The 57,671-nt window shown below is 39.0% G+C and carries 45 protein-coding genes, 9 tRNA genes, 3 rRNA genes and 1 riboswitch (1 of these 58 only partly in view); of the genes, 42 read left to right on the top strand and 15 right to left on the bottom strand.

All coding sequences use genetic code 11. The features are described from left to right. Positions 1-13: 13 nt before the first annotated feature. Both yhaM and V2145_RS16125 read left to right on the top strand, forming a co-directional pair. Complete coding sequence (gene yhaM / locus V2145_RS16130; RefSeq protein ID WP_094912696.1) at positions 14-955, top strand: 3'-5' exoribonuclease YhaM; 942 nt, start codon at positions 14-16, stop codon at positions 953-955. Positions 956-1,025: 70 nt separating this feature from the next. Further along, the gene (locus tag V2145_RS16125; protein ID WP_094912697.1) at positions 1,026-1,208 is read left to right on the top strand and encodes a sporulation YhaL family protein; all 183 of its coding nucleotides are present in this window, start codon (positions 1,026-1,028) and stop codon (positions 1,206-1,208) included. Between the two features lie 57 nt (positions 1,209-1,265). On the opposite strand, the gene V2145_RS16120 is transcribed toward V2145_RS16125, so the two are convergent. Next, complete coding sequence (locus V2145_RS16120) at positions 1,266-2,159, bottom strand: peptidylprolyl isomerase (RefSeq protein ID WP_094912698.1); 894 nt, start codon at positions 2,157-2,159, stop codon at positions 1,266-1,268. Between the two features lie 266 nt (positions 2,160-2,425). On the opposite strand from V2145_RS16120, the gene V2145_RS16115 reads away from it, so the two are divergent. Continuing rightward, positions 2,426-2,518, top strand: coding sequence for a YjcZ family sporulation protein (locus V2145_RS16115; protein WP_094912699.1), 93 nt, complete (start codon positions 2,426-2,428; stop codon positions 2,516-2,518). Between the two features lie 40 nt (positions 2,519-2,558). Then, positions 2,559-2,648, top strand: coding sequence for a YjcZ family sporulation protein (locus V2145_RS16110; protein WP_094912700.1), 90 nt, complete (start codon positions 2,559-2,561; stop codon positions 2,646-2,648). 38 nt (positions 2,649-2,686) lie between these two features. Here the strand turns inward: V2145_RS16110 and V2145_RS16105 are convergent, their stop codons facing one another. Continuing rightward, positions 2,687-2,866: a hypothetical protein gene (locus V2145_RS16105; protein WP_094912701.1), complete on the bottom strand. Its 180-nt coding sequence runs from the start codon at positions 2,864-2,866 to the stop codon at positions 2,687-2,689. A gap of 311 nt (positions 2,867-3,177) precedes the next feature. On the opposite strand from V2145_RS16105, the gene V2145_RS16100 reads away from it, so the two are divergent. Beyond that, the gene (locus V2145_RS16100; RefSeq protein ID WP_094912702.1) at positions 3,178-3,522 is read left to right on the top strand and encodes a DUF1878 family protein; all 345 of its coding nucleotides are present in this window, start codon (positions 3,178-3,180) and stop codon (positions 3,520-3,522) included. 3 nt (positions 3,523-3,525) lie between these two features. Here the strand turns inward: V2145_RS16100 and V2145_RS16095 are convergent, their stop codons facing one another. From V2145_RS16095 to serC, 4 genes are all read right to left on the bottom strand, one after another. Further along, positions 3,526-4,125, bottom strand: coding sequence for an HTH-type transcriptional regulator Hpr (locus tag V2145_RS16095; RefSeq protein ID WP_131888520.1), 600 nt, complete (start codon positions 4,123-4,125; stop codon positions 3,526-3,528). A gap of 131 nt (positions 4,126-4,256) precedes the next feature. Next, the gene (locus tag V2145_RS16090; RefSeq protein ID WP_131888519.1) at positions 4,257-4,631 is read right to left on the bottom strand and encodes a YtxH domain-containing protein; all 375 of its coding nucleotides are present in this window, start codon (positions 4,629-4,631) and stop codon (positions 4,257-4,259) included. A 159-nt stretch (positions 4,632-4,790) separates the two neighbouring features. Next, the gene (locus V2145_RS16085) at positions 4,791-5,315 is read right to left on the bottom strand and encodes a tryptophan transporter (RefSeq protein WP_094912705.1); all 525 of its coding nucleotides are present in this window, start codon (positions 5,313-5,315) and stop codon (positions 4,791-4,793) included. 116 nt (positions 5,316-5,431) lie between these two features. Beyond that, positions 5,432-6,523, bottom strand: a complete 1,092-nt coding sequence (gene serC / locus V2145_RS16080; protein WP_179289282.1) for a 3-phosphoserine/phosphohydroxythreonine transaminase — start codon at positions 6,521-6,523, stop codon at positions 5,432-5,434. Between the two features lie 221 nt (positions 6,524-6,744). Here serC and V2145_RS16075 point away from each other — a divergent pair, with 221 nt between their 5' ends. Next, positions 6,745-7,197: a GNAT family N-acetyltransferase gene (locus tag V2145_RS16075; RefSeq protein ID WP_094912707.1), complete on the top strand. Its 453-nt coding sequence runs from the start codon at positions 6,745-6,747 to the stop codon at positions 7,195-7,197. 285 nt (positions 7,198-7,482) lie between these two features. Here the strand turns inward: V2145_RS16075 and V2145_RS16070 are convergent, their stop codons facing one another. Next, the gene (locus V2145_RS16070; RefSeq protein WP_094912708.1) at positions 7,483-7,914 is read right to left on the bottom strand and encodes an HIT family protein; all 432 of its coding nucleotides are present in this window, start codon (positions 7,912-7,914) and stop codon (positions 7,483-7,485) included. 748 nt (positions 7,915-8,662) lie between these two features. On the opposite strand from V2145_RS16070, the gene V2145_RS16065 reads away from it, so the two are divergent. Next, the gene (locus tag V2145_RS16065; RefSeq protein WP_094912709.1) at positions 8,663-9,403 is read left to right on the top strand and encodes an ABC transporter ATP-binding protein; all 741 of its coding nucleotides are present in this window, start codon (positions 8,663-8,665) and stop codon (positions 9,401-9,403) included. Beyond that, positions 9,396-10,604, top strand: a complete 1,209-nt coding sequence (locus V2145_RS16060; protein ID WP_311859423.1) for an ABC transporter permease — start codon at positions 9,396-9,398, stop codon at positions 10,602-10,604. The genes V2145_RS16065 and V2145_RS16060 overlap by 8 nt, the downstream gene beginning before the upstream one ends. Before the next feature lie 14 nt (positions 10,605-10,618). On the opposite strand, the gene V2145_RS16055 is transcribed toward V2145_RS16060, so the two are convergent. Both V2145_RS16055 and V2145_RS16050 read right to left on the bottom strand, forming a co-directional pair. Then, positions 10,619-11,341 (bottom strand): EcsC family protein, encoded by a 723-nt coding sequence (locus tag V2145_RS16055; RefSeq protein ID WP_330988005.1) that lies wholly within the window; start codon positions 11,339-11,341, stop codon positions 10,619-10,621. Between the two features lie 107 nt (positions 11,342-11,448). Then, positions 11,449-12,651 carry a M20 family metallopeptidase gene (locus V2145_RS16050; protein WP_311859421.1) on the bottom strand — a complete coding sequence of 401 codons (1,203 nt, stop codon included), beginning with the start codon at positions 12,649-12,651 and terminating at the stop codon, positions 11,449-11,451. 192 nt (positions 12,652-12,843) lie between these two features. Here V2145_RS16050 and V2145_RS16045 point away from each other — a divergent pair, with 192 nt between their 5' ends. Further along, positions 12,844-13,509 (top strand): phosphatase PAP2 family protein, encoded by a 666-nt coding sequence (locus V2145_RS16045; RefSeq protein ID WP_311859420.1) that lies wholly within the window; start codon positions 12,844-12,846, stop codon positions 13,507-13,509. 134 nt (positions 13,510-13,643) lie between these two features. Here the strand turns inward: V2145_RS16045 and V2145_RS16040 are convergent, their stop codons facing one another. Together V2145_RS16040 and V2145_RS16035 are read right to left on the bottom strand one after the other, a co-directional pair. Beyond that, positions 13,644-15,035: a hypothetical protein gene (locus V2145_RS16040; protein WP_330988004.1), complete on the bottom strand. Its 1,392-nt coding sequence runs from the start codon at positions 15,033-15,035 to the stop codon at positions 13,644-13,646. Positions 15,036-15,121: 86 nt separating this feature from the next. Continuing rightward, positions 15,122-15,628, bottom strand: coding sequence for an antibiotic biosynthesis monooxygenase family protein (locus tag V2145_RS16035; RefSeq protein WP_094912714.1), 507 nt, complete (start codon positions 15,626-15,628; stop codon positions 15,122-15,124). A 196-nt stretch (positions 15,629-15,824) separates the two neighbouring features. On the opposite strand from V2145_RS16035, the gene V2145_RS16030 reads away from it, so the two are divergent. The 5 genes from V2145_RS16030 (at position 15,825) to V2145_RS16010 (ending at position 22,443) form a co-directional block, all read left to right on the top strand. Further along, positions 15,825-17,960, top strand: a complete 2,136-nt coding sequence (locus V2145_RS16030) for a transglycosylase domain-containing protein (RefSeq protein WP_094912715.1) — start codon at positions 15,825-15,827, stop codon at positions 17,958-17,960. Positions 17,961-18,152: 192 nt separating this feature from the next. Continuing rightward, on the top strand, positions 18,153-19,196 hold the full coding sequence (hemE, locus tag V2145_RS16025; protein ID WP_094912716.1) for a uroporphyrinogen decarboxylase: 1,044 nt from the start codon (positions 18,153-18,155) through the stop codon (positions 19,194-19,196). A 95-nt stretch (positions 19,197-19,291) separates the two neighbouring features. Beyond that, complete coding sequence (gene hemH / locus V2145_RS16020) at positions 19,292-20,239, top strand: ferrochelatase (protein ID WP_094912717.1); 948 nt, start codon at positions 19,292-19,294, stop codon at positions 20,237-20,239. Positions 20,240-20,311: 72 nt separating this feature from the next. Continuing rightward, on the top strand, positions 20,312-21,748 hold the full coding sequence (gene hemY, locus V2145_RS16015; RefSeq protein ID WP_094912718.1) for a protoporphyrinogen oxidase: 1,437 nt from the start codon (positions 20,312-20,314) through the stop codon (positions 21,746-21,748). A 122-nt stretch (positions 21,749-21,870) separates the two neighbouring features. Next, complete coding sequence (locus V2145_RS16010) at positions 21,871-22,443, top strand: TetR/AcrR family transcriptional regulator (RefSeq protein WP_094912719.1); 573 nt, start codon at positions 21,871-21,873, stop codon at positions 22,441-22,443. 36 nt (positions 22,444-22,479) lie between these two features. On the opposite strand, the gene V2145_RS16005 is transcribed toward V2145_RS16010, so the two are convergent. Continuing rightward, on the bottom strand, positions 22,480-24,624 hold the full coding sequence (locus tag V2145_RS16005) for a peptidoglycan D,D-transpeptidase FtsI family protein (RefSeq protein WP_222582603.1): 2,145 nt from the start codon (positions 24,622-24,624) through the stop codon (positions 22,480-22,482). A 588-nt stretch (positions 24,625-25,212) separates the two neighbouring features. Between V2145_RS16005 and V2145_RS16000 the strand changes: the two genes are divergently transcribed. The 3 genes from V2145_RS16000 to V2145_RS15990 all read left to right on the top strand — a co-directional run bounded on the left by V2145_RS16000 (position 25,213) and on the right by V2145_RS15990 (position 30,047). Then, the gene (locus V2145_RS16000) at positions 25,213-26,502 is read left to right on the top strand and encodes an ABC transporter substrate-binding protein (protein WP_094912721.1); all 1,290 of its coding nucleotides are present in this window, start codon (positions 25,213-25,215) and stop codon (positions 26,500-26,502) included. 154 nt (positions 26,503-26,656) lie between these two features. Then, the gene (locus V2145_RS15995; RefSeq protein ID WP_094912722.1) at positions 26,657-28,480 is read left to right on the top strand and encodes a sensor histidine kinase; all 1,824 of its coding nucleotides are present in this window, start codon (positions 26,657-26,659) and stop codon (positions 28,478-28,480) included. Next, a complete protein-coding gene (locus V2145_RS15990) occupies positions 28,461-30,047 on the top strand; it encodes a response regulator (protein ID WP_330988003.1) in 1,587 nt (528 codons plus the stop codon). The genes V2145_RS15995 and V2145_RS15990 overlap by 20 nt, the downstream gene beginning before the upstream one ends. 62 nt (positions 30,048-30,109) lie before the next feature. Here V2145_RS15990 and V2145_RS15985 read toward each other — a convergent pair whose 3' ends face one another. Next, positions 30,110-31,300, bottom strand: a complete 1,191-nt coding sequence (locus tag V2145_RS15985; RefSeq protein ID WP_311859409.1) for a NupC/NupG family nucleoside CNT transporter — start codon at positions 31,298-31,300, stop codon at positions 30,110-30,112. Between the two features lie 69 nt (positions 31,301-31,369). Continuing rightward, positions 31,370-31,471, bottom strand: a riboswitch (purine riboswitch). Positions 31,472-31,715: 244 nt separating this feature from the next. Between V2145_RS15985 and V2145_RS15980 the strand changes: the two genes are divergently transcribed. Both V2145_RS15980 and V2145_RS15975 read left to right on the top strand, forming a co-directional pair. Continuing rightward, the gene (locus V2145_RS15980) at positions 31,716-32,897 is read left to right on the top strand and encodes a M14 family zinc carboxypeptidase (RefSeq protein WP_330988002.1); all 1,182 of its coding nucleotides are present in this window, start codon (positions 31,716-31,718) and stop codon (positions 32,895-32,897) included. 166 nt (positions 32,898-33,063) lie between these two features. Then, positions 33,064-33,228, top strand: a complete 165-nt coding sequence (locus V2145_RS15975) for a Spo0E family sporulation regulatory protein-aspartic acid phosphatase (protein ID WP_131888510.1) — start codon at positions 33,064-33,066, stop codon at positions 33,226-33,228. A 178-nt stretch (positions 33,229-33,406) separates the two neighbouring features. Here V2145_RS15975 and yhfH read toward each other — a convergent pair whose 3' ends face one another. Then, complete coding sequence (yhfH, locus tag V2145_RS15970; protein WP_064484053.1) at positions 33,407-33,538, bottom strand: protein YhfH; 132 nt, start codon at positions 33,536-33,538, stop codon at positions 33,407-33,409. Between the two features lie 222 nt (positions 33,539-33,760). Between yhfH and V2145_RS15965 the strand changes: the two genes are divergently transcribed. The 18 genes from V2145_RS15965 to V2145_RS15880 all read left to right on the top strand — a co-directional run bounded on the left by V2145_RS15965 (position 33,761) and on the right by V2145_RS15880 (position 47,433). Continuing rightward, entirely contained in the window at positions 33,761-34,495 is a 735-nt protein-coding gene (locus V2145_RS15965) for an MBL fold metallo-hydrolase (RefSeq protein ID WP_210611367.1), read from the top strand. Between the two features lie 15 nt (positions 34,496-34,510). Beyond that, on the top strand, positions 34,511-35,500 hold the full coding sequence (locus V2145_RS15960; protein ID WP_094912727.1) for a lipoate--protein ligase: 990 nt from the start codon (positions 34,511-34,513) through the stop codon (positions 35,498-35,500). Positions 35,501-35,847: 347 nt separating this feature from the next. Beyond that, positions 35,848-37,386, top strand: coding sequence for a fatty acid--CoA ligase family protein (locus V2145_RS15955; RefSeq protein ID WP_311859400.1), 1,539 nt, complete (start codon positions 35,848-35,850; stop codon positions 37,384-37,386). A gap of 39 nt (positions 37,387-37,425) precedes the next feature. Then, the gene (locus tag V2145_RS15950) at positions 37,426-38,202 is read left to right on the top strand and encodes an enoyl-CoA hydratase-related protein (protein ID WP_222582608.1); all 777 of its coding nucleotides are present in this window, start codon (positions 37,426-37,428) and stop codon (positions 38,200-38,202) included. Between the two features lie 183 nt (positions 38,203-38,385). Further along, entirely contained in the window at positions 38,386-39,645 is a 1,260-nt protein-coding gene (locus V2145_RS15945; protein ID WP_131888508.1) for a M48 family metallopeptidase, read from the top strand. A 399-nt stretch (positions 39,646-40,044) separates the two neighbouring features. After that, positions 40,045-41,325 (top strand): isocitrate lyase, encoded by a 1,281-nt coding sequence (gene aceA, locus V2145_RS15940; RefSeq protein ID WP_222582609.1) that lies wholly within the window; start codon positions 40,045-40,047, stop codon positions 41,323-41,325. A 324-nt stretch (positions 41,326-41,649) separates the two neighbouring features. Beyond that, positions 41,650-43,202 (top strand): 16S ribosomal RNA (locus tag V2145_RS15935). Positions 43,203-43,426: 224 nt separating this feature from the next. After that, positions 43,427-46,361, top strand: a 23S ribosomal RNA gene (locus V2145_RS15930). A gap of 180 nt (positions 46,362-46,541) precedes the next feature. After that, positions 46,542-46,657, top strand: a 5S ribosomal RNA gene (gene rrf / locus V2145_RS15925). The 16S, 23S and 5S rRNA genes sit together here with 9 tRNA genes alongside, the layout of an rRNA operon. Before the next feature lie 9 nt (positions 46,658-46,666). Continuing rightward, positions 46,667-46,741, top strand: a tRNA-Glu gene (locus V2145_RS15920). A gap of 22 nt (positions 46,742-46,763) precedes the next feature. Continuing rightward, positions 46,764-46,839: transfer RNA gene (locus V2145_RS15915), tRNA-Val, on the top strand. Positions 46,840-46,851: 12 nt separating this feature from the next. Next, positions 46,852-46,935 (top strand) — tRNA-Tyr (locus V2145_RS15910). A gap of 6 nt (positions 46,936-46,941) precedes the next feature. After that, positions 46,942-47,016, top strand: a tRNA-Gln gene (locus V2145_RS15905). A gap of 4 nt (positions 47,017-47,020) precedes the next feature. Continuing rightward, positions 47,021-47,093, top strand: a tRNA-Lys gene (locus tag V2145_RS15900). 6 nt (positions 47,094-47,099) lie between these two features. Next, positions 47,100-47,176, top strand: a tRNA-Arg gene (locus V2145_RS15895). Positions 47,177-47,181: 5 nt separating this feature from the next. Then, positions 47,182-47,258 (top strand) — tRNA-Pro (locus V2145_RS15890). Between the two features lie 23 nt (positions 47,259-47,281). Further along, positions 47,282-47,355, top strand: a tRNA-Gly gene (locus V2145_RS15885). A gap of 4 nt (positions 47,356-47,359) precedes the next feature. Then, positions 47,360-47,433 (top strand) — tRNA-Ile (locus V2145_RS15880). A 34-nt stretch (positions 47,434-47,467) separates the two neighbouring features. Here the strand turns inward: V2145_RS15880 and V2145_RS15875 are convergent. Continuing rightward, positions 47,468-47,704, bottom strand: a complete 237-nt coding sequence (locus tag V2145_RS15875) for an IDEAL domain-containing protein (protein WP_094912887.1) — start codon at positions 47,702-47,704, stop codon at positions 47,468-47,470. 193 nt (positions 47,705-47,897) lie between these two features. Here V2145_RS15875 and V2145_RS15870 point away from each other — a divergent pair, with 193 nt between their 5' ends. From V2145_RS15870 to V2145_RS15850, 5 genes are all read left to right on the top strand, one after another. Beyond that, a complete protein-coding gene (locus tag V2145_RS15870) occupies positions 47,898-48,500 on the top strand; it encodes a TVP38/TMEM64 family protein (protein ID WP_094912886.1) in 603 nt (200 codons plus the stop codon). Positions 48,501-48,832: 332 nt separating this feature from the next. Beyond that, positions 48,833-49,573, top strand: a complete 741-nt coding sequence (gene fabG, locus V2145_RS15865) for a 3-oxoacyl-ACP reductase FabG (protein WP_094912885.1) — start codon at positions 48,833-48,835, stop codon at positions 49,571-49,573. Positions 49,574-49,751: 178 nt separating this feature from the next. Beyond that, the gene (gene addB, locus V2145_RS15860; protein WP_311859390.1) at positions 49,752-53,258 is read left to right on the top strand and encodes a helicase-exonuclease AddAB subunit AddB; all 3,507 of its coding nucleotides are present in this window, start codon (positions 49,752-49,754) and stop codon (positions 53,256-53,258) included. Then, positions 53,236-56,955, top strand: a complete 3,720-nt coding sequence (gene addA, locus V2145_RS15855; RefSeq protein ID WP_311859387.1) for a helicase-exonuclease AddAB subunit AddA — start codon at positions 53,236-53,238, stop codon at positions 56,953-56,955. Before addB ends, addA begins: the two co-directional genes overlap by 23 nt. A gap of 51 nt (positions 56,956-57,006) precedes the next feature. Then, positions 57,007-57,671, top strand: the 5' portion of a protein-coding gene (locus V2145_RS15850) for an exonuclease SbcCD subunit D C-terminal domain-containing protein (RefSeq protein ID WP_330988001.1). 511 nt of this gene lie beyond the right edge of the window; only the first 665 of its 1,176 coding nucleotides appear in the window; its start codon is at positions 57,007-57,009; its stop codon lies off the right edge, out of view.

Below are 57,671 nucleotides of genomic sequence, written 5' to 3'. Positions count from 1 at the left end.
AGGAGGAACTGATATGGCAAAAGGAATCGGCCAGCATGAAGTAGGCGAACAAGTGGATTTATACTTTTTAATAAAATCGTCAACAAGAGGAATCGCAAGTAACGGAAAGCCGTTTTTGACAGTGATCTTACAAGATAAAACAGGCGATATTGAAGCGAAGTTATGGGATGTATCTCCTGAAGACGAAGAAACGTATGCTGCAGAAAAAATCGTAAAGGTTGCAGGGGAAGTAATGAACTATCGCGGTAGAAACCAGTTGAAGGTGCGTAATATTCGCCCCGCACAGCCGCAAGATGGAGTTCGAGTTTCTGACTTTCTAGAAGTAGCACCGTTATCTCGTGAAGAGATGGTTGAATATATTACGCAAAGCATCTTTGAAATGAAAAATTCTAATATTCAACGCATGACTCGTCATTTATTAAATAAGTATCAGTCGGAGTTCTTAGAATATCCAGCGGCAACGAAAAATCATCATGAGTTTGTTTCAGGTTTAGCTTATCACGTTGTCTCGATGCTTAAGCTTGCTAAAGCGTTTGCTGACTTATATCCATCGTTAAATCGAGATTTATTATACTCTGGGGTTATTTTACATGATCTAGGGAAAGTATTTGAGCTTTCTGGACCTGTTTCAACAACATATACAGTTCAAGGAAACTTATTGGGGCATATATCAATTATGGTGAATGAAATTGGGAAAACTGCTGAAGAATTAGGCATTGAGGGCGAAGAAGTTATGCTTCTTCAGCATATGGTTTTATCTCATCACGGGAAAGAAGAGTGGGGGAGCCCTAAAAAGCCCCTTATTAAAGAAGCAGAAATGTTACATTTAATTGATAACGTTGATGCTAAAATGAATATGTTAGATCGAGCTTTAGACAAAACAAAGCCAGGTGAGTATACAGAGCGTATCTTTGCATTAGATAATCGATCTTTTTATAAACCAACAGCCGAATAAATTTATCAGTCATATCCGAGACAACTTGTACATATAGTGGTTGTAAATAACGGATGTGGAGGATGAAGAGATGGTAACATTACCGATTTGGATTTATTTAGTTGTAGCAGGTATCTTTTTTAGTGGATTTATGGCCATTCGCTCTGCACAGCAAGAAAAGCAAATTGATGAGTCATTTATTGAAAAGGAAGGTCAGATTTTTATTGACCGGATGAATGTAGAAAAAGAGCGCCGTGAAGGAAATTCAATCTAAGCGCATAAATAAAAAAAGGGCCGTTCCTTCGAACGGTCCTTTTTTTGAATTAATTTATTAACCCTGAGAATTTGCGTTATCTGCTTTTTCAAACGCAGGCTCAACTTTTTTATCTTTTACATTCACATTTGCATCTTCAAGCTCTTTTAAAAGCTTTTCTTCAAGCTTAGCTTGGTCAACTTTTGAACGTTTGATTTCTTGTTCCAAGTCAGCTTTCATGTCCTCAAAAGAAGCCAATTTCTTTTTATCTTCCAATTTAATAATGTGGTAGCCGTAATCTGATTTAACTGGTTCACTAATTTCGCCTTTTTTAAGCTTATAAGCAGCAGTTTCAAACGCTTCTACCATTTCCCCAGCACCAAAATATCCAAGGTCTCCACCTTTTTCAGCAGAACCTGTATCAGTTGAATATTCCTTCGCTAATTTCGCAAAATCTTCGCCTTTATCAAGCTTGGCTTTTACTTCTTTTGCTGTTTTTTCATCTTCAACTAGAATGTGACTAGCTTTAATTTCAGGTTTTTTTGCTTCATATGCTTCCTTTAATTCCTTTTCTGATACTTTAATATCAGCTGTTGCTACTTTGTCACGTAAAAGATCAACTTTAAGCATGTCCTTTACGGAATCTTCACCGTTTTGCTCAATAGCTTGGTCAATTTGATCTCCGTATTGTTCACGAAGGTTGTCTAACTCTTGATCAAGTTCTTTATCAGTAATTTTATATTTTTCGCTAAGTACTTTTTCATCTACTACATTGCGCACTAAAGTATTGAATTGGTCTTGACCAATTAAATTCTTCATTTCCTCATATAGTTCACCTTGAGTAACGTTTCCTGCATCAGTTTCAACAATTACTTTTGCTGAGTCACCTTTTGATTCTGAAGCATCGCTACTACAAGCTGATAATGCCACGATGCTTGCAGCAGTTGATAGCGCAATTAAGCTTTTTTTCATATGTACACACTCCTACTCTTTGTTTTCACATAAAGTGTAATGATAGTTCACTCATACGTTTTACTATACCATATTTCTCAAATTTAACGAAACGAATATGGAAATAAAGTGAAAACAAGAATAAAAAGTAATTATTTCCCATCATAAAACTCGTTTTGCAAGTAACAAATACAGAAATAATTAACAAAATCGTGATAAACGCCTAGACGCTTTGGAGTGTTCATGCATAACATGCAGTATTAGTAAACGAAGGAGGTGCTCATATTATGAGTAATGGATATGGATATGGAAACGGTTTTGCGTTATTAGTTGTGTTATTTATTTTATTAGTAATTATCGGATGTGCTTGTTACTACTAATAACACCAGAGACTATAGGAGATGAAGGAGGAAGAAACAAATGGGTAAACATGGATATGGAAACGGCTTTGCTTTAATTGTAGTCCTGTTTATTTTACTAGTAATCATCGGCTATGGCTTAGCATACTAAAGAGTAAAGTAAAACGCGGTGACTGAGTTCACCGCGTTTTATGTGAATAATACCTCAACATAGGAGGAGATCAATAAAATTGTAATCAAAATATTAATTGTACGAAATACCTTCGGCTGTCTCTCTTCCGGAATTTCTTTTTGTAGACATAATGTATTTGTTAGTGTATTAATGTAAAATAAAATGAATAAAGCAAACGGTATAAAGAATATGTACATAAAGTAGAACCCCCCTAAAATCGACGTCAATTATTTGGACTATACGTAGTTTATCTAATGATAAAAATAATATCTAGCGAGTAATGTCAATATTAACATTACCAAAAAATAAGGAAAATAGATAGAGATTCGCTAAAACTTCCTTTAAATTGCAGAAGAACTGTCGAAAATAAGGGAGTATCGAAATGTCCTTGCGAAATAAAGAAAAGGGCGTTAAATGCGTTTTGACATAAAGAATTATTTGGAAGAAAGTGTACGAATCATGTACAATATGAAGTAGGGACATGAACGGTGAAGGAGTAGAGTAAAGGATGGAAACTTTAGAATCTAAAGTGTCACGTTTAGAATATTACATAAAACTGCTAGCTGGAACGCCTGAACAAGAAGCAAAGCCATTTATTGAGCTCGTTGTTAAAGAAGAGCTGACGAGAAGAGAAGTAGAAGATGTTTTACTTCTATGCGAAGAAATTAAAGAGGTGTACATTGAGCAAAAAGCGGAAGGCTTAACTGACTTCGTTCCGCTTCTTACACAATTTGTTGGAATGCTTAATTATAAGCTGGACCCGCAAGAAACAATCGAGTCTTTGGTGAATCAAAGCTCGTATCAAGACGTAATGACAGAGCTTTTTAATATCGTGCAATGGATTCGTGACTAGTTCTTAATTAGAAATGCTTTCTTTTTGATCAGTCACGATTTTTTCTTTTTTTTCTAATTTGCCATCGTTATCAACGAACTCTTCTTCAATGTGATGAAATGAGCGTTCGAAAATATCCATGAAGTCTTCTCCGTAAATTTTACGAATTACGGTCATTAGTTCCATAAACTCTGGAAATTTGCCATACAAGTTTCGAAGAGGAAGAGCACCATTAAATACAGAGTTTTCGGATGGCTTGTAGCTTTCCATTAAAGCTAGTAAAATATCTTCGCCTTTTTGCGTTAATTGAATGTAAGTGTTGCGTTTATCGGTTTCTTTTTTTGAAAATTCCAACAATCCTCTTTCTTCTAACTTTTTAGAAAAATTAAACGCTGTTGAAACATGCATTACGCCAAACTTTGCAATCTCTGAAATTGATGCCCCGTTTAAATGATACGAAATCCATAGAATATGATGCTCGTTAATATTTAAGTCATAGGGCTTAATCCACTGCTGCCAATCTTTTTCTACGGTCTTCCACAGTGCTTTGCTTAATTGGGCAATACGTTGGCTAAATAAGAGTGCTTCTTTTAAATCGTATACTTGATCACTTGTCTTTTTCATTTTCTCCCCACCTACTTTAGCGCAATTGCTTTTTTTTATTTATCTTCTATTATGCCAATAAAATAAAAAATTATAAAGATGTAAATTTACGAAATTTTAAAAAATTAAATAAAGGAGGTGAAAAACCTCCTTTATTTTGCTTCAGATTTAGCTGTTTGTATGTGCTTTTCTAGGTGTGAAAGTGAGTCTTCAATTTCGTTTAAGTGTGATTGGATGGACTGCTGGTGTGGACGAATGTCTTTTTGAAATTCGTTAAGCGTTTTTGAAAGGTCTTTTGCGATATTTTTCACTATAGTATTTCCATCTTGAGCAGTCGTTTGAATCTGCGCTTTAAGGTGCTTAATCTTTCCAGAGATGTCTTCTGTTGTTTCTTTTACTTGATGACTTTCTTCTGCAATACGTTGGCGTAATATTTTACCTGAGGTTGGGGCTAATAAAAGTGTTGCAGCGGCTGCGGCAATGCTCCCAGCCGCGATGCCTGTAACAAGTGAAGTAGTACGTTTCATAAAATCACTCCTATATATTATTTCTGTTAATAAACAAGGTGGTTCAATGGCATAGTCTTTGTATAAGTGAAAGAGTTTATATTGTATTATGTTTCCTAACCGTTAAGAAATAAACCTGCTAAATACAAAAAGGGCCTGCATGATACAGGCCCTTTCAAATCATGATACTTTTGCTGAAATACTTGTGCGCTTTAGTACAGAGTTTACGATTGGATACACCACAACCATAACAATGGTATTTACAACCGTTGCAGGTAACACAACGCCTGCAATCAGAGCCATTAAACCACCTGGTAAACCAACAATAAGTGCTGCTGATGTCAAGAAAATAATGCCTGATACAAGTGTGCCAACCGCTGTTAGAACGGCAGCTACAGGTGTCTTCACTGTTGTAATGTTACGAACAAGAAGTAATAAACCAAAAATGATAAAAGCAGTGATTGGTTTATCAATGATATTTGGCACTTGTCCACCAGGAAATCCTGTTGTTAAGGCAGAAATAGCACCCGTTGTTAATCCGAGTAGTAAAACGTTTTTGACCCCAGGAAATAGTAAAATACCTAAGAACATCATGGTTAACATCATGTCTGGTTTCATACCAAACAAGACAGGTGGCATAATCGCATGCAGTACGGCACCAATTCCAACTAATAAAGATAGTGATACTAATGTTTTTGTGTTCATTTCTCATCTCTCCTCTTCTAAGCTAAGCTCTAAATATACCAATAATGCGCTTGTGCCTATTGCATATATTTATAGACTAATTATAACATAAATCTGTGAAAATAGAATCAATCAGTTTACGCGTGAACGGATGCAAATTCATCCATAAATGCCGCTAATGCTTGACATGCTTCTAGTGGAACAGCGTTATAAATAGAAGCACGGCAGCCTCCTACAGAACGGTGTCCCGCTAAGCCAACAAAGCCTTTTTCCTTTGACTGTGCTAAGAAAGCAGCTGTTAATTCTTCATTTGGTAAAGTAAACGTCACGTTCATTAGGGAACGGCTATCATTTGTTGCATGCGGTGTGTAAAAGCCATTTGAGTTGTCGATGCTAGAGTAGATTAACTCTGCTTTTTTCTTATTGTTTTCTGCAACTGCTGTGACGCCACCTTGTTCTTTGATCCAGTCTAAAACAAGAGATAGCATGTAAATACCAAACGTCGGAGGCGTGTTATATAATGAGTTGCTTTTAATATGTGTATTATAATCGAGCATAGTTGGTAAGTTTGCTGGGATGCGCTTTAACAAGTCTTTTTTTATAATAACAACGGTTACGCCAGACGGACCTAGATTTTTTTGAGCACCAGCATAGATTAAGGAGAACTTTGATACATCAATTGGACGACATAAAATATCACTGGACATATCCGCAATTAAATCGACATTTTCAAACTCAGGATATTCAGTCCACTGTGTGCCAAAGATTGTATTATTAGATGTGATATGTAGATACGCCGTGTTTGAAGGCAATTCACTGCGATCTAGCACTGGGATTGAACGGTAATTTTCTTCTTTTGTAGACGCGATAACCGTTGTTTCACCCACTTTTTTAGCTTCCTTTAATGCTTTTTCTGACCAAGCACCAGTCAATACAAATGCTCCTACTTGATCTTTTCCTAAAAAGTTCATTGGAATCATTGAAAACTGCAGGCTAGCTCCGCCTTGTAAAAATAAAATTTCGTGTGTGTCTGGAATTGAAAGCAGTTCTGTTAATGTTTCTTTTGCATGGTTCAAAACATCTTCAAATTCTTTACTACGATGCGATAGCTCCATCACGGACATGCCTGTTCCTTTAAAATCCGTTAGCTCTTGTTGTGCGAGTTGTAAGACAGGTAGGGGAAGTGCAGATGGTCCTGCGTTAAAATTGTAAGCTCGTTTTACTGAAATCACGTTAATTCCTCCTCAATTTTTCACATTCATCACAGACTGTATCTTGCTTCTTTGTCAGAAAGAATATCATTATACTATCATGAAAATAATTTAATGTGTGAAAACTTTTGAAAAATTTTAAGTAATCAGTATAGAAAATTAAAAACGTAGGAATGAGTGACAAAAGGTGTTAAAATCCATAAATACAAAACTATTTAAAGAGAAAGAAGGTTATCATCTTGACGTGGCATATTAAGACATTTGATCAACTATCAGCGCATGAACTATACGACATTTTGCAGGAGCGTACCAGAGTATTTGTTGTTGAACAAGAGTGTGCATATTTAGAGGTGGATGGGAAGGATCAGGCTTCGTATCATTTATTTAAAGTCGAAAATGAACAGATTATTGCATATATTCGTTTAATACCTAAAGGAGTGAGCTATAAAGAAGCATCCTTTGGTCGTGTACTTGTTCATGAAGATTATCGCAAGACGGGGTTAGGCAGGGAGTTAGTTCAAAAAGGGTTAGCGTTCTTAGGAGATGCGATGGGGGAAAACGTAGTAAGGATTCAAGCCCAAAGCCATCTCCAGCGCTTTTACGCATCATTTGGATTTCAAGCAATATCAGATGTGTATGATGACGATGGAATTCCGCATGTGGATATGATTAAAGAAGAGGTTGAGGCATAAGTGTTTCAGTTAATCATCTATCCGAATCATTGAGCATTAGTGACTCTTTTAATAGTTCAGATTTTTTTATTAATTGTGAAACAGGACGTAAGACACGTGACTCCTGGAGGAGATAGAGGAAAGGCTGAGACCCCGCAGCATAGCGAGGAGGCTCAGATTTCTTTCCGCAGAAAGCGAGTGTCTGTAGCGCAATGGAACGAACTCGTTATTAACCTCACTACTTTACAAAAGGCATCATTCTTCCTGTAGAAAGGCAAAGTTTGTTTTGTCCGAGACTCGTTTGTCTTATAAACGCTCCGAAATTTCAGCTGCGATGCTCTGTAGCTTTTCAGGTGTGTAGTCGCTTGTATGCTCTTTCCATACTGCACCAAAGCCGTCACCTTCACCATAGCGAGGAATGATGTGCATATGGTAATGAAACACGGATTGACCGGCTTTTTCACCGTTGTTGTTTAAAATGTTGATTCCAACTGGCTCATATGTTTCTTTGATTGCTGTTGCAATTTGAGGTACAACTTCAAATAAATGACGAGCAATTTCAGGTGTAAGCTCATGAACGTCTTTTTTATGTACTTTAGGAATAACAAGCGTATGGCCTTTTGTGACTTGGCTAATATCTAGAAATGCTAGTACATGTTCATTTTCAAACACTTTGGCACATGGAATTTCTCCGCGAATAATTTTACAGAAGATGCAATTCTCATCAAGATTACTCATATTGTTCACCTTTCCTTCATAAAAATAAAATAGCTTGTACGACTTAATTTTAGCATAAATAGAAGAGGGAAAAGAAGAGAACAGTAAAAAGCGAGATGCAATCGAATAATGCACCTCGCTATGAAGAAGGAAACAAAGCTTCTATTTCACTATATTGCGTTTAAGGAACACCTCATTTACGTAATAATGTGCCTAATTCATGTAAATTGTCTTCGACAAACACCTCATTCGACATTTTAATGACAAGCATTAACGTAGAATAAAACGTTTCTTCTCTTTGACAAACACCTCATTTAAGCAATTTATAGAATGGATAAATAAATTGAACGAAATCGTTCGTGGTCTTTGACAAACACCTCATTTACACAGTGATAAATGAACAATATTGTCTACCTTTTATAAATCAATTCTAACTACGTTCATGACTAACATCCCCTTATCATAACGCTTAACATAGGGCTTCATGATTAATGTCTGGTGTAGACACCTCATTTCAGATATAGAAAGCTAATTGTTGAACATCAACTGCTTTCCTTCTTCCCTAATTAGAATGTCCACGTATTTAAAAACTTAAACTGGAAATATAATCCTTATTTTAATGGTTAAAAAAATGTATCCTTGAAGAAGATTTGGTACAATAGATAAAAATGAACGGTTTCCATCATCACTATGCTGTATGGAACGCTTTCATTTAGCACATATGTAACGTAATTTTGTTTACTAATACACGTATTTAAAGGAGAATCCAATGAGTTTATTACAAATTCAACACTTAACTGGAGGATATACAAAAACGCCTGTATTAAAGGACGTATCTTTTGAAGTTAATGCAGGAGAACTAGTTGGGCTTATTGGCCTTAACGGAGCAGGTAAAAGTACAACCATTAAACATATTATTGGGTTGATGGAGCCGAAGAAGGGATCTATTGCTATTCATAATAAAACGTTCCAACAAGATTCCACTGGTTATCGTACGCAATTTACATTTATTCCTGAAACGCCAATTTTATATGATGAGCTAACGTTAAAAGAACATTTAGATATGACGGCGATGGCCTATGGGTTGGATTCCAAAACATATGAAGCTCGTTTGCAGCCATTGTTAAAAGAATTTCGTATGGATAAGAAATTAAAGTGGTTTCCAGCGCATTTCTCAAAAGGGATGAAACAAAAAGTAATGATTATGTGTGCCTTTTTAGTTCAGCCTTCACTTTATATTATCGATGAACCATTTCTAGGGCTAGATCCACTTGGTATTCAGTCATTATTAGACTTAATGACTGATATGAAAAAGCAGGGAGCAGGCATTTTAATGTCTACTCATATTTTAGCCACGGCAGAGCGCTATTGCGATAAATTTGTTATTTTACATAACGGTCAAGTAAGAGCACAAGGAACGCTAGCGGATTTACGCACTCAGTTTAATAAGCCAAACGCAACGCTAGATGAAATTTACATTGAATTGACGAAGGAAGAGGACTATGAGTAGTATTGAAGCGCTGTGGCAACAGCGATTTCAGCAGCATCTAAAAGATACGCGTCGCTATATGAAATATATTTTTAACGATCATCTAAAGCTTGTGCTCGTATTTGCCATTGGAGCAGCTGCTTATTATTACCAACAGTGGTTAGAGACGTTAACACCAGCTTTTCCATCAGCATTTTTAATCGCAATAATTATGAGTGTTGTGTTGACGAGCGGTTCAATTCGGACGTTTTTAAAGAGGCCTGACTTAGTCTTTATGCTTGCATTGGAATCAAAGCTGCAGCCGTATTTTAAAAAGTCATTTTTCTATACGTTTTCTACATATATCTATACGCTGCTTTTACTAACGGCTGCTGTTGCTCCTATGCATGTAAAAGTTACTGATCAGACGTATTCTACAATTTTTATGAACTTGATTCTGCTTCTTATTTTAAAAGGAGTAAACTTAAAAATGGCGTGGTGGAGCGTTTACTTTGAAGAGAAGTACGCTAGGTGGATTGACTATCTCGTGCGCTTTTTCTTAAACGGGGCATTTGTTTATTTTCTATTTGTAGGCTCTTACTTGTTTTTCCCTGCTGTTACAGGAGCCATCATTATCTGTTTAGCCTTATATTATCGTTCGCTTGTAAAAGCCAAGCCGTTAAAATGGGAAACATTAATTGAACTTGAAGAGCGGAGAGTAGCGATGTTCTACCGCTTAGCTAACTTATTTACCGATGTTCCTCAGCTAAAAGAACAAGTGAAGCGCCGAGCTTATTTAGATGTCATTTTAAAAGGCATTCCGTTTCAACAACAAGCAACTCATCGCTACTTATATACGCGTACATTTTTACGCGCAGGTGATTATCTAGGGCTATTGGTGCGCTTGACGGTCATTAGTGGACTGATTTTACTCGCTGCTCCTTTTACCTACGGTAACATTGTGATTGTGCTGTTAACGCTTTATGTAACAGGTTTTCAAATGATGCCTCTTTGGAAGCATCATAAACAGGTTTTATGGCTATCATTGTATCCGCTACAAGAGCAGACGCGTCGATCAGCATTTTTAAGCTTGATTCGAAACGCCTTATTTTTACAAGCTGCCGTCTTAAGTATTGTCGCAGCTATTGCTAACTTGTTTGTTGGTTTACTTACTTTTGTGGCTGGTGTGTTATTTGTTCAGTTTTTTGTGACAACTTATATTAAGAGAAAAGCAACCGTATAAAAGAAATCTGCCTTTTAAGGCAGATTTTTTTCGTTTGAGGATAATAAACGCAGTCGATAAACGTTCATCGCAACGTGCGTCACATGATCAAGCAGATGATAATTCGCAAAAGCACCTACAACAGCCCCAAATCCAGGCATGAGCTGAAGCATTTTAATCACATCAATATAGTCACGATACTCTTGCTGGAAGCTCTTCCAATCGAGTTCATGTTGAGCTTCTTTATTCCATTTCTGTAAAAGATCGAAGACTTCTGTTCGCTTTTCTTCGCTACAAAACGCGAGGTGAAAAATATACAAAATAAATAGTCGTTCGTCTTGCTTGCGGACGTCAAAACCGTAAATAGTGGCAATGTCAAATAAACACTTCATCTTAATAGACAAAAAGAGAGGAAAGTCCGCCGCGCCTAACAACAGTCCACCAGCGCCTGTTCCCGCTCCCTCGACGGCAGCTGTTTTACGATATTTAGAAATCGTTGCTTTAACTTCAGCTTCACGCTCTTCAAAGCTTAAATGGGGATTATAGTCCTTCTTGGTAGTAATGGTAGAACCAAAAATGGTGGTTTCCACCATTTTTTTTATGCTTTCCGTAATCATTTTATGAATGCGTTCTGGTACTTTTTTATTCAGTTTGTTTTGTAGCTGCTTCGCATTTCGCTGAAAGGCAGATGGACGTTTTAACAGCGTAATCTTCCAGTGTTCGGCATCAGCCAGCGCTTTTTGTTCATAATCAGTCATTCAGACACCCCTTTTAAAAACCACTTTTCTTATATACGAAGTAAGAGGTAAAAAGTTTCTATCTATGCAAAGAAGCCCCCATATCCAACATATGGGGGGCAACCTGATTAAGATGTGACAGATGTAGCTTTTTGTTCTTTGGCTAGGTATTCAATTGCAGCTGTGCCCAGTGTTTTTGAAGCAATTAACATTGCTTTTTCATTAAAATCAAATTTGGGATGGTGGTGTGGGTAAGGAGTATCGACGCCGTCAGGCTGCGCTCCTGTAAAAAAGAATGTTCCTTTTACATGTTGAAGGTAATAGGCAAAGTCTTCTCCCCCCATTTGCGGTTCGGTTTCTTCCACTTTTTCCACCTCTGGGATTGTTTCTGCTACTTTTGCTAAGAACGCATTTTCTTCGCTATGATTGACAACAGCGGGGTAGCCACGCTTAAACGAATAATCATAGGAAGCATCAGCAGCTAAGCAAGTTCCCTGAATAACACGCTCAATTTCTCTTTCCATATCATTGCGTACGTCTTCGCTAAACGTGCGAACTGTACCAATAAGTTTTGCGGAGTCAGCAATTACGTTAAAAGCATTTTCCGCTACGAAAGAACCAACAGTAATGACGGCTGATTCTACTGGGTTGACGCGTCTGCTGACGATTTGCTGCAAGTTAACAACAAGTTGAGAAGCGATGACGATTGCATCTTTTGTTTTATGAGGCTGTGCCCCGTGGCCGCCAGCACCTTTAACCGTAATTTCAAATCGGTCAGCTGCTGCCATAAACGGACCGTTTCTGTGCTGAATGACACCGGTAGGAGTAACCGCCCATAAATGTGTGCCGAAGATAGCATCTACCCCATCTAAGCATCCATCTTCAATCATTGGTTTCGCTCCACCAGGCGCATACTCTTCAGCATGCTGATGAATGAATACAATCGTTCCTTCTAACTGGTTTTTTAGCTGTTGAATGGATTTAGCCAGAACTAAAAGGGTAGCCGTGTGTCCATCGTGTCCACAAGCGTGCATTACACCAGGGACAGTTGATTTATAAGGGACGTCTTTTTCATCTTGGATGGCTAAAGCATCAAAGTCGGCACGTAAAGCAACCGTTGGTCCAGGTTTCTCTCCTTTAATCGTTGCAACAATACCATTCCCGCCAACGTTTGCCCGATAAGGAACGCCAATTTTGTCATAAAAAGCACGAATATAAGTAGCTGTTTGGAATTCTTTAAAGGAAGGTTCAGGGTATTGGTGAAGATGGCGTCTAATTTGGATCATTTCGTCATAGCTTTTTTCTAGTAAAGAGTGTAGTTCTGAAATCATTAAGTCAGATCCTTTCGTTGATAATAGCTATTTGTAGAGTTTTCTTTAAATAAATAAATAGTTTAGAATTATTTGACATTTTATATTATATCAATAATCGTTGAAAATGAAAACAAATGAAGCGTTCCCAATAAAAAATTGATTGCACATTTGCTTTTGTTCGATGAATAATAGAAGGAGATGAATTTATACATGAGGAAGTGGCGTATGAAATATCGGTTTATTCTTTTATTATTACTTGCACTGATGGGAATGTTTATAGGCGTTGTTATAACAATCGATGGTCCGGTGCATGGAATAGATGCATTCTTTCTAACAATTGCTACAGACATACATAATCATCAGTTAGTAATTCAAATTTTAGAAGGTACCTCATTTTTTGCTTCAAAGCCGATGATTATTGTTTTATCCCTTTTACTTGTTGGAATATTAGGCTTTAACAAACGTGATGCTGTAGGAGCTGTGACTGTATTGGCTTTTGTTTTAAGCGGTTATTTACTGAACAATGCCGTCAAAGTATGGATTGAACGCCTCCGTCCGACGCTAGGAGTAGAAGGTTACAGCTTTCCAAGTGGTCATGCGATGCTGGGATTGATGCTGTATGGGTTTTTGTTGTTTTTTATTATTCTTTATGTGAAAAACGAAGCATTGAAAAAGGCTTCAATTGTTGTTTTTAGTTTACTAATTTTATTCATTGGTATTAGTCGTTTCCTATTAGCTGAGCACTATATGACAGATGTTTTGGGTGGCTACTTGTTAGGTGGTTTTTGGTTGACGGTAGGATTGCTATTTTATACGTTGGTAAAGGCGTATTTAGCACCAACTACTCCAATGAGTTCAAAGCAATACATGGGATGAAAAAAATCTGGTCTAGATTACTAGACCAGGTTTTTTTCGTATTTGAAGTTAACTATACTGCTCATGCTTGTTCCTTCTTTAACGGTATGGTTATAGATATGGTTTAAACGCTATATTTTATAAAAAAGTAAAGTTTAAATAAGGAACATCGCTACAATGGTCGTGACAACTAAGCCGATTGCCACTGGCTTTAAGTTTCTGCGGGCTAGCTCAAACGGACTCACACCACAAATAGCTGCAGCGGGAATTAATGCCCAAGGAATGAGCGTACCGCCACCAACCCAAATGCCTGCGATTTGGCCTAAAGCAGTAAGCGTAGCAGCACCGCTGCCAATTGCAGTAGCAAATAGTTGAGAAATCGATCCTACAAGTGAAATGCCTGAGAAGCCAGAGCCATCTAAGCCTGTAATCGCACCGATTGTCATAACGGTAACGGCAGCAATCTGTTCGTTTAATGGAACAACCGAAGAAATGGCTACGCCTAAATCATTTACAATTCCGTGAGAACCCTTTGGTAAAAAGTCTCCGATAATACTCGTAAACCCAGCATCTCCTAAATAGAAGAAAGCAGCAATAGGTATCACCGGACCAAACACTTTAAATCCAAACTGAAATCCTTCAATTAGATAAGACGTTGTTTTTTCTAATCCTTTGTTTTGATGTCCGATAATGGAGATAATCATTAAAATGAAAAGTGAAGTACCCCCAATTAACGCCGTTGCATCTCCACCTTGTAAATCAAATGCAAACATTGCCCAGACGTTTAAAGCAAATAATAATGGAATGAAAAGTGCTAGAATTTTTCTCATGTAAAGAGGAATGCGAACCCTTTCGTTGTTTTCAGCTGCTGCAATAAGAGGAGAACCTTGAACTGGTAGTGTACCGTTCTTTAAATCTCTTTTTAAAAAGATAAAAGCCGTAACGGTGGTGACAACGCCCATTGTAATAACTAATGGGATGCTCGCTTGAATAACATCTGAAACGGGTAATCCAGCTGCATCGGCTGTTAGCTTCGGTGCTGCTTGGATGACAAAGTCCCCTGAAAGAGCAATGCCGTGCCCGAATAGATTCATAGCCATTGCAACACCAAGTGCTGGTAATCCAGCTCTTAATGCCACAGGTAATAAGACGGCCCCTAATAGTGCAATGGCTGGAGAAGGCCAGAAAAAGAAGGAAATGACCATCATGACAAGTCCAATAACCCAATAAGCAAGACTAGGTGTCTTAATGAAGCGAGCAAAAGGAGAAATCATCATGTCGTTGACGCCCGTTGTAATAAGTGCTTTACTCATGGAAACGATAATTGAAATGATTAAAATAGTAGGTAGCAGCTCTGTAATAGCATAGATAAAACTTGAAAAGACGCTGCTAATTGAACCTGTTAGAGAAGAAGTAGCAGTGAATGACAGAAGAAAAATACCGATAATACAAATGATTGTAGTATCTCGTCTCATAATCATAAACCCTAAGATAAGTAAAATAAAACAAACGTATATCCAATGAAGAGAAACGAGGTCGATTCCCATAAAAAATCCCCCTATAGTTCAGTGTATAGTATCATATGAATGGGTGTTTTCATATGACACTGACCTAGTAGGGAGAGTAGCTGTCTTTAGTGCATAATATGATAGCTCGTGACGTAGGAAGGTCTCAGAAAAATAGCTGGTTGTTTATCTACTCCTTCTGATGTTCCGCGCTTTTTGTGAGCTTGGTTATATGCTTGAGACGCTTGCCAATCAGTAAAGGATTTTTCTTCTTCCCAAGCAGTTAAAATAATATAGGTATCGTTGCTTAGTGGACGCAAAACGCGAATTGCAGCAAAGCCAGGTTCTTTTTCAATTAAGCGAGCTCGTTGGTTAAATCTACTTTCAAATGAAGGACGTCCTTCATCTGTAACCGCAATGTTGTTCATTACCACATATTTTCCATCTGCAATCGAGCCTACGTGATCTAGCGCTTCATAATTATGTCCTTCTTTAAATATCGTTTCACCAGTTGTTTCATGTAAAAGGCAGCCTTGGTCGCCTTCTTTATGAAGTAAATACAACTTTTCTTTAGGATGTTGCTCTTTTAAGCGTTGTAAAAATTCAATGGTTCCATATGTAATAAAGAAATTCATTTTTGAACACTCCTTCTCAATTGGAAAATGCATACATTTTAAAGAGGTTAATCATACTAAAATTATAAAATGTTAAACAAAAAAATACAAAAATAGATGCTCGTCCTTTAAGATGATAGTGACAGGCTCATGCTTTCTTCATATGACCGCCGTACTACATACGCTATTATGCAATGAAAAGAAGAGAGGTGGTAGCATGTACAAACGAGCACTTTATCTATTCTCTGCCGTAGCGGGCATTTTATTATTTGCTCTGATTGGCTATATTATGATTTTGTTTTTTGGGAGTTATGTAATTGACGAGAAAAAATTTGTCATGAATTCTGCTACAAAGTTGGTTAACGAAAACGGTGATGAGATTACTAAGCTGTATGTGGAAAACCGAGATCCAATTTCAATAGAAGAGGTGCCAAAACATGTGCAAAACGCATTTATTGCAGTTGAAGATGTCCGTTTCTACGAGCATCACGGCATCGATGTAAAAGCAATTGGACGTGCTCTATATAAAGATATTTTAGCAGGTAGTAAAGTGGAAGGTGGAAGCACGCTGACACAACAACTAGCTAAAAATATCTTTTTGACAAATGATAAGTCATGGCTTCGTAAAACAAAAGAAGTAATGGTAGCTATTAACTTAGAGCAGCGCTATAGTAAACAAAAAATCCTAGAAATGTATTTAAATCAAATTTATTTTGGACACGGTGCTTACGGTATTCAAGCTGCAGCTCAGCTGTACTTTAACAAAGATGTAGCAGAGCTTACCGTAGAAGAAGGAGCTCTGCTAGCTGCTCTTCCAAAAGGTCCAAATTCATATTCTCCTATCCTTCATCCAGAGAAGAGTATTGAACGGCGAAACGTGGTATTAAATTCGATGCAAAAAGCTGATTTTTTAAGTGCAGAAGAGGTGGTGCGACTGCAAGGACGCACGCTTAGTTTAGATGTACAGCAAAAAACGAAAAATCCTGCTTATTTAACCTATATTGATATGGTAATTGAAGAAGCAGCGGAAAAGCATCACATTTCAAGCAATGATCTATTGAGAGGTGGATATACGGTAACCGTTCCTATGAACAAAAGTTATCAGGAAACGGCTTATGAATTATTTCAGCAAGCTGCTTATTTTCCGGGAGTGGATGAACAAGCCCAAGGAGCTTTTATATTGATGGACCATCATACGGGGGGCGTTTTATCGGTAATAGGTGGACGAGACTATGTGCAAAAAGGATTAAATCGTGTAAATGTAAAGCGTCAGCCTGGTTCAACGATGAAGCCTTTGGCAGTTTATGGGCCGGCTTTGCAGGAAGCTCTGTATAAGCCATACTCACTTTTAAGTGATGAGAAGCAAAACTTTGGACAATATAAGCCCCAAAATATTAACGGGCAGTATGCAGGAAAAGTCACAATGTACGACGCAATTAAAGACTCTAAGAACATTCCAGCAGTTTGGACCTTGAATAAGCTAGGAATTTCGAGTGCAAAAGACTATTTAACAAAGCTGGACATAGAAACAGAAGACAAGGGTCTATCCATTGCATTAGGAGGACTAACAGAAGGAGTTACGCCTCTTCAACTAGCATCTGCCTATAGTACGTTTGCACAGAATGGTGAAAAAAAAGAACCTTACTTTATTTCAGAGATTCAAGATCATAACGGTGATGTAATTGCTAAGGCAGAGCAGAGTGATAAAAAGGTATTTTCAAAGCAAAACGCATGGTATATGACAAAAATGCTAGAGGCTGTTGTCAAAGACGGAACAGCATCCGTAGGCAAATATGAAGGAGCTCTTGCTGGAAAAACAGGATCCACTTCCTATGCAGGCGTGAAAGGAGCAACACGTGATGCTTGGTTTGTTGGGTATACCCCAAATGTAGTTGGAGCGGTTTGGATGGGGTATGATCGTACGGATAGCCAGCATTATCTTACAAAGGGAAGCTCCTATCCAAGTCAATTGTTCAAAGATATTTTGACAGAGGCAGAGCAAGAAACAGATAAAGCATTCAAAAAACCAAAAGGCATCAACGATTTACCTGAACCAATTAGGCTGCCAATTATTAACTCACTCAAACAAGAACTAACATTTCAACCGTTTGGACTATTAACGGTTAGCCTAACATGGGAAGCTTCCGAAGATAAACGCGTTGTCTACTATGTTTATGAAAAGCGAGGCAGGGAACAAAATGTAATTGGAAAAGTGAAAGGCAAAGGGGCATACGAAGTAGACCGCGTAAACCTATTTAAATCACCAACATACTACATCGTTCCCTATAACTCCCAAACAAAAGAAGAAGGAATGCCTTCTAATGAGGTAACACCAACATTGTTTAGCGATTAAATTGTTATAGTTAGTCGATTTTTTGACATTTTGAGCAGGTGTCTATACAACGGATACAGAAATGAGTATAGTGACAAGTAGAGAAAAGAGATAAACCGCAGTTTTTATCAGGCTGCGGTTAGTATTGAGGACAAGTTTGGTTAGGAAAAACAAATAGTACTTGAGATGAACAGATAGAGAAAGGTGGAAGCCATGAATCAACAACTGATGAATGATACATTTTTAAAAGCATGCCGAGGAGAAAAGACAGATCATGTACCAGTTTGGTATATGCGTCAAGCAGGCCGCTCTCAGCCGGAATATCGTGCTTTAAAGGAAAAGTATTCACTGTTTGAAATTACGCATCAGCCTGAATTAGGGGCTTATGTGACGCGCTTACCAGTTGAGCAGTACGGAGTCGATGCAGCTATTTTATATAAAGATATTATGACACCGCTTCCTGCAATTGGAGTGGATGTTGAGATTAAAACAGGTATTGGTCCCGTGATTTCAAACCCAATTCGTTCGATGCAAGATGTTGAAAACTTAGGGTATATTACACCTGAAGAAGATGTAGCCTATGTATTAGATACAATTAAGCTGTTAACAACGGAGCAGCTGAACGTTCCTTTAATTGGATTTGCTGGTGCACCTTTTACAGTAGCTAGCTACATGATTGAAGGCGGCCCTTCTAAAAATTATAATAAGACAAAAGCATTTATGTATACAGAGCCAAAGGCTTGGTTTGCATTAATGGATAAGTTAGCAGATATGACAATTACATATGTAAAGGCACAGATAGATGCTGGAGCAAGGGCTATTCAAATCTTTGATTCATGGGTCGGCGCGTTAAACGTAGCAGACTATCGCTACTTTATTAAACCAGTAATGAATCGGATTTTTACAGAGCTAAGAGAAAAGAATGTTCCGCTTATCATGTTTGGCGTAGGGGCAAGTCACTTGGCAAAAGAATGGCACGACCTTCCTCTAGACGTAGTAGGTCTTGATTGGCGTATGCAGGTTCAAGAAGCACGAGAGCTTGGTCTAACTAAAACGCTGCAAGGTAATCTAGATCCAGCAATTTTACTAGCTCCTTGGGAAGTAATCGAAGAACGTGCAAAAGCGATCCTTGATCAAGGAATGCAACAAGACGGGTATATCTTTAACTTAGGACACGGTGTATTTCCACAGGTTAATCCTGAGACGTTGAAAAGGCTTACTGCTTTTATTCATGAATATTCAGCAAATAGACAATAAATTGTCAAAAAAAACAGAGCCTTATTTTTTGTTTTTTCATTTTTGTTCATGAGAAAATATAGGAACAGACGGATTTTAACAAAGAGGTGTAAATCATGAGTAAAAAAGTCATGGGGTTACTCGTAATGGCTTACGGTACGCCATATAAAGAAGAAGATATCGAAAGGTATTACACGCATATCAGAAGAGGAAGAAAGCCATCTGAAGAAGCGCTTGAAGATTTAAAACAGCGTTATGAAGCAATAGGAGGCATTTCACCGTTAGCGAAAATCACTGAAGAGCAAATGCGATGTCTTGAGCAGCATTTAAATGAAATTCAAGACGACATTGAGTTTAAGGCTTATCTGGGCCTTAAACATATTGAGCCATTTGTTGAAGAAGCAGTAGAGCAGATGCACAAAGATGGGATTAAAGAAGCAGTTAGCATTGTGCTTGCTCCACATTTTTCAACGTTTAGTGTGAAATCTTACAATGGTCGTGCAAAAGAAACAGCTGAAAAACTAGGCGGCTTGGTTATTCATTCAATTGAAAGCTGGTATAAAGAGCCTAAGTTCATTAATTATTGGGTTAGAAAAGTTAAACAAACGTTTGATTTAATGTCAGACGCTGAAAAACAAAAAGCCGTACTCATTGTATCAGCTCATAGTCTTCCAGAGAAAATTATTGCGGCTGGAGACCCTTACCCACAGCAGCTACAGGAAACAGCGGATCTTATTGCTGAAGGTGCGGGAGTTAGCAATTACGAAGTGGGATGGCAAAGTGAAGGCAATACGCCAGATCCATGGATTGGTCCAGACGTACAGGATTTAACACGTGATTTGTATGAGCATAAAGGCTATCGTTCTTTCGTATATACACCTGTAGGATTTATTGCGGATCATCTTGAAGTGTTGTACGATAATGATTATGAATGCAAGGTTGTAACGGATGAATTAGGTGCAAACTACTATCGTCCAGAAATGCCGAATGCAAAGCCTGAATTTATTGATGCATTAGCAACAGTAGTGTTAAAGAAAGTAAATAACGAATCTCAAAATCAATAAAAAATAGAAGAAGCGAGCTATAACCTTAGCCGCTTCTCTTTCTATTGAATTTAATGAAAAGGCGATGATTACATGACGGAAGCAAACAAAAAGATTGTTATCATCGGTGGTGGAATAACTGGTCTTTCAGCTGCCTATTACCTACAAAAAGCGATTAAAGAGAAAGGCCTGCCGTATGAATTTCAATTAATTGAAGCAACCCATCGATTAGGAGGGAAAATTCAAACTGTAACCCGTGATGGTTTTACAATTGAAAGAGGTCCCGATTCCTTTTTAGCACGCAAATTACCTGGCTCTAAGCTGGTAAAAGAAGTAGGGTTAGGAGATGAACTTGTTCATAACTCAACCGGACAGTCTTATGTACTGGTAAAAGAGAACCTTCATCCAATGCCAGAAGGTGCCGTAATGGGTGTGCCAACAAAGATTTCTCCGTTTGTAACAACGGGTCTATTTTCTCCCATTGGTAAACTACGCGCTGCTGCCGATTTTGTCATTCCCAAAACAAAGCATGAAGGAGACCAATCACTGGGCATGTTTTTTAGAAGACGCTTAGGCGATGAAGTTGTTGAAAACTTAATTGAGCCTTTGCTTTCTGGAATCTATGCGGGAGACATTGACCGCTTGAGTTTAAAATCAACATTTCCACAGTTTTTACATGCAGAGCAGCGACACCGCAGTTTAATTGTTGGCATGAAGAAGTTTAAAGAACTTCAACCTAAGCAGGCTGAAGATGCTAATGCAAAAAAACAAGGTGCATTTTTAACATTGAAAAAAGGTCTGCAGTCGCTTGTTGATGCAATTGAAGAGCAGCTTGACCCGTTGGCGGTGGTCAAAGGAGTTAAAGTTGAAAAAGTAAATCGTATGGGTGAACAATATGATTTAACATTGAGCAATGGAAAAGAGATGAAAGCTGATGCAGTCATTATCACTTCTCCTCACTTCGCTGCTCAATCAATGTTGTCTCACTACCCAATCTTTGAGCCGCTTCGTGAGATGCCGTCTACTTCTGTTGCTACAGTAGCAATGGCTTTTCCTAAAGAAGCAGTGAAAGAAGATATTAATGGTACTGGATTCGTTGTATCTCGCAACAGTGATTATACAATTACAGCGTGTACATGGACACATAAAAAGTGGCCTCATTCTACTCCAGACGGTAAAGTATTACTGCGTTGTTACGTGGGAAGAGCAGGAGACGAAGCCATTGTTGACCAGTCGGATGAAGAAATTGTCCAAGTGGTATTAGAGGATTTAAATCGCATTATGCAGATTACGGAAAAGCCAGAATTCTATGTGGTGACGAGATGGAAAAAAGCAATGCCTCAGTACACGGTTGGGCATCAAGAGCGCTTAGAAGAAATTACTCAAGCTATTGAAGAACAGCTTAAAGGTTTATATCTAGCAGGAAGCTCTTATGAAGGACTAGGATTACCCGACTGTATCGAACAAGGTGAGGATGCAGCGAAGCAAGTCTTGAAATATTTTCAAGCAGAAAAAGCGGAGCAGAAGTAAATCTGCTCCGCTTTTTCTGTAAGAACTTTCATGAGGTTGCGTAGTATAACAGATTTATGCTATAGTTACAACGTACTAATTGACCATAATATTCATTTGGTCAAAAAAGAGGGGTGTATCAATTGGCGATTGATCGAAAGCAATCGGTGCTAGACGCAGCGTCAAAATCGTTTTCACTGTTTGGCTATAAGGCAACGACAATGGACCAAGTCGCTAAAATGGCCAATGTCGGAAAAGGAACCATCTATACGTTTTTTAAAAATAAAGAAGAGCTTTTTGATGAAATTGTATCTAGAATGATTCGGGATATGCTGCAACAAGCAGAGTCAGCAATCTCTTCTGAACGAACGTTTTTTGAAAATGCTCAAGCTGCTATTTATCGCATGCTCCAATTTCGAACAGAGCATCAGCTTATGCTTAAGCTCGTTCAGGAACAGGAAATGGGTACGTCAGCTGTTAAAGACGTATTGGTGCAAGTTGAAAATGAAATTTTGACGTATATAAAAAAGAGAATTGAAGCAGCGATTGCAAAAGGTGAAATTCAAAGCTGTGACCCAGAAGTGACGGCATTTTTACTTGTGAAAATGTATGTTGCTTTAGTTTATGATTGGGAAAAACAGCATCAGCCGCTATCTGAGCAACAAATTTCAGATCTGATTGAGCTCTATTTTCTAAGAGGATTATTTACTAAATAAACAAAAGCCGGACTTCATTAAAGTCCGGCTTTTTCGTTAATCGTTTGTTTGGTTATGTTCTTCTTGCTGCTTTTCTTTCTCACCTAGCTCTTGTTCGCCTTTTTTCTTTAAGTCAAAGTAAGCGCGTAGAGCCGCTTGACCTAACTGTCTATTTAACGCATGTCCAGGGCCTTTTACGTAAGAAGATGGTACAACAACCGCCATTGCAACCTCTGGATTATCGTAAGGTGCGTAGGCAATTAAGTTAGAGTTACGAACGGCTACCCCTTGGTTGTAAGTCTCAGCTGTTCCTGTTTTGCCGGCAGGCTTATAGGGCTCTGAACTAAACTCATTTTTTGCAGTTCCGTTTGTCATTACGCGGCGGAATCCAGCTTTCACAGCATTGATTTCTTCTTGGCTCATCGTAATTCGGTTTAATACTTCCGGCTCAACGGATTTTTGTACACTGCCTTTAAGCTCCGTATCAAGTTCAGGCTCACGAATTTCCTTCACAAGCTGAGGCTTTAACCGGTAGCCGTTGTTGGCGATAGTAGCTGTATACTGAACGAGCTGTAGAGGCGTATACGTGTCATACTGGCCGATTGCCAAATCGAGCGCTTTACCAGGTAAAGAATAGTCACTTCCAATCATCCCTGTAGTTTCGTTGTCTAGCTCAATACCTGTTGAAACGCCTAAGCCAAACTGGCTGTAGTATGAACGAAGCTGATCCCACGTTTTTCGAGGAATATTAAGACCACCATGCGGTACATAATTTTCTCCAGCCATGCTTAAAACGGTTTTATACATGTATACGTTAGAAGACTGTTCTAAAGCTCGACCGATACCAGCAGATCCAATTGGGTGAGAAGACTGCTTCTTGCCACCGCCTTTAAAGTACATCGGAGCGTCATAAAATACAGTGCCTAAGTTAATGGCTCCAGAATCCAATCCGGCTAAAATGGTTGCACCTTTAACAGTTGATCCCATTTCATAAGAGGTAGTAATATTACCGAGCGCAAAGTCTTTTACTTCTAATTTGCTACTTTTGTCATTGTAAACAAGCTGCTTCCCGCCCATAGCTAAAATTTCACCAGTATGTGGATCCATCATAATAATAAATGCACGATCTAATTTGCTAGTTCCAGGTTTGGCTGCTTTTGCATTTAGCAATCCCTTAGTTAAAATTTCTTCGACTTGTTTTTGAAGCTCCATATCAATGGTTAAGACTAAATCGCTCCCACGTTGACCTTCCGAGACAACTTTCTCTTCTAGAATGTTTCCAGATCGGTCCGTAACGTGCTGAATGCGAGCTTTTTGTCCGCGCAATACGTTTTCATACTGCTTTTCTAAATAGCTTTTTCCAACGCGGTCATTTCGGCTGTAGCCGTGTGATAAATAGTACTGTAAATTCTCGCGCGGAAGTCCTTCATCAGCAGACGTGATGTTACCGAGTAGCGTACTTAAGAGACTATCATATGTATACATACGGTCCCAATAGGTTGTCACATCGACGCCAGGTAGAGCAGAGAGCCGTTCGCTAATAACGGCCATTTCTTGGTCGTTTAATCCACTTTTTATAATTTGAGGTGTTAGCTCATAGCCAGCTTCCATTTTACTTTTAATAGCAATGACTTCTAAATCATCTTTTAAGGTATTAAGTTCTTTCTTAGTGATGCGCTTTAGCTGTAGAGGGTAAAGGTCTTCTTCTTTAAGTTTTCCATCTTCTACTTTCTTCAAGTCGCTATCGGTAATCTTTTTCTTTGCTTCTTCTGGATTTGTTGCAATCCAATAATCTTTCAAGTCACGTTCAGTGAGCTTAACGATATTTTTATCATCGCTTTTTTGATTCTCGTCGCCAAACGCGTTTGTTGTGACAGGAAGATCAATTATTTTAGCTAATGATTTCGCAATCTTGAGCTTTTCTTCTTGTTTTACGCCTTTTAAGCGGGTATAAGTAACCGCGTTTAAAGGTTTATTGTCCACGATAACACGATCGTATCGGTCAAGCATTTTCCCTCTCGGTACGGGCGTATTAACGGTGACGTCTTCGGTTTTTTCGACTTCACGTTTATAACTTTCACCATGAACGATTTGGACAATTCCAAGGCGCAAAATGAGAACAGAAAATAGGATAAATACAATAAAGAATAATATATTGACGCGTAAAGAGACATGATTTCTTTTTCTTTTCTTTTGTTTCATATAAACACCTTCACTTATTGAAAATAGAGCTATAAATCTACTATCTTACATCTTAACATAATTATGTCTAAATTTGTTATTAGGTGGAATAGTTATAAGAAATTAATCGCATCCAATTTTTCGCATTATCATAATGTGGGAAAAAAGGTTTGGGTTATTAGTCGTTTAAAATAGAGTGGGAGAGTGAAGAGCGCACACAACAAGTAGTGATTTTCATTCGAGGTTGCTCGCTTTCCGCAGGGCGAGCGCCAAGCCTCCTCGTAAACTGCGGGGTCTCGCCTGCTCGCTAATCCTGCAGGAGTCTCACCCTCTTTCATTTCAATCACTGTTTTTGGAATGAGAGGAAATCAATTATTTCTAGTGTAGTTGGGGTATGAAAGAGGGCAGGACATAATCAACGAGTTTTGATTTTTCTTCAAATTATTTGTTTTCCATTGATAGAAGAGTTAGAGAATATGGCCAACAATTCTTGAGACTTGAACAGGTCATCAATATTTTCCACTCTTTTGTTCAATATTGTCTCCTATTCAAATTACCTATAATCAGTACAATGGAATTAAGGTCCTGACAATCAAGGGGGTATATAAAATGAAAATGAAAAGGCTTACATTGTTATCCGGGGTACTAGCTTCATCATTGTTATTTGCAACTGCATGTTCAAATTCTGGTTCAGAGTCAACAGCAAAGTCAAGCGGAAGTTCAGGAGACGAAGTCGTAATTGATATGTTCCAGTTTAAAGTGGAGATTGCTGAACAGTTAAAAGAAGTAACGGATGCATATACAAAAGAAAACCCAAACGTTACTTTTAATATTCAAACAGTTGGCGGAGGCGCAGATTATGGTGCTGCTTTAAAAGCACAGTTTGCTTCTGGTAACGAGCCAGACTTGTTTAATAACGGTGGCTTCCAGGAAGCACAAACATGGTTAGAAAAGCTAGAAGATCTTTCTGATCAACCTTGGGTTGATGATTTGTATGACGTTGCGAAAGAGCCGATGACAGTGGATGGAAAGATTTATGGTCAGCCTTTAAACCTTGAGGGATACGGTTTTATTTACAATAAAGATTTATTTGAAAAAGCTGGTATAAAAGAGTTACCAACTACATTATCAGAGTTAGAAGCAGCGTCTAAGCAGTTAAAAGCAAAAGGAATTACCCCATTTTCAAATGGATATGGTGAGTGGTGGGTATTAGGAAATCACTTGTTTAACATTCCAGTAGCTCAGCAGGATGATCCTGATGCTTTCATTAAAGGATTAAATGACGGTACTGCAAAGTTTGAAGGTAACGAAACGTTTAAGCAATTTATGGATTTATTTGACTTAACGCTAAAATATGGAAATAAAAATCCGTTAACAACGGATTATAATACGCAAGTAACGCAATTTGCTGCTGGAGAAACAGCAATGATGCAGCAAGGAAACTGGACTGTAAATATGATTACAAAAATTAATCCAGATATGAAAATGGGCTTTATCCCAATGCCAATTAGTGATGACAAAGAGAAAAATGATAAGCTAGCAGTTGGTGTACCAAATAACTGGGTAGTTAATAAAAATGCTCCAGAAGCTGATAAAGAAGAAGCAAAAAAATTCTTAAACTGGCTGGTAACGTCTGAAACAGGACAAAAATTCTTAGTAGAAGAATTTAAATTTATTCCGGCATTTAAGAGCATTGATGGAAAAGGAATTGACTCTTTATCAGACGATATCTTAAAATACTCTGACGAAGGTAAAACGTTATCGTGGAACTGGTTTAAGTATCCAGATGGTGCTGTACAAGAAATTGGAGCAGCAATGCAATCTTATGCAGGAGATCAAATTTCAGAAGATGAGTTCTTGAAAAAGTTAGATGAAATCTGGGCGAAAATGAAAAAATAAACGTAAAACGGAAGCCTTCTGTATGATTAGAGTAGACATATAGAAGGCTTTTTGTGATGAAACTGTAAAAAAAAAGTAGATTGAAAGCGCTTTTATTGTATAATGATAGCAATGCAATATAATTTATAGAATAGTAAGAAGAAGGAGGGCTGTGATGAAGGGGTGGAGCATTCGCAAGAAGCTTATTTTGTTTCTACTCATTGCGACTGTTGTACCGTTTATTATCTCCAATGCGTTCACTTATCAATATACAAAAGAAACTGTTAAAAACCGCTTTATTTCAACTAACTATCAGGTAGTCAAAAGCGGCAGTGAAGACCTGAGCACATACTTGCAGGAAATTTCCGATATTACACCGCGTTTATACGGCTATTATCCATTTATTAAAGTGTTACAAGAAGGTGTAAATAATGATTTAGGAGCAAGTCAGTTAGAAGTCCGAAGAACATTATCTTATTTATTTAATACGCGACCAGAAATTAGGCAGCTTCATTTATATATTGAAAACGGACAAGATTCTTATACGGTATACAATTCTAAAATTAGCAGTCGAAAAAAATATGAAGATATTTATTCACATTCTTATTATGCTAGGTTAAAAGAAAAACAGCGGTTTCTATTAATTGAACCTACTCATACAGTATACAGCTACAATAACTTATCAACCATTTTAGATTCTGATCCAAAGCAAGTCATTAGCTTTCACCACATGATTAATGAAGTTCCTTCTAACAACTTGTTAGGCTTTCTGTCAATAGACATTGATTTATCTAAAGTTAAATCTACTTCAGACAGCTTGTACAATAAAGAAGAAGAAGATTTTTATTTAATTAACGATGAGGGAATGATTATGTATTCATCAGATCAACAAGCAATTGGGACAACGCAAAAGTATAAGTGGATTCAACAACTGAAAAACAAAGAGTCTCATAGCGTAGAATGGGAAGATTCAAAGTTTTCGGGAGTACTCGTTTATGACAAACTAGCAGCTCCATTTGATGAATGGCATATCGTAAAGCGAATTCCCTATAGTGTTTTATATGAAGATGCAAGAAGAACCGCTCTGATCAGTGTCTTAATCGGAGTACCGTTTTTATTGATGATTATTATTGCTACATTGATTGTATCAGTTCGATTTACAGAGCCCATTCGAATTTTAATTCAAAATATGAAAGAAGTTGAAAAAGGTTCCTTTGTTGTCCGTTTTAAAACACTAGGTAACGATGAGTTTGGTATGCTAGGTCAGCATTTTAAATCTATGGTCGAAACAATTAATGACTTAATTAAGCGAAAATATCGCTTGGAGATTGAAAATAAATCAACGCAACTTAAAGTGCTGCAGTCCCAAGTGAATCCTCACTTTTTATACAATGCATTTCAATCGATTGGCACGCTTGCTTTAAAGCATAAGGCTGTCGAAGTCTATAAGCTACTAACCCTCCTTTCGAATATGATGAGATACAGTATGAATATGAAGGAAGATATTGTGACACTCACTGAGGAAGTGAAGCATGCTGAAGCATTCTTGGCACTACAAAAACAGCGCTTTGGCTCTAAGTTTTCGTATGAATTTCAAATTGACGAAGAGTTAAAACACACATTGGTTCCAAAGATGATCTTACAGCCGCTTGTAGAAAATTCTTTTAAGCACGGATTTGAAACAAGGGTAGGAGATGGAAAGCTAACAATCTCAGCTTCTTTAATAAACGAACACTTTATACAAATTTGCGTAAGAGACAATGGAAAAGGGATGAATGAGAAAGCATTAGCATCCTTACGTGAAAGTTTAGCGCTATCTAATCAGCATATAGGAGAGCATATAGGCTTGCAAAACATTTCAGATCGCTTATTGATCTACTATGAAAACGTAGCAAGGATGGAGATTGAAAGTAAAGAAAACGAACATTTTACAGTGAAAATGACCTTACCACGAGATTTAAATAAAGGAGATGATAATAATGAAAGTTCTGATTGTTGATGATGAAGAACACGTTCGTGAAGGAATTAAGCTCTTAGGCGACTGGGACGCACATCACATTGAAAGTATTATTGAAGCTGAAAACGGTGAGCAAGCGATTGCGCTTATCGAGAAAGAAAAGCCACAAATCGTTTTCACAGATATGAAGATGCCCAATATGGGAGGGATTGCTCTATTGGAATGGATGAAGCACCATGCTCCTAAAACCAAAACCATTGTCGTAACTGGTTATGATGATTACCACTACATGAGAAAAGCAATTCATTTTGGATCGACAGATTACATTTTAAAGCCAGTTGATCCTTCAATCTTAAACGATACGCTAAAAAGAGCCGTAAACGAATGGAATAAAGAAGAGCATGAACGAAAACAGCACAATAATAGCTATCAGTTAATTAATGAGATGAAGCCTATGTATCGTGATCGCAAACTGACCCAAATTATCAATAACTACGTGCTACAAGACACGGTATATGAAGAGCTTGGCTTTCATTCAAACAGTGAGTATGAAGTAGCTATTATTCGGGTTGATGAAGCGACAATCCAAGCATTTGGTGGAGATCGTGACTTAGCCTATTTTTCAATTTTAAACGTGGCTAATGAGCTCTTAGTTGAAAAAGAGAATGGAGTGGCTTTTCGTTATTTATCACAAAAGGGTGAAATCGTAATAATCTTCTGGGACCATTTTTCTGAAATTAAGCAGCTTTTGAACAGGCTACACAAGCAGATTTTCTTAGCTTTCAACGTATGTTGTCCACTTGCCAAGGGACGTCACGTTGAATCTGTTTCAGTATTGCTAGAATCCTATCAAACAGCAAAGGCAGCTTTATTAGCGAGCAATGTGCTAGTTGACAGTTGTGTTGAGTTTTATGAAGAAGCAGATCGTTTAAAGGGAAGTAGCCTATTATTAAACTTGATGGACTACAATACAAAAATCGTAGAAGGAATGCAAGTAGGCAAGATAGATGCTTTCACAGCAATTTTTGATGAAGTGAAGAACGCTGTGAAGCAGGCCAATTACTTATCCTTAAAGGAGTTGCTTCATATTGAAAAAGAGTATCAGCTCCTTAGTGAACACTGGTTAAAGAAATACGAAATTTTATATAATGCGCAAAGTCACTATGAGCAGGCGCTAGCTTCATTTTTTGATGCGAAAGGCAAGTTTGATTTTGAGAAATACATGAACCGAAAACAAAGAGAGATTGTGCGTTTTTTAAATATTGTGAAGCGAGATAAGCAAAAAAGCAATCGTGATACAATTTATGAAATTGAGCAGTTTTTACAAATGAATTATGATCGAGACGTGAAGCTTCAAGAGATTGCAGAACGCTTTTATTTAAGTAGAGAGTATATTTCAAGGAAGTTTAAACAAGAATTTCAGGAAAACATCTCTGACTACATTGTGAAAGTTCGAATGACAAAAGCCAAGTCCCTCTTAAAAAATGAGCAGCTGAAAATTTATGAAGTAGCAAACATGATTGGTTATCAAGATGATAAATATTTTCGCAAAGTGTTTAAGAAACTAGAAGGATTAACACCGAATGAATATCGTCAACTATCGGTCTGAGAAAAGACCCCCTTTGTGATAAAAGGGGGTCTTTTCTTAGACGTCTGTCGTCAGACTTCTATTTACATAAAAACACCGACAAGAATAGCTGTAATGAAGCTAGCTAATGTTCCACCAATAATTGCGCGCAGGCTAAGTTTTGAAACATCTTTTCGTCTAGAAGGGGCTAAAGAGCCTAATCCAATAATTAGCTGTCCAATTGATGAAAAGTTTGCAAAGTTACATAAAGCAATCGAAAGAACTGCTACAGTTTTTGGCGATAGCTGATCCATGACTTCAGTTAAGCTTAAATACGCAATAAATTCGTTGGCTGCAAGCTTTGTTCCAATAATAGAAGCAGCTTGTAAAGCATCTGAGACAGGAATACCAATGATAATAGCAAACGGATAAAATACATAACTAAAAATAGTTGCTAAATCTATGTTGACAAGGCCTAGTGCTCCGTCAACCAATGCAAGAATACTAATGAAAGCAATTAAAAGGCCCCCGATGTTTAAAGCTAGCATAACGCCGCTTGCTGTTCCATCTGCCATCGCTTCAAATACATTTGCATGATTACTTTTTTCCATTGCTACGTTTTCTTTTGTTTGAGACTCTTCGGTTTCTGGTAACATAATTTTTGCAATAATAATTGAAACAAGAGGAACGCTAAAAACCGCAATTAGCAAATACTTCATATCAATTCCCATTAAAGAATATCCAACAAGAATTGCTCCACTAGCAGAAGCGGTTCCTCCTACCATAACCGCAAAAAGCTCAGATCTTGTAAGCTTGTCAAGGTAAGGCTTTACAAGTAAAGGAGCTTCAGCAAGCCCTAAAAATGAGTTTCCAACTGCATTAAATGTTTCAACTTGCGTAGTACCAAGGGCTTTTCCTAGAATAGTTCCAACGATTCGGACAAAAAAAGGAATGATTCGTAAATAATAAAGTGCAGACACTAAAGCTGAAATGAAGATAATAACTGTTAGTACGTTAATGGCAAACACAGAAGTAATATTGGTGTTTTCAAAAAAGCCACCAAATACAAACTGAACACCTTCATTGCTATAATTAATAACTTTTTGAACACCTAATGCCATTTTTTCAAGAAAAGTTTGGCCTAGAGGTACTTTAAGCACAAAGAGTACAAACAAAATTTCAAGTGAAAGACCTACGAGAACCGTACGCCAAGGGAAAATTTTGCGATTTGTACTTAAAAGCCAGCTGACAAATAAAATTGCTACAAGTGATAGTAGACCGATGAGATAAGACATGATGGAATCCTCCTATAAAAAAACTGCTTCCTCCAAGCTATAGGAGAAAGCAGCAGTAAGTCTTACCTCATACGTACCGCTTTCCCTTATAGTCTAACAATTTACGGTTGTTAGGTAGAAACTTGCGATCCATATTATCGCGATTATACAAAGGAAGCGTATAAAAATGTGTTTTCATTCTATCAATATGACTATTGTATGACAACATTAAATTAATAGATATTAAGAAGTTTATATATTGAAAATATTCATTTTTTACAAGGCATTAATAAAAATATAAGTCAGACTTTTAGTTAAAAGGTTGGGATTTTAAAAGTCAAATTTCCTATTTTTCTATTAAAAAAAGGAAACGGAAAATTCGTAAAGAAACTTTAGTATGTAGAGAATAGAGAAGTGGAAGGGGAATGGAGAAGAAATGAAAAAGCATCTTTTATCAGCAGTTGGTGTAATTGTTATGGGAGCAAGCCTTATGGGGCCTACATATGTGGGAGCAAATAATGTAACGAATAACTCAACACAGCAATCCTATTCTGTATCAGGATTTATTAATCATGCAGAGTTGGGAAAGCGCCTTCAACAGATTGAACATTCGTCTAAAGGCACTGTAAAAGTAGAAGTAGCAGGGCATTCTAATCGTGGTCTCGAGATTTATAAAGCAACGGTTGGTACTGGAAAAAAGATCGTACTTATTCAAACAGAAATTCACGGTAATGAAAAAACAGGTACGGAAGCTTTGTTAAACATTCTGCAAAACCTTAGTACAAATTCACCCGAAGCAAAAAAGATGCGTGAGGAGATGACGTTAGTTGTCCTTCCAATGATGAATCCGGATGCGTCTGAGCTTAACCGCCGTGGCAACGATTTGTCTTGGCAAGAAGTTACTCAGGCCTTTCCTCAACTGAAAGATGCAAAACCTTCATGGAACTACTACACGTATACCAATCAATATTTTAATTATACAAATCAGCCAGGCTTTGATGTAAACAGAGATTTTAATCCCGACTTAGACTATGTTCCAGCAAGCAAAGATTTTCCTGGTAACTCAGGAAATCCAGGATGGTTCATCACGCCAGAAGCTCAGACTGTAAGGGATGTGTATAAAGGTTTAAAAGAAAAGCACGGAAATGTCGATGTCTTTGTTGATATGCATCATCAAGGTACTTATTATGTAGAGGGAACAGACGATTTAGTGACAATGTCACTTTCAGGAAAATTTGTTGATATTAATAAAAGGCGTTATGAAGAATATCAATCAAACTACAACCTTGAATTTTCTAAACAGCTTAATTTAGCAGCTTATAATGCACTGCAGGCGGTTGGCAATTCACCTTTTACTAATATTACGCTGTATGATCAGAATATCGACTTACCTGGAACAGCTCTTGGTACATTCGCATTAAACGGAAGCGGAACGGTCTTATTTGAAGTGCGAGGTCAAACTCACACATTTGGACAAAAGAAAAAAGGTCAACTTGTAAAAGCGGTTGAAACAGGCTTATATGGAATTTTACATGGTGTAACAGACGAATCTGTTTATAAGCTAAATTCAAATCAGTATGATGACATTCCCAAAACCGCATATCAACCAGGCCTATAAGATAACAATTCATAGAATATACTAAATGGAGAGAGAATAAAAACCTCTCTCTTTTTTTTGATTGGTCTAAATTTATGACATTTATTACAAAAAAACTATGAATTTATACGGGTGTTAATGGTATTATGAAGTAGTTGAAATTAAACCTAGGGGATGAAGTAACTGGATGAAACAATCTCAGTTAGAAAAGGAGATTCGAGCTTTACAAGATATCATCTATCGCTTGGCAAAGGAAACGAATGAGTACTCTTATGGCACGATTTTAAAAGTTAGCCAGGAGTTAGATAAAAAAATTTTTTTGTATCAAAAATTGAAGAATTCATGTGATTAAATGAATGATTTTCTGTCGCTGTAAGCAAACCGAGTATGCACGACTCTACTAAAGTGTTAAAACTCGGAAGAGAACAGTTTTATTTGTTCGATAATTGAAAAGAGTAGCGTAAGTGATGAAGTTAATCACATCAAAAAGGCTCTGTTATAAAACAGAGCCTTTTTGATGTGACCGCTTACTATTTCATAACATCTACACAGTTATCGCATTTATTTCCATAGCATTCATGCTGCTCTTCGATCTCCTGGCCGCATTCTAAGCACTTTTTAGTCGGTAATTTTTTGAAAAAATCAGACATTTTTTCTAACATCTCCATCGCCTCCGTTTAATTTGTTATTAACATTGTATTATAACAGATGTATTTTAGCAACTGTGTTTTAGAACAAAAACAGCCCATTTTTATAAAAAAACGTAATTTGTTATATAACAGTTAGTTATCTGTTAATTCTTGTTCCGTTCTTTTTTGTTTAGATTTTAAATAGGTCTGGGGTATACTAGGGCTAAAGGCATTCAGAAAGGGAGGGCAACTTGAATGAAAGTAACAGTTGTTGGTTTTTGGGGCGGATACCCTGCTGTGTCAGAAGCAACCTCGAGCTATTTATTTGAACATGATGGCTATAAGTTGTTGGTGGATTGTGGAAGTGGAGCACTTGCACAGTTGCAAAATTATGTAGCTCCACAAGATCTTGACGCAGTTATTTTATCTCACTATCATCATGATCATGTTGCGGATATTGGGGTACTTCAATATGCTCGATTAATTCAATCTCACTTAGGTAATGATGTGAAAGAATTACCTATTTATGGACATACATATGATCAAGCAGCGTTTGAGAAGCTGACGCATTCTGGCATTACCAAAGGGATTTCTTATAACCCTAATCAATCGTTAGAAGTTGGACCATTTACCATTACATTTCTACAAACAAAGCATCCTGTAACATGCTTTGCAATGCGAATTTCTGCTGGAGATAAAACTGTCGTGTATACGGCAGATTCTAGCTTCATTGATGAATTCGTGCCTTTTTCACAGCAAGCTGATTTAGTAATCTGTGAATGCAATTTCTATGCTCACCAGAATGGAAGCGGTGCAGGGCATATGACCAGTACCGAAGCAGGGAAGTTAGCACAAGGTGCTAGCGTGAAAGAACTAATGTTAACGCATTTGCCACACTACGGAAATGTAGAACAATTAGTGACAGAAGCACAAAATCAGTTTACAGGGAACGTTTTTCTAGCAAGTTCAGGATTACAATGGAATAAGTAGGAGGATAAAAGAAAGATGTTATATATTAACAACGGAGATATACATGACCCAAGGATTAACCTAGCAATCGAAGAATATGCGCTGAAGCATTTAGATATTAACGAAACATATTTATTATTTTATGTGAATGAACCATCTATCATTATTGGTAAAAATCAAAATACCATTGAAGAAATCAATACGAAGTATGTAGAAGACCAAGGAATTCATGTTGTTCGCCGTTTATCGGGTGGAGGTGCCGTGTATCATGATTTGGGTAACCTTAACTTTAGCTTTATTACTAAAGACGATGGGGAAAGTTTTCATAATTTCAAGAAATTCACGGAGCCTGTTATTGAAGCATTAGCAAAACTGGGAGTAAACGCAGAGCTAAGTGGACGTAATGACATTTTAGCCGAAGGACGTAAAATTTCCGGGAATGCACAGTTTTCAACAAAAGGTCGTATGTTTAGTCATGGAACGCTTTTATTTGATTCTGAAATTGAAAATGTAGTATCTGCTTTAAAAGTAAAAAAAGATAAAATTGAGTCAAAAGGTATTAAGTCAATTCGAAGTCGCGTAGCGAATATCAGTGAATTTCTAACGGACAAAATTACAGTAAACGAATTTAAACAGCTTATTTTACGCTATATTTTTAATGGAGAAGAAAATATTAAAGAATATAAGCTTACTGAAAAAGACTGGGAGAAAATCAACGAGATTTCAAACGAACGTTATCAAACGTGGGAATGGAATTATGGGAAATCACCAAAATTTAACGTACAGCATGCTCACCGCTTCCCAGTTGGACAAATTGATGTGCGCTTAGAAGTAAGTAAAGGTACCATTACACAATGTAAAATTTACGGAGACTTCTTTGGAGTAGGGGATGTTAGCGAAGTTGAAGAAAAGTTAACAAATATCCGTTATGAAAGAGCTAGCATTTCAGCAGCATTAGACAATATTGATGTGAAGCACTACTTTGGAAATGTTGAAAAAGAAGAGTTTATTGATCTAATTTATTAAGAGCATAAAGCAGGCTGGGGCATAAGTAATTCAGTCAATGATAAACCTGAATGCTTAAAAGGTTTTTACTTTTAAGCATTCAGGTTATTTTAATTGTGAAAACAATTTAGGAAGCAGGATGAAATGAAGCGAGGGTGTTCTGACAAAGTAAAGAAGTTATGAAAAGTAAGAGAACTAGAATAGCTGCAGTAATCGTTTGTAATGGGGGAAATTTAAAGGCAGTCTTATCTTTATAAGAGTCTTGTCAACGATAGATAAAAAAAAGTATAATATAGTAAGAATGTTTCCAATATTACGCCTAAATAATGAATGGTTGTTCATTCATTATGGCGAGAGGAGGAGAAGAATTGAATTTGTCATTACAGCTTCATACCACTGCGAAGCAGTATCCTGAAAAGGTTGCATACGTGTTTTTAGATAAAGAAGTCACTTATGCCGATCTTGATACCTCTATCACTTTATTTGCAAACGGTTTAAAAAGGTTAGGAGTTCAAAAAGGCGACCATATTGCATTACTACTTGGAAACTCACCGCATTTTATTATTGGATTATATGGTGCTTTAAGAATTGGTGCTACAGTTATCCCAATTAATCCAACCTACACGAAAGGGGAAATTACTTATATTTTAAAGAACAGCGATGCAAAGGTGGCCATTACGCTTGATTTCTTAGTCCCTTCATTAGAAGAAGTAAAAGAAGAAATCTCGTCGCTTCAGCATCTTATTGTTTGTGAAAGTAACCTTCAACAAGAGCACAACCTTCTATCTTCAAACGGCATTCATTCGTTTTCATCTCTTGTACAACACCAAGACGTTACATATATTTTCCCAACACTTGATGAAGATGACACAGCTTTAATTTTATATACTTCTGGAACGACAGGTAAACCAAAAGGCGCTATGCTTACTCAGCAAAACGTATATCAAAATGCTAAAGATGTCGCTGATTATTTAAGTATTAACGGAGAAGATCGAGTAGTGGCAGCACTGCCAATGTTTCATGTTTTTTGCTTAACTGTTGCACTGAATGCCCCACTGATGAATGGTGGCACAGTTTTAGTAATGCCTAAATTTAGTCCAACTACTTTCTTTCAACTTGTAGAAGAGAAACGAGCAACAATTTTTGCTGGTGTACCAACGATGTATAATTTTCTTTTGCAATCAAACAAAGGTGCAAAAGAAAAAGTAAAGACGCTGCGTTTATGCATATCAGGAGGCGCGTCGATGCCAGTTGCTTTATTAAAAGAATTTGAGAGACAATTTGGGGTTGTTGTTGCTGAAGGGTATGGTTTATCAGAAGCGTCTCCCGTTACGTGCTTTAACCCAATTGATAAAGAACGCAAACCTGGTTCGATTGGAACTTCAATTATGAATGTCGAAAACAAAGTAGTCGATGAAATGGGAAGAGAAGTTCCTATAGGAGAAGTGGGAGAATTAATTGTAAAAGGTGCAAACGTCATGAAAGGATACTATAAGCTTCCTGAAGATACGGCTCACGCACTTCGAAATGGATGGTTGTATACGGGTGACTTGGCTCGTATGGATCATGAAGGTTATTTCTATATTGTAGATCGTAAAAAAGATATGATTATTGTAGGTGGTTACAACGTGTATCCAAGAGAAGTGGAAGAAGTGTTGTATTCACATCCTGACATTGTAGAAGTGGCAGTACTTGGCATTCCCGATCCTGTATTTGGTGAACAGATTAAATGTTACGTTGTAACTAAAGGCGTTAATATTGGTGAACAAGATTTACTTGATTACTGTCAAATTCATTTAGCAAAATATAAAATTCCAAGCAGTATTACATTTTTAGATGAGTTGCCTAAAAATGCTACAGGGAAGATTTTGCGAAAGGCTTTACGGAAAGAGTTGTTAGGAAAGTAAAACGTATAATTGGAAGCGATTTCAATAGGAGGCGGTACTATGGAATCTATTGTATATGATAAGGATAAACAAGTGGCCACAATCATTTTAAATCGACCGGAAGCGATGAACGCATTTAACTACGACATGCTATGTGAACTAGAGCAAGTGATAGAAAAAGCTCGTATTGATCCAGATGTGCGAGTTGTGAAATTTATCGGTGCAGGTGAAAGAGCATTTAGTGTGGGAGCGGATTTGAAAGAAAGAAAAACGCTTACTGATCAAGAAGTAAAGCGAAATATCTTTAAAATTGGTGAAGTGTTTTCTAAAATTGAGCAACTTCCACAACCTACGCTTGCAATCATTAACGGTTATGCCTTTGGTGGAGGTATGGAACTAGCTTTAGCCTGTGATTTTCGATTTGCTGGGGAAGATGTAGGTCTTGGGTTAACTGAAACAAGCTTGGGAATTATCCCTGGTGCTGGTGGAACTCAACGCTTACCTCGCATTGTTGGGGAAACCAAAGCACTTGAGCTAATTCTAACAGCAGAGCGGTTACTAGCACACGAAGCAGAAAAGATTGGCTTAGTGACAAAGGTTAGCCCGCTCCACGAATTAAACGATGTTGTTGACTGTTTTATTAGCCGTATATTAGCAAATGCACCAATTGCTTTGCAGCAAGCGAAATTTGCTATTAAAGAAGGAATGAAAGTAGATTTGCAGACAGGCTTGCAAATTGAAAGGAAAGCTTATGAGTTAACGATTCCAACAGAAGATCGTATTGAAGCTCTAACAGCCTTTGCTGAGAAACGAAAGCCAATTTTTAAAGGAAGATAAATAGAGTGAAAAAGAACTGTCGATAGCGGCAGTTCTTTTTTTATAAGAAGGGATAAAAGGGAACCTTCCCATATAAAATAGAGAATTCAATAATCTTGTTCTAAATCTCAGGATGAAACCTACAATAATAATAGTTGATAACTGTTTGTACACTTTTGGAAAGTTTTAAAAGGAGGGGTTTATATGAAGAAGATAGTACTTGGTTCGTTTATTCTATTTGTTATATACGCTGTATTAATATGGCTTTACTTATTTCAATGGAGCGACACTTCTATTCCTGATGCGTTAAAAGGGACAAGTGCGGATCCGGCTACTTTTATGAATGAAAGAGAGCTTGTATTAGCGCAAGAATACTCACAAATAAAAGATTTTTTATTCTTTCTCTCTGTGCCGTATGAATGGTTAAGCTTTGTTTTAGTTCTAGTACTAGGATTCTCGCGTAAATTTAGTAAGTGGGCAAAAGACATTACAAAAATGAAGCCTTTGCAAACTGCTATTTATGTATTCTGGCTATCGTTGCTTTTACAAGTATTTACGTTCCCGCTTGATTGGATTAGTTACAAATTATCGATGGCGTATAATATTACAACGCAGCCTTTTACAAGCTGGATGAAGGATGTGACCACTGACTTTTGGGTAAGCCTTGTTATGATGTGGGTAATCGTGTTTGTTCTATATACTTTAATCACCAAGTCCCCAAACAGGTGGTGGTTTTATGCATGGTTATTATCAATTCCTTTTACTTTATTTATCACATTTATTCAGCCGGTTGTCATCGATCCTTTGTATAACGATTTTTATCCGTTAAAAGATAAGCAGCTAGAAGAAAAAATTCTCCGCTTAGCAGATGAAGCGTCCATTCCTACGGATCATGTATATGAAGTGAATATGTCCGAAAAGACAAATTCAATGAACGCGTATGTAACAGGGATAGGTGCAAACTCAAGAATTGTACTTTGGGATACTACTTTAAATAAACTAAGTGATAATGAAATTTTATTTATCATGGCTCATGAAATGGGTCATTACGTGAAAAAGCATATCTATGTTGGAATTGCCAGTGCTCTAGTGCTTTCTTTGGTTGGGTTATGGGTGACAAAGAGGCTGGCGGACATGATAATGCGTAGATGGGGAACTAATATAAAGGTTAAATCGTTGCAGGATGTATCATCATTACCGCTAATTTTGCTATTACTCTCTGTTCTTACGTTTGCGGTTAGCCCAGCTACAAACTTATTGTCCCGGCATCATGAAGTGCAATCAGATACGTATGCTTTAGAATTAACAGAAGACAAGGAAGCTGCGATTAAAACGTTTCAAGAACTTAGTCGTTCGGGTCTATCTCAGGTAAACCCTCCGTTTCTTGTGAAAGTATTTCGTTATAGCCATCCAACCATCTTAGAGAGAATCGAGTTTATGGAAGAGCATAATAAAGAAGAATAACTGTTATAAGGAAAGTAAATATTACTGAAAAACCACTAACAGCAAGGGTTTTAGGCGTAGAACTCTTGCTTATATAGAAAATTTGTAAAAGCAAGGGTTCATCTTTTGAATATACTGTTATATAATAATTTTTGTATAAGGTTATCTGTTTTATAACAAAGTGATAAGGAGGAGTTGTGGTTCTCATAACATTTAAAGTTATAAAAATAGCGGAATATTTCATATTACTTAACAAAGAAGCGGATGCATCCCGCTATACGCTGAATAAGATCCCACTTTCATTCTTGTAACTCTCACACTTATAAAGTTGATGTATTGTTTCTAAACAAATGCATGCAAGCGAATTAGTAGCTAATAGGAAAGCTAAAAAGAAGAGAAAATCGCAAGGGGGATATTAAAGTGAACGATTTAAGAGTAAAGCAATTAGAGAATAGTTGGAAAAATGATGAGCGTTGGAGTGGAATCGAAAGACCTTATTCAGCAGAGAAAGTAATTGGTTTAAGAGGCTCCATAGATATTGAACATACATTGGCTAGAAGGGGTGCCAATAAATTTTGGAATTTGCTTCAAACAGAAGACTACATTCATGCGTTAGGAGCATTAACTGGGAATCAAGCCGTTCAGCAAGTAAAGGCAGGGTTAAAGGCTATTTATTTAAGCGGATGGCAAGTAGCGGCAGATGCCAACTTATCCGGCCATATGTATCCTGACCAAAGTTTGTATCCAGCTAATAGCGTTCCCCATGTTGTAAAAAGAATTAATCAAGCGCTCCAACGTGCCGACCAGATTCAACATCTAGAAGGAGAAGGAGAAGTTGATTACTTTGCTCCAATTATTGCAGATGCTGAAGCTGGGTTTGGCGGACAACTCAACGTATTTGAGTTGATGAAAGGTATGATTGAATCAGGTGCATCTGCGGTTCACTTTGAAGATCAGTTATCTTCAGAGAAGAAATGTGGTCATCTTGGAGGAAAAGTCTTGCTTCCTACCCAAACGGCGGTTAAAAACTTGATTGCTGCTAGGTTAGCGGCAGATGTTATGGGAGTTCCTACTATATTAATTGCACGTACGGATGCAGATGCTGCAGATTTAATCACAAGTGATATTGATCCGGTTGATAAGCAATTTATTAGAGGAGAGAGAACTGCAGAAGGTTTTTATCGTACAAAAGCAGGGCTAGATCAAGCGATTGCTAGAGGATTAGCTTATGCACCGTATGCTGATTTAATTTGGTGTGAGACATCTGAGCCTAATTTAGCACAAGCACAACAATTTGCGGACGCAATTCATGAAAAGTTCCCTGGTAAAATGTTAGCGTATAACTGTTCACCTTCATTTAACTGGAAGAAAAAGCTGGATGCAAAAACGATTGAAAAGTTTCAAAGAGAAATTGCAAAGATGGGTTACAAATTTCAATTTGTTACGTTGGCGGGCTTCCATGCGCTTAATCATAGCATGTTTGAATTAGCTAGAGGCTATAAAGATAGAGGTATGGCGGCTTATTCGGAGCTGCAAGAGAGAGAGTTTAGTAGTGAAATAAATGGCTATACGGCAACAAGACATCAAAGAGAGGTAGGTACGGGTTACTTTGATGAGGTTGCTCAAGTTGTATCAGGTGGTACATCGTCTACAACAGCACTAAAAGGTTCAACGGAAGAAGAGCAGTTTACCAGCAAATAATAGAAAAACCAAAAACACAAGTGAAAGCCACTTGTGTTTTTTTATTGTGAGTAAAAATTACCCCTTTAATATAATTGAAAATTTAAACTTATTATTTAGGGATTGCCAAGTAGTATTTCATTTGTTATATTAATAAATGTTCTTAACGAACAGGTAACAAACAAGTTAAGAATGAAACAAAAAACAAAAAAGTTGTTGACAACAAGTTGATAACTTGGTAAGATAGTAAAGTCGTCTGAGAGCGACGGTTGAACTTTGAAAACTGAACAAAGCGACAAACGTCAACGTTAATTTTTTTAAACTTTTATGAGCAAGTCAAACATTTCTTCGGAGAGTTTGATCCTGGCTCAGGATGAACGCTGGCGGCGTGCCTAATACATGCAAGTCGAGCGAACTGATTAGAAGCTTGCTTCTATGACGTTAGCGGCGGACGGGTGAGTAACACGTGGGCAACCTGCCTGTAAGACTGGGATAACTCCGGGAAACCGGAGCTAATACCGGATAACATTTTCTCTTGCATAAGAGAAAATTGAAAGATGGTTTCGGCTATCACTTACAGATGGGCCCGCGGTGCATTAGCTAGTTGGTGAGGTAACGGCTCACCAAGGCAACGATGCATAGCCGACCTGAGAGGGTGATCGGCCACACTGGGACTGAGACACGGCCCAGACTCCTACGGGAGGCAGCAGTAGGGAATCTTCCGCAATGGACGAAAGTCTGACGGAGCAACGCCGCGTGAGTGATGAAGGCTTTCGGGTCGTAAAACTCTGTTGTTAGGGAAGAACAAGTACAAGAGTAACTGCTTGTACCTTGACGGTACCTAACCAGAAAGCCACGGCTAACTACGTGCCAGCAGCCGCGGTAATACGTAGGTGGCAAGCGTTATCCGGAATTATTGGGCGTAAAGCGCGCGCAGGCGGTTTCTTAAGTCTGATGTGAAAGCCCACGGCTCAACCGTGGAGGGTCATTGGAAACTGGGGAACTTGAGTGCAGAAGAGAAAAGCGGAATTCCACGTGTAGCGGTGAAATGCGTAGAGATGTGGAGGAACACCAGTGGCGAAGGCGGCTTTTTGGTCTGTAACTGACGCTGAGGCGCGAAAGCGTGGGGAGCAAACAGGATTAGATACCCTGGTAGTCCACGCCGTAAACGATGAGTGCTAAGTGTTAGAGGGTTTCCGCCCTTTAGTGCTGCAGCTAACGCATTAAGCACTCCGCCTGGGGAGTACGGTCGCAAGACTGAAACTCAAAGGAATTGACGGGGGCCCGCACAAGCGGTGGAGCATGTGGTTTAATTCGAAGCAACGCGAAGAACCTTACCAGGTCTTGACATCCTCTGACAACTCTAGAGATAGAGCGTTCCCCTTCGGGGGACAGAGTGACAGGTGGTGCATGGTTGTCGTCAGCTCGTGTCGTGAGATGTTGGGTTAAGTCCCGCAACGAGCGCAACCCTTGATCTTAGTTGCCAGCATTAAGTTGGGCACTCTAAGGTGACTGCCGGTGACAAACCGGAGGAAGGTGGGGATGACGTCAAATCATCATGCCCCTTATGACCTGGGCTACACACGTGCTACAATGGATGGTACAAAGGGCTGCAAGACCGCGAGGTCAAGCCAATCCCATAAAACCATTCTCAGTTCGGATTGTAGGCTGCAACTCGCCTACATGAAGCTGGAATCGCTAGTAATCGCGGATCAGCATGCCGCGGTGAATACGTTCCCGGGCCTTGTACACACCGCCCGTCACACCACGAGAGTTTGTAACACCCGAAGTCGGTGGGGTAACCTTTATGGAGCCAGCCGCCTAAGGTGGGACAGATGATTGGGGTGAAGTCGTAACAAGGTAGCCGTATCGGAAGGTGCGGCTGGATCACCTCCTTTCTAAGGATTTTTACAAGACGTACGTTTTGAAGCTTTGTTCAGTTTTGAGAGTTCAATCTCTCATTAATAGAAAGTACATCACTTTCTTCTTATCTAATAAGAAGAATTTTGAGTGCGATTGTTCTTTGAAAACTAGATAACAGTAATAGCTGAGGAAAAGTGAAACTTTTCTTTAATCAAACCAATAAATAACGCAACGCAAGTTGCACCATTTATTCGCTAATGGTTAAGTTAGAAAGGGCGCACGGTGAATGCCTTGGCACTAGGAGCCGATGAAGGACGGGACTAACACCGATATGCTTCGGGGAGCTGTAAGTAAGCTTTGATCCGGAGATTTCCGAATGGGGAAACCCACTGTTCGTAATGGAGCAGTATCTTTATCTGAATACATAGGATATTGAAGGCAGACCCGGGGAACTGAAACATCTAAGTACCCGGAGGAAGAGAAAGCAAATGCGATTTCCTGAGTAGCGGCGAGCGAAACGGAATTAGCCCAAACCAAGAGGCTTGCCTCTTGGGGTTGTAGGACACTCTATACGGAGTTACAAAGGAACGAGGTAAATGAAGAGGTCTGGAAAGGCCCGTCAAAGAAGGTAACAACCCTGTAGTTGAAACTTCGTTCCCTCTTGAGTGGATCCTGAGTACGGCGGAACACGTGAAATTCCGTCGGAAGCTGGGAGGACCATCTCCCAAGGCTAAATACTCCCTAGTGACCGATAGTGAACCAGTACCGTGAGGGAAAGGTGAAAAGCACCCCGGAAGGGGAGTGAAAGAGATCCTGAAACCGTGTGCCTACAAGTAGTCAGAGCCCGTTAATGGGTGATGGCGTGCCTTTTGTAGAATGAACCGGCGAGTTACGATCCCATGCAAGGTTAAGTTGAAGAGACGGAGCCGTAGCGAAAGCGAGTCTGAATAGGGCGTTTAGTATGTGGTTGTAGACCCGAAACCAGGTGATCTACCCATGTCCAGGGTGAAGTTCAGGTAACACTGAATGGAGGCCCGAACCCACGCACGTTGAAAAGTGCGGGGATGAGGTGTGGGTAGCGGAGAAATTCCAATCGAACCTGGAGATAGCTGGTTCTCTCCGAAATAGCTTTAGGGCTAGCCTCACGTAGTGAGAGTCTTGGAGGTAGAGCACTGATTGGACTAGGGGCCCCCAACGGGTTACCGAATTCAGTCAAACTCCGAATGCCAAAGACTTATCCGTGGGAGTCAGACTGCGAGTGATAAGATCCGTAGTCAAAAGGGAAACAGCCCAGACCACCAGCTAAGGTCCCCAAGTATACGTTAAGTGGAAAAGGATGTGGAGTTGCTTAGACAACCAGGATGTTGGCTTAGAAGCAGCCACCATTTAAAGAGTGCGTAATAGCTCACTGGTCGAGTGACTCTGCGCCGAAAATGTACCGGGGCTAAACGTATCACCGAAGCTGTGGATTGACATCTTTGATGTCAGTGGTAGGAGAGCGTTCTAAGTGCTGCGAAGCTAGACCGTAAGGACTGGTGGAGCGCTTAGAAGTGAGAATGCCGGTATGAGTAGCGAAAGACAAGTGAGAATCTTGTCCACCGAATGCCTAAGGTTTCCTGAGGAAGGCTCGTCCGCTCAGGGTTAGTCGGGACCTAAGCCGAGGCTGAAAAGCGTAGGCGATGGCCAACAGGTTGATATTCCTGTACCACCTCCCCGCCGTTTGAGTAATGGGGGGACGCAGGAGGATAGGGTAAGCGCGCTGCTGGATATGCGCGTTCAAGCAGTTAGGCTGATGAGTAGGCAAATCCGCTCATCATAAGGCTGAGCTGTGATGACGAGGGAAATATAGTACCGAAGTTCCTGATTCCACACTGCCAAGAAAAGCCTCTAGCGAGGCGGGAGGTGCCCGTACCGCAAACCGACACAGGTAGGCGAGGAGAGAATCCTAAGGTGATCGAGAGAACTCTCGTTAAGGAACTCGGCAAAATGACCCCGTAACTTCGGGAGAAGGGGTGCTCTGGTAGGGTGTATAGCCCGAGAGAGCCGCAGTGAATAGGCCCAGGCGACTGTTTAGCAAAAACACAGGTCTCTGCGAAGCCGCAAGGCGAAGTATAGGGGCTGACGCCTGCCCGGTGCTGGAAGGTTAAGAGGAGGGGTTATCCTTTGGGAGAAGCTCTGAATCGAAGCCCCAGTAAACGGCGGCCGTAACTATAACGGTCCTAAGGTAGCGAAATTCCTTGTCGGGTAAGTTCCGACCCGCACGAAAGGCGTAACGATCTGGGCACTGTCTCAACGAGAGACTCGGTGAAATTATAGTACCTGTGAAGATGCAGGTTACCCGCGACAGGACGGAAAGACCCCGTGGAGCTTTACTGTAGCCTGATATTGAATTTTGGTACAGCTTGTACAGGATAGGTAGGAGCCTGAGAAGCCGGAGCGCTAGCTTCGGTGGAGGCGTCGGTGGGATACTACCCTGGTTGTATTGAAATTCTAACCCGCAGCCCTGATCGGGCTGGGAGACAGTGTCAGGTGGGCAGTTTGACTGGGGCGGTCGCCTCCTAAAGAGTAACGGAGGCGCCCAAAGGTTCCCTCAGAATGGTTGGAAATCATTCGTAGAGTGTAAAGGCACAAGGGAGCTTGACTGCGAGACCTACAAGTCGAGCAGGGACGAAAGTCGGGCTTAGTGATCCGGTGGTTCCGCATGGAAGGGCCATCGCTCAACGGATAAAAGCTACCCCGGGGATAACAGGCTTATCTCCCCCAAGAGTCCACATCGACGGGGAGGTTTGGCACCTCGATGTCGGCTCATCGCATCCTGGGGCTGTAGTCGGTCCCAAGGGTTGGGCTGTTCGCCCATTAAAGCGGTACGCGAGCTGGGTTCAGAACGTCGTGAGACAGTTCGGTCCCTATCCGTCGTGGGCGTAGGAAATTTGAGAGGAGCTGTCCTTAGTACGAGAGGACCGGGATGGACACACCGCTGGTGTACCAGTTGTCTTGCCAAAGGCATCGCTGGGTAGCTATGTGTGGACGGGATAAGTGCTGAAAGCATCTAAGCATGAAGCCCCCCTCAAGATGAGATTTCCCATAGCGCAAGCTAGTAAGATCCCTGAAAGATGATCAGGTTGATAGGTCAGAGGTGGAAGCACGGTGACGTGTGTAGCTGACTGATACTAATCGATCGAGGACTTAACCAAATTAGAAAAGCGAAGGCGACTGTTCAATTGTGAAAGGCGTTGGAGCTTCTGATAGGGAAACCGCTTTTTGGTTTCAATAACAGAAGTGAAACGACCGAACAATTAGGAGCCGTAGCTAGACAGTAAACTTAGTACTCAGCAAAATGTTATCTAGTTTTGAGAGAATAATCTCAATTCATGTCTGGTGGCGATAGCAGAGAGGTCACACCCGTTCCCATGCCGAACACGGAAGTTAAGTTCTCTAGCGCCGATGGTAGTTGGGACTTTATCCCTGTGAGAGTAGGACGTTGCCAGGCATTTAAATTGGCCCGTTGGTCAAGTGGTTAAGACACCGCCCTTTCACGGCGGTAACACGGGTTCGAATCCCGTACGGGTCACCACTTATTTTTATATAAGAAATTTGGAGGATTAGCTCAGCTGGGAGAGCACCTGCCTTACAAGCAGGGGGTCGGCGGTTCGATCCCGTCATCCTCCACCATTTATTTAAGCTGGAGGGGTAGCGAAGTGGCTAAACGCGGCGGACTGTAAATCCGCTCCTTCGGGTTCGGCAGTTCGAATCTGCCCCCCTCCACCATTTTATTGGGCTATAGCCAAGCGGTAAGGCAACGGACTTTGACTCCGTCATGCGTTGGTTCGAATCCAGCTAGCCCAGCCATTAAGAGCCATTAGCTCAGTTGGTAGAGCATCTGACTTTTAATCAGAGGGTCGAAGGTTCGAGTCCTTCATGGCTCATATTAAGCGCCCGTAGCTCAATTGGATAGAGCGTTTGACTACGGATCAAAAGGTTAGGGGTTCGACTCCTCTCGGGCGCGCCATAGAACGGGAAGTAGCTCAGCTTGGTAGAGCACTTGGTTTGGGACCAAGGGGTCGCAGGTTCGAATCCTGTCTTCCCGACCAGGAAATATTCTTGACTTATATATGCGGGTGTAGTTTAATGGTAAAACCTCAGCCTTCCAAGCTGATGTCGTGAGTTCGATTCTCATCACCCGCTCCATAACGGGCCTATAGCTCAGCTGGTTAGAGCGCACGCCTGATAAGCGTGAGGTCGGTGGTTCGAGTCCACTTAGGCCCACTAAAAAAGAGCATCTAGTTAAGATGCTCTTTTTTCATGTAGATGTTCTTAAAAGAGATTGATATTGAAGAGACAAGTCATAAAATGCAGTACGATCTCGTTCATCTAATGCATAGTTAATTTGCGTTTCTAAAATGGTTTTTTTGTGTTTAAATAAGGCATCGTCAATAAGCATGTCAATGTACATATCAAGCACGTTATCAGCTTCGCGAATTTTTCTTTTGCGAGCGAGGGATTTCATCATCTCGGCGTACGATTTTTCATTGTTCATCCATCATCACCTCTGCAGCCTTTTTCTTAGTATATAGAGTAAGGAACAAAAAAACAACTAATTTTCTAAATTTTTAGACTTATTTTATTGTATAGTGACCAGACAAATATAAATGTTTGAGCACCTTTTGTTTCGGTAATGAAAGTAGTACAATGTTGATTAAGTTAGTAGTCATCAGTTAGGAGATTAAGTAATGGACTTTGATAAAATTAAAGAATACTTAACGCTTGAAGGTGTGCTTGAACTTTTAGAAGAATATCAATCATTTGGTATTATACCGGGACTATTACTTCCTATTCTTGAAGCATTTATTCCGATTTTACCTCTGTTTGCTTTTGTTATGGCAAATGCTGCTGCATTTGGCTTATGGTTAGGTTTTCTAATTTCGTGGGTTGGGTCGTGCGTAGGGTCAATTATTGTTTTCCTTATCTTTCGTCGATATGGACAAGCACGCTTCTTGAATTTTATAAGTAGGCATGCTCAAATTCGAAAGATTATGGCCTGGGTTGAACGCCATGGTTTTGGTCCACTGTTTTTAATGCTATGCTTTCCTTTCACTCCATCAGCTGCTATTAATGTTGTTGCTGGCTTATCCAGAGTCAGTATGCCACAATTTGTGTTAGCGGTTTTAGCAGGAAAAATGGTAATGATTTTTATGATGAGCTTTATAGGAGCTGACTTTATCTCCTTCGTACAACAGCCGACAAAAGCTATTGTTGTTTTAATTGTTATTTTTGTATTATGGGTTGTAGGAAAACAAATTGAGAGGCGCCTAAATGTTCGTATGAACCAGTAGAATAAATGAAGAGGAATTTTCTTTTCTGAATTCATGATTTCGCTTTAGTGGAATATATGTTAAAATAAGGATAAAATTAGCAGGTTTTGCTACACTTTCTAGAATCCCTACACGTTCTTTACCTCACCTTAATCTGTTGATTTCCCTGTTTTCTGAAAAGTTATGAATGTTTTGGGCAATTCTCTACTACATATGTTAGTAAAAGGGTTGTTTAATTCATCGCTTTTGCACATGATTTACGAATACGACGTGCTTGTCGTCAAGTAAAAGGGGGCTATGCATAGTATGGAGGCAAGCCTGTTCTTAAGAACGTTCATACTATGTGGTAGGAGATGAGATTAAAAGACAAGGTGGCAATTATTACAGGCGCTGCAAATGGATTAGGCTTTGAAGCTGCACGGATTTTTGCAAAAGAAGGAGCAAAAGTGGCACTCGTTGATTATGACCAAGCTTTAGGTGAAGAGAAAGCACAGGTTTTACGAAATGAAGGTGGAGACGTCACATTCTTTCAAGTCAATGTTGCAGATCGTGATAACGTAGATGGGATGGTAGAAGAAGTAGTAGAAACCTATAGCAAAATAGACATTTTAGTTAACAATGCAGGAATTACCAGAGATGCAATGCTAACTAAGTTAACAATGGAAGACTTTCAAGCAGTTATTAACGTTAACTTGACGGGTGTTTTTAACTGTACGCAAGCTGTTGTGCCTCATATGGTAGCTCAAGGCAGTGGGAAAATTATTAGTACGTCGTCTGTTTCAGGCGTATATGGGAACGTTGGACAAACCAATTACGCAGCAGCAAAAGCCGCGGTTGTAGGAATGACTAAGACTTGGGCAAAAGAACTTGGGCGTAAAGGAATTAACGTAAACGCTGTTGCACCAGGATTTATTGAAACGAATATGGTAGCTGCTGTTCCAGAGAAGGTCATTAACCAAATGAAATCAACCATACCGCTTCAAAGGTTAGGACAGCCTTCTGATATTGGCTATGCATACTTATATTTAGCATCAGATGAATCCAATTATGTAAACGGAACCGTATTACATGTCGATGGTGGAATTATGATGTAATAGGAAAAATAAACCGTTTTGGTAACGAGCCAAAACGGTTTATTTTATTGGATTTCTTTATGTAAGTCCAGTAAAATAAATGGTAACGAAAAGGGTAAATAACTGATCAGAATATAGAAAGAAAGCTTGTTGAACGTCACTTTTTTTGTGGCGTTCAAATTCGTTAGGGGTGAAGAAAATGCTACAGTTTATGCTGGGTAGGTCTGGAAGTGGTAAAACAGCAGCATGTTTAAATGCTATTCGCCAAGAATTAGCGCGTGAGCCACTGGGTAACCCAATTATTTATATTGTTCCAGAGCAAATGACTTTCCAGTCTGAGTACGAGCTTATTCAAACGCCAGGCTTGGGCGGAATGATGAGAGCTCAAGTCTATAGTTTTACGCGTTTGGCTTGGCGAGTTCTCCAAGAAGCAGGCGGCATTAGTCGTTATCATATTGATCAAACAGGCATGCATATGATGCTTAGAAAAATTATAGAACAACAAAAAGAAGAGCTCATCTTATTTGCAGCAGCATCTGAAAAAGAAGGGTTTATCACAAAGCTAGAAAAGATGTTAAAAGAGTTTAAGCAGTATGGATTAGAGCCTGAATCGTTAGTGACTCTGCAGAAAGAACTTAAAGACAGTAACGAGCAAGTGCTAGCGGATAAGCTGCATGATTTAGGACTTATATATCAAGAGCTAGAAAAACAGCTATTAATGAAGTATGTAGATAGTGAAGATTATTTGAAACTATTAGCTGAAAAAATTCAGCTTTCTTCGTATTTAAAGAAAGCTGTTATTTACGTCGATGGATTTCATCATTTTACAAAGCAAGAACTCGATGTCTTAGTCGAACTTATGAAAGTTTGCTCAGATGTAACGGTCACATTGACGGGAGATTATACGCAAGCAGACTATATACCAGCTGATTTGCAACTCTTTAGATTAACTGGAGAGACGTATAGAGAGTTAACAAAAGTAGCGTTAGAACAAGGAATTGAAATAAAAGATCCCGTTTTATTAAAGGATAATTTTCGCCATTCAAACAGCAAAGAATTGTCTCACTTAGAGAAGTATTATGACGAGCGTCCAACTGTTGAATTTTTTCAGAAGCCAAATGACATTTCTTTATATCCTGCTGTGAGTCGGCGTGCAGAAGTAGAAGGAATTGCAAGAGAAATTCAGCTGCTAGTTAAAGACTCTGATTACCGGTACCGAGATATTGCTTTAGTTGTCCGGAATAAAAATGAGTATGATGAATTAATTGAAACCGTATTTCGCGATTACGAAATTCCATACTTTATTGACCAAAAGCGAGCAATGTTTCACCATCCAATTATTGAATTTATTCGTTCCAGCTTAGAAGTCGTAAGTGGCTCTTGGCGCTATGAAAGTATTTTTCGTGCCATTAAGACAGATATGTTTTTTCCGATAGAAGCTGAGGTTAATAAGCTAAGGGAAGGAATGGACCAATTTGAAAACTATGTCTTAGCATATGGGATTCAAGGTACTAAGTGGACAAATGGTGAAAGGTGGAAGTATCGAAAATATCGTTCATTAGAGGATATGAATCTACCAAAAACAGATGAGGAAGTCCAGTTCGAAGAAAAGATTAATGAGCTAAAAGAACTTGTTGTAAATCCACTTATGAAACTGCAGCAGGAACTAAAGAAAGGAAAGACGGGGAAAGAAAAAGCAAAAGCTCTTTACCTCTTTTTAATAGAGCTCAGTATCCCACAAAAAATTGAGAAGCTTCGTGATCACTGTGAAGAAAATGGAAAGGTACAAGAAGCACGTGAACATGAGCAAGTATGGAAAGCCGTCTTAAACTTATTTGATCAGTTTGTAGAAATGATGGGAGAAGAAAAAGTATCCATCAAGCTGTTTACTGAGCTTTTTGAGACAGGACTAGACAGTATGCAGTTTGCTATTGTTCCACCATCTCTTGATCAAGTCCTCGTTGCAAGCTTCGAGCGCTCTCGTTTTTCCAATATTAAAGCGACCTTTATTGTAGGAGTGAACGATGGTGTGATACCAGCTAAACCTCAGGGGGATAGTATTTTATCTGATCAAGACCGCGATGAATTATTTAAATCAGGTGTGACGTTAGCTCCAACGGGCAAGCAGCAGCTGTTTGATGATCAGTTCTTAATTTATTTAGCGCTTGTAAGCTCAGAAGAAAAGTTATATATCAGCTATCCACTAGCAAATGATGAAGGGAAATCTTTGCTACCATCTCTGGTTATTAATCGATTGAAAGAGCTCTTTCCATTACTTGAAGAAAAGTTATTAATGAATGACCCTACAAGTTTAGAAGAGGAAAAGCAGCTTGATTACATTGCGAATCCACTGTCTACGATGGCTTATTTAGCAAGCAATCTACAAGCTTGGAAACGGCATTATCCAATGAGCGATGCATGGTGGGACGTTTATAACTTTTATATGACTTCAGAATGGAAGACGTATAGTCAAAGGGTTTTGAGCAGTTTATTTTATCAAAACGATGCAAAGCGGTTAACGAAGAAAACAAGTGAGCGCTTGTATGGCAAACATATTCAGGCAAGCGTATCGCGCATGGAAAAGTTTGAGGCTTGTCCTTACTCGCATTTTGCTTCTCATGGCTTAAAGTTGAAGGATAGAAAAGTGTTTCAACTAGCGGCACCTGACATTGGTGAGCTCTTTCATGCAGCGTTAAAACATATTTCAGATAAGTTGAGAACTAGTGAGAAAGATTGGAAGCAGTTAACGAAGAAAGATTGTCAATCTCTCTCTGCTGATGCAGTTCAGGAATTAGCGCCGCGCTTACAAAACGAAATCTTGTTGAGTTCTAATCGTCATCAATATCTTGCATATAAATTGCAGCAAGTAATCGAACGGGCGTCGATTGTATTAAGTCAACATGCAAAATCGAGCGGGTTTGTACCTGTTGGGCTAGAGTTAGGTTTTGGTCCTGATGCAGAATTACCTTCTATGACCTTTACGCTTCCAAATGGACATACGATGGAGCTAGTGGGACGAATAGATCGAGTAGATAAAGCAGAAAGCTCTAAAGGGATACTACTTCGGATTGTCGATTATAAATCCAGTGACAAAGCGTTAAATTTACTAGAAGTCTATTATGGGCTTTCACTTCAAATTCTTGCATATTTGGATGTAGTGGTAACTTACGCTGAACAGCTTTTAAAAACGAACCAAGGTGCTTTACCTGCAGGTGTTTTATACTTCCACGTTCATAATCCGATGGTTAATAGTACAAAGAGTCTGAGTGAAAATCAGGTTGAAGAAGAAATCTTTAAGAAATTTAAGATGAAAGGCTTACTGTTAGGTGATGAAGAAGCGGTTCGCCTAATGGATGAAACGCTAGAGTCTGGTCATTCACAAATTATCTCAGCTGGTATTAAAAAAACAGGTGGTTTTTATTCGAACTCTTCAATTGCATCTGAGACGGACTTTACACACCTTAGACAATACGTACGTAAAAAGTTTGTAGAGGCGGGGACAGAAATTACTGAAGGTAAAATTGATATATCTCCTTACAAACTTAAAGATAAAACACCGTGTGCCTTTTGTGAATACCGTTCAATTTGTCAATTCGATGAAGCCCTAAGCGAAAACGAATATCGTCAGCTGAAAAATGAAAATCAAAATAATATTTTAGAAAAAATACGAGAGGAGGAAAAGCATGAGTCAGGAACGAATGAGTAAGCCTGTTGATTCACAGTGGACAGATGATCAGTGGAAAGCAATCGTGTCATCTGGACAAGATATTTTAGTGGCAGCAGCGGCAGGTTCAGGAAAAACAGCTGTTTTAGTTGAGCGCATTATTAAAAAAATTATCGATCCTGAAAATCCAGTGGACGTCGACCGTTTATTAGTCGTGACGTTCACAAACGCTTCAGCTGCAGAGATGCGTCATCGTATCGGGGAAGCTTTAGAAAAAGAGTTAAAGATAAACCCGTCTTCTTTACATTTAAGAAGACAGCTGCACTTACTAAACCGAGCGTCTATTTCAACTCTTCATTCATTTTGTCTTGAAGTTATCCGCAGCTATTACTATATGATTGACTTGGATCCAGGTTTTCGAATTGCAGACGATACCGAAGCAGAGCTCTTGAGAGAAGAAGTATTGGACGAGCTTTTTGAAGAGCAGTATAGCCTTGAAGGTAATCAATTATTTTTTGAGTTAGTGGATCGATATACAAGTGATCGTCATGATTTAGATGTTCAGCATATGGTTCGCAGATTATATGATTTTGCTCGTTCTAATCCAAAGCCGAATAGCTGGTTAGATATGCTTCTTCATCAATATAGCATTGGTGAAGAGGCTACAATTGACTCTCTTCCATTTATGAACTTTTTAATGGATGAAGTGAAAAAACAGCTGAGCGGTGTTCAAGCTATGCTACACCAAGCGTCTAGGTTAACAACAATGCCTGGAGGTCCAGCTCCAAGAAAAGTAAATATTGAGGATGATTTAGCTCAGGTTAATCGTATGCTTGCAGCTGACACTTTTGCTGAGCTACATGAACAAATGCAAACCCTTAGCTTTACGCGTTTAAAGCCATGCAAAGGTGATGAGTATGACGCTGCCTTACTTGATGAATTTGGAGATCTTCGTAAAAAAGCAAAAGCAGCTCTTGAAAAAATGCAGAGCGATTTATTTTCTCGTCCGCTCAGTGGATACATGAGCGACTTTAAGAAAATGCATCCTGTAGTAGAAGTTCTTATATCGCTTGTAAGGAAGTTCGGTGAGCGCTATGAAGCAGAAAAGCGAGCGAAAGGGCTCGTAGATTTTTCAGATTTAGAACACTATTGTTTGGAAATTTTAGGACGTCCGTCAGATCAAGGAATTCAACCATCTGAAGTTGCTTACAAATATAAAACGCAGTTTGTAGAGGTTTTAGTAGATGAATATCAGGATACGAATATGGTACAAGAAACCCTAATTCAGCTTGTGAAGCATGATGATGAAGATGGTAACCTCTTTATGGTAGGTGATGTTAAGCAATCTATTTACCGCTTTCGTTTAGCAGAACCATTTCTTTTTCTTGGAAAATACAAGACTTTTACACATGATGGACGAAAGAATGGCATGAAAATTGATTTGAACAAGAATTTCCGCAGCCGCTCTGAGATTATCGATGCGACCAACTTTATCTTTCAGCAGCTGATGGATGAAGAGGTTGGTGAAATCGTCTATGACGACGATGCATCCTTGAAGTTGGGGGCTTCTTATCCAGACAGTAGTGAAATGGAGTCTGAACTTTTACTGATTTCCAAAGAAGGCGGAGAAGAGGAAGAAGAGTCAACTTTAGTGGAGTTTTCAGAAGCAGAATTAGAAACGGCTCAGCTAGAAGCTCGAGCAATGGCTCGTAAGATAAAGCAGCTTGTTCAAGAACGTTTTCAAGTATATGACCGTAAGTTAGATGTGATGCGAAACGTAACATATCGAGATTTTGTTATTTTACTTCGCTCTATGCCATGGGCAGCACAAATTATGGAAGAGTTTAAGCAAGAAGGGGTTCCTATTTATGCAGATTTGTCGTCCGGGTATTTTGATGCAACGGAAGTGATGATGATGATGTCTTTATTAAAAGTCATTGATAATCCATATCAAGATATTCCCCTTGCTTCTGTATTGCGTTCGCCAATTGTAGGTTTGTCAGATGAAGAACTTGCTCTAATTCGGGCCGAGGATAAAAAGGGGACGTACTATGAGGCGATGAAAAATTATGTTCGCTTGTCTCTTGAAGGACCTCTTCAAGAAAAGCTTTGTCACTTTGCTGTGAAGCTTAGCGAATGGAGAACCACAGCACGCCAAACTTCTTTATCTACACTTATCTGGCAGATTTACCGTGATACAGGATTTTATGAGTTTGTAGGAGGTCTACCTGGAGGTAAACAGCGTCAAGCTAACTTAAGAGCTTTATATGACCGTGCACGTCAATATGAAGCGACGTCGTTTCGAGGCTTATTCCGCTTCCTGCGCTTTATCGATCGTATGAAAGAGCGTGGAAATGATTTAGGAACGGCCAGAGCGCTAGGTGAGCAAGAAGATGTTGTTCGTTTAATGACAATCCATAGCAGTAAAGGTTTAGAGTTTCCTATTGTTTTCGTAGCTGGATTGAACCGTAAGTTTAATCTAATGGATTTAAATAAATCTTATATGCTAGATAAAGAACTCGGCTTCGGATCCAAGTATATTGATCCAAAGCTTCGTATTACGTATCCAACGTTGCTTCAGCAAGTCATGAAACAAAAAATGAAGAAAGAAAGCATTGCTGAAGAAATGCGAGTTTTATATGTAGCGCTAACACGTGCTAAGGAAAAATTAATTTTAGTCGGAACTGTAAAAGATGCTGAGGCTCAAATGAAAAAATGGAGCCAAGTATTAACTCATGACCAATGGGAGCTACCTGCTTATATGCGTGCAGATGCCAAGTCATATCTTGATTGGGTGGGTCCTGCTTTAGCCAGACATCGTCATTTCGAAAAGTGGATGCCTGAGGAGCAAAGAGCAGTGTTGCAAGAGGTGTATGAGCACAGTTCCAAATGGAAAGTACAAGCGATTCAAGCGACGGAGCTATCTGAACAGCTGGTTGAAGAACAATCGGAACATGAAGAACTGCTAGCTGCGGTACAAGAAGGTAATCCAGTTGATTTTGAAAGTATAAATAAAGAGCGTATTGAAGAGCGATTACGCTGGAAATATAGTCATTTAAAAGCAACGACACATCGATCCAAGCAGTCCGTTTCTGATTTAAAAAGGCAGTATCAAACCACTAGTGAAGAACCAGAAAGTCAACTTATAACAGGATTTAAGTCAACCATTGAAGATCGTCCGACCTTTATGCAGTCGCATTCATTAACTGCAGCAGAACGTGGAACAGCTGTGCATACAGTGATGCAACATTTACCATTTAAGGAATCGCTAACAATTGAAGCTGTACAAGAGCTTATTGATTCTCTCGTTATCAACGAAATTTTAACAGCGGAGCAAGCAGAAAGTATTAACCCTTCTGATATTGCTCAATTTACAAACAGCTTTATTGGACAACAGCTCAAAGAAGCAGAGAAGATTTATCGTGAAATGCCGTTTAGCTTAAATGTCTCAACAGAAGAGGTTTACGGATGGAATGATAATGAAGCAATTTTAGTCCAAGGAATTATAGATTGCTTATACGAATGGAATGGTCAGCTCATTCTTGTTGATTACAAAACCGATGATATTAAAAATCGCTTTAGCAATGACTTTAACAGTGCGCAAGAAATCTTGAAAAACCGCTATGAAGTGCAGCTAAAGCTATATCGGAAAGCGGTAGAAACCATCGTGAAAAAGTCAATCGCACATAGCTACTTATATTTTTTAGATGGTGGACATGTAATAGAGATAAAAGAGTAAAAAGAAGGCGAGCTTTTCGTCTTCTTTTTGTCAAGAAAAGGTGGGGAGCAAATGAGATTACTACATACGGCCGACTGGCACTTAGGGAGAACCTTAGAAGGTAGGAGTAGAATTGAAGAACAAGCTCAGTTCTTAGATGAGCTAGCTCAAATTGTAAAGGAAGAAAAAATTGATGCAATTTTAATGGCCGGTGATGTATTTGATACCGTCAATCCGCCTGCAGCAGCAGAGCAATTATTTTATGAGAGTATGTCGAAGCTTAGTGAAAAAGGCAATCGTCCAATTATTGTAATTGCGGGTAATCATGATAACCCCGATCGCTTATCTGCAGCCTCTCCGCTTGCATTCGAACAAAATATTACGCTCATAGGTTTACCGACAACAGATGTACAAGAGATTTACCTTCCAACTGTTGAAGAAACGTTAAAAGTAGGCGCACTTCCTTATCCATCGGAATCTAGATTAAAGGAAATGTTGGCTGAGGAAGACGACGAATTGTTGCTTCGAAACTCATATGATGAGCGAGTACGCGAAATCTTCTTAAAGATGAGCTCACATTTTACAAACGACAGTGTAAACATTGCCATGAGTCATATCTATGTTGCTGGAGGAAGCTCAACGGATTCTGAACGGCCAATTGAAGTAGGTGGAGCGTATACCGTGGCAGCATCAAGCCTTCCAGCAGCAGCTCAGTACGTGGCACTTGGACATCTTCA

The sequence above is a fragment of the Priestia sp. GS2 genome, from assembly GCF_036409025.1.
Taxonomy (GTDB): domain Bacteria; phylum Bacillota; class Bacilli; order Bacillales; family Bacillaceae_H; genus Priestia; species Priestia aryabhattai_A.
Note: the sequence above shows the minus strand (reverse complement) of the source record. Positions and strands in the feature narration are given on the sequence as shown.

What these genes read in the sequence shown, in the direction of transcription:
- V2145_RS16070 (WP_094912708.1), bottom strand. Translation starts at nt 7,914, where the DNA reads ATGAGTAATCTTGATGAGAATTGCATCTTCTGTAAAATTATTCGCGGA.
- V2145_RS16000 (WP_094912721.1), top strand. Translation starts at nt 25,213, where the DNA reads ATGAAAATGAAAAGGCTTACATTGTTATCCGGGGTACTAGCTTCATCA.
- V2145_RS16115 (WP_094912699.1), top strand. Translation starts at nt 2,426, where the DNA reads ATGAGTAATGGATATGGATATGGAAACGGTTTTGCGTTATTAGTTGTG.
- V2145_RS16120 (WP_094912698.1), bottom strand. Translation starts at nt 2,159, where the DNA reads ATGAAAAAAAGCTTAATTGCGCTATCAACTGCTGCAAGCATCGTGGCA.
- V2145_RS16005 (WP_222582603.1), bottom strand. Translation starts at nt 24,624, where the DNA reads ATGAAACAAAAGAAAAGAAAAAGAAATCATGTCTCTTTACGCGTCAAT.
- V2145_RS15950 (WP_222582608.1), top strand. Translation starts at nt 37,426, where the DNA reads ATGGAATCTATTGTATATGATAAGGATAAACAAGTGGCCACAATCATT.
- hemY (WP_094912718.1), top strand. Translation starts at nt 20,312, where the DNA reads ATGACGGAAGCAAACAAAAAGATTGTTATCATCGGTGGTGGAATAACT.
- V2145_RS15990 (WP_330988003.1), top strand. Translation starts at nt 28,461, where the DNA reads ATGAAAGTTCTGATTGTTGATGATGAAGAACACGTTCGTGAAGGAATT.
- V2145_RS16040 (WP_330988004.1), bottom strand. Translation starts at nt 15,035, where the DNA reads ATGGGAATCGACCTCGTTTCTCTTCATTGGATATACGTTTGTTTTATT.
- V2145_RS16085 (WP_094912705.1), bottom strand. Translation starts at nt 5,315, where the DNA reads ATGAACACAAAAACATTAGTATCACTATCTTTATTAGTTGGAATTGGT.
- V2145_RS16100 (WP_094912702.1), top strand. Translation starts at nt 3,178, where the DNA reads ATGGAAACTTTAGAATCTAAAGTGTCACGTTTAGAATATTACATAAAA.
- V2145_RS16110 (WP_094912700.1), top strand. Translation starts at nt 2,559, where the DNA reads ATGGGTAAACATGGATATGGAAACGGCTTTGCTTTAATTGTAGTCCTG.
- yhfH (WP_064484053.1), bottom strand. Translation starts at nt 33,538, where the DNA reads ATGTTAGAAAAAATGTCTGATTTTTTCAAAAAATTACCGACTAAAAAG.
- hemE (WP_094912716.1), top strand. Translation starts at nt 18,153, where the DNA reads ATGAATCAACAACTGATGAATGATACATTTTTAAAAGCATGCCGAGGA.
- V2145_RS15960 (WP_094912727.1), top strand. Translation starts at nt 34,511, where the DNA reads ATGTTATATATTAACAACGGAGATATACATGACCCAAGGATTAACCTA.
- yhaM (WP_094912696.1), top strand. Translation starts at nt 14, where the DNA reads ATGGCAAAAGGAATCGGCCAGCATGAAGTAGGCGAACAAGTGGATTTA.
- V2145_RS16045 (WP_311859420.1), top strand. Translation starts at nt 12,844, where the DNA reads ATGAGGAAGTGGCGTATGAAATATCGGTTTATTCTTTTATTATTACTT.
- V2145_RS15965 (WP_210611367.1), top strand. Translation starts at nt 33,761, where the DNA reads ATGAAAGTAACAGTTGTTGGTTTTTGGGGCGGATACCCTGCTGTGTCA.
- V2145_RS16105 (WP_094912701.1), bottom strand. Translation starts at nt 2,866, where the DNA reads ATGTACATATTCTTTATACCGTTTGCTTTATTCATTTTATTTTACATT.
- addB (WP_311859390.1), top strand. Translation starts at nt 49,752, where the DNA reads ATGCTACAGTTTATGCTGGGTAGGTCTGGAAGTGGTAAAACAGCAGCA.
- V2145_RS16090 (WP_131888519.1), bottom strand. Translation starts at nt 4,631, where the DNA reads ATGAAACGTACTACTTCACTTGTTACAGGCATCGCGGCTGGGAGCATT.
- V2145_RS16035 (WP_094912714.1), bottom strand. Translation starts at nt 15,628, where the DNA reads ATGAATTTCTTTATTACATATGGAACCATTGAATTTTTACAACGCTTA.
- V2145_RS16060 (WP_311859423.1), top strand. Translation starts at nt 9,396, where the DNA reads ATGAGTAGTATTGAAGCGCTGTGGCAACAGCGATTTCAGCAGCATCTA.
- V2145_RS16095 (WP_131888520.1), bottom strand. Translation starts at nt 4,125, where the DNA reads ATGAAAAAGACAAGTGATCAAGTATACGATTTAAAAGAAGCACTCTTA.
- V2145_RS15985 (WP_311859409.1), bottom strand. Translation starts at nt 31,300, where the DNA reads ATGTCTTATCTCATCGGTCTACTATCACTTGTAGCAATTTTATTTGTC.
- V2145_RS16065 (WP_094912709.1), top strand. Translation starts at nt 8,663, where the DNA reads ATGAGTTTATTACAAATTCAACACTTAACTGGAGGATATACAAAAACG.
- addA (WP_311859387.1), top strand. Translation starts at nt 53,236, where the DNA reads ATGAGTCAGGAACGAATGAGTAAGCCTGTTGATTCACAGTGGACAGAT.
- V2145_RS15975 (WP_131888510.1), top strand. Translation starts at nt 33,064, where the DNA reads ATGAAACAATCTCAGTTAGAAAAGGAGATTCGAGCTTTACAAGATATC.
- V2145_RS15980 (WP_330988002.1), top strand. Translation starts at nt 31,716, where the DNA reads ATGAAAAAGCATCTTTTATCAGCAGTTGGTGTAATTGTTATGGGAGCA.
- V2145_RS15875 (WP_094912887.1), bottom strand. Translation starts at nt 47,704, where the DNA reads ATGAACAATGAAAAATCGTACGCCGAGATGATGAAATCCCTCGCTCGC.
- V2145_RS16050 (WP_311859421.1), bottom strand. Translation starts at nt 12,651, where the DNA reads ATGATTTCAGAACTACACTCTTTACTAGAAAAAAGCTATGACGAAATG.
- V2145_RS16055 (WP_330988005.1), bottom strand. Translation starts at nt 11,341, where the DNA reads ATGACTGATTATGAACAAAAAGCGCTGGCTGATGCCGAACACTGGAAG.
- V2145_RS15945 (WP_131888508.1), top strand. Translation starts at nt 38,386, where the DNA reads ATGAAGAAGATAGTACTTGGTTCGTTTATTCTATTTGTTATATACGCT.
- fabG (WP_094912885.1), top strand. Translation starts at nt 48,833, where the DNA reads ATGAGATTAAAAGACAAGGTGGCAATTATTACAGGCGCTGCAAATGGA.
- V2145_RS16030 (WP_094912715.1), top strand. Translation starts at nt 15,825, where the DNA reads ATGTACAAACGAGCACTTTATCTATTCTCTGCCGTAGCGGGCATTTTA.
- V2145_RS15870 (WP_094912886.1), top strand. Translation starts at nt 47,898, where the DNA reads ATGGACTTTGATAAAATTAAAGAATACTTAACGCTTGAAGGTGTGCTT.
- V2145_RS15995 (WP_094912722.1), top strand. Translation starts at nt 26,657, where the DNA reads ATGAAGGGGTGGAGCATTCGCAAGAAGCTTATTTTGTTTCTACTCATT.
- V2145_RS16125 (WP_094912697.1), top strand. Translation starts at nt 1,026, where the DNA reads ATGGTAACATTACCGATTTGGATTTATTTAGTTGTAGCAGGTATCTTT.
- hemH (WP_094912717.1), top strand. Translation starts at nt 19,292, where the DNA reads ATGAGTAAAAAAGTCATGGGGTTACTCGTAATGGCTTACGGTACGCCA.